The 57,001-nt window shown below is 71.8% G+C and carries 49 protein-coding genes, 1 tRNA gene and 1 pseudogene (2 of these 51 only partly in view); 22 read left to right on the plus strand and 29 right to left on the minus strand.

The window, feature by feature from the left end; all coding sequences use genetic code 11:
* The 8 genes from tmk to ACF1G2_RS31350 form a co-directional block, all read right to left on the minus strand.
* Window positions 1-2,828, minus strand: partial view of a dTMP kinase gene (gene tmk / locus ACF1G2_RS31315; protein ID WP_391801531.1) — the 5' portion only. It extends 484 nt beyond the left edge of the window; the window shows 2,828 of its 3,312 coding nt (coding positions 1-2,828); it begins with the start codon at window positions 2,826-2,828; its stop codon lies beyond the left edge, outside the window.
* A 123-nt stretch (window positions 2,829-2,951) separates the two neighbouring features.
* A complete protein-coding gene (topA, locus tag ACF1G2_RS31320; RefSeq protein ID WP_391801532.1) occupies window positions 2,952-5,798 on the minus strand; it encodes a type I DNA topoisomerase in 2,847 nt (948 codons plus the stop codon).
* 238 nt (window positions 5,799-6,036) lie between these two features.
* Complete coding sequence (locus tag ACF1G2_RS31325; RefSeq protein WP_391801533.1) at window positions 6,037-6,234, minus strand: hypothetical protein; 198 nt, start codon at window positions 6,232-6,234, stop codon at window positions 6,037-6,039.
* Window positions 6,235-6,453: 219 nt separating this feature from the next.
* On the minus strand, window positions 6,454-7,995 hold the full coding sequence (locus ACF1G2_RS31330) for a methyltransferase (RefSeq protein WP_391801534.1): 1,542 nt from the start codon (window positions 7,993-7,995) through the stop codon (window positions 6,454-6,456).
* 321 nt (window positions 7,996-8,316) lie between these two features.
* The gene (locus ACF1G2_RS31335) at window positions 8,317-8,961 is read right to left on the minus strand and encodes a small secreted protein (RefSeq protein WP_391801535.1); all 645 of its coding nucleotides are present in this window, start codon (window positions 8,959-8,961) and stop codon (window positions 8,317-8,319) included.
* 188 nt (window positions 8,962-9,149) lie between these two features.
* Window positions 9,150-11,570 carry a sodium-translocating pyrophosphatase gene (locus ACF1G2_RS31340; RefSeq protein WP_391801536.1) on the minus strand — a complete coding sequence of 807 codons (2,421 nt, stop codon included), beginning with the start codon at window positions 11,568-11,570 and terminating at the stop codon, window positions 9,150-9,152.
* Between the two features lie 220 nt (window positions 11,571-11,790).
* Window positions 11,791-12,249: an ATP-binding protein gene (locus ACF1G2_RS31345; protein WP_391801537.1), complete on the minus strand. Its 459-nt coding sequence runs from the start codon at window positions 12,247-12,249 to the stop codon at window positions 11,791-11,793.
* A gap of 91 nt (window positions 12,250-12,340) precedes the next feature.
* Window positions 12,341-12,694 carry an STAS domain-containing protein gene (locus ACF1G2_RS31350; RefSeq protein WP_137988538.1) on the minus strand — a complete coding sequence of 118 codons (354 nt, stop codon included), beginning with the start codon at window positions 12,692-12,694 and terminating at the stop codon, window positions 12,341-12,343.
* Between the two features lie 79 nt (window positions 12,695-12,773).
* On the opposite strand from ACF1G2_RS31350, the gene ACF1G2_RS31355 reads away from it, so the two are divergent.
* On the plus strand, window positions 12,774-15,251 hold the full coding sequence (locus tag ACF1G2_RS31355; RefSeq protein WP_391801538.1) for a DEAD/DEAH box helicase: 2,478 nt from the start codon (window positions 12,774-12,776) through the stop codon (window positions 15,249-15,251).
* Here the strand turns inward: ACF1G2_RS31355 and ACF1G2_RS31360 are convergent.
* The 7 genes from ACF1G2_RS31360 to ssd form a co-directional block, all read right to left on the minus strand.
* Window positions 15,193-15,642 carry an Rv3654c family TadE-like protein gene (locus tag ACF1G2_RS31360; RefSeq protein WP_391801539.1) on the minus strand — a complete coding sequence of 150 codons (450 nt, stop codon included), beginning with the start codon at window positions 15,640-15,642 and terminating at the stop codon, window positions 15,193-15,195. The genes ACF1G2_RS31355 and ACF1G2_RS31360 overlap by 59 nt on opposite strands.
* Window positions 15,639-15,998, minus strand: coding sequence for a TadE family type IV pilus minor pilin (locus tag ACF1G2_RS31365; RefSeq protein WP_391801540.1), 360 nt, complete (start codon window positions 15,996-15,998; stop codon window positions 15,639-15,641). The genes ACF1G2_RS31360 and ACF1G2_RS31365 overlap by 4 nt, the downstream gene beginning before the upstream one ends.
* Complete coding sequence (locus tag ACF1G2_RS31370; protein ID WP_391801541.1) at window positions 15,985-16,191, minus strand: DUF4244 domain-containing protein; 207 nt, start codon at window positions 16,189-16,191, stop codon at window positions 15,985-15,987. Before ACF1G2_RS31370 ends, ACF1G2_RS31365 begins: the two co-directional genes overlap by 14 nt.
* Before the next feature lie 64 nt (window positions 16,192-16,255).
* On the minus strand, window positions 16,256-17,047 hold the full coding sequence (locus ACF1G2_RS31375) for a type II secretion system F family protein (RefSeq protein WP_391801542.1): 792 nt from the start codon (window positions 17,045-17,047) through the stop codon (window positions 16,256-16,258).
* Window positions 17,044-17,934, minus strand: coding sequence for a type II secretion system F family protein (locus ACF1G2_RS31380; RefSeq protein WP_391801543.1), 891 nt, complete (start codon window positions 17,932-17,934; stop codon window positions 17,044-17,046). Before ACF1G2_RS31380 ends, ACF1G2_RS31375 begins: the two co-directional genes overlap by 4 nt.
* Window positions 17,931-19,103: a TadA family conjugal transfer-associated ATPase gene (locus tag ACF1G2_RS31385; RefSeq protein WP_391801544.1), complete on the minus strand. Its 1,173-nt coding sequence runs from the start codon at window positions 19,101-19,103 to the stop codon at window positions 17,931-17,933. Before ACF1G2_RS31385 ends, ACF1G2_RS31380 begins: the two co-directional genes overlap by 4 nt.
* Entirely contained in the window at window positions 19,100-20,284 is a 1,185-nt protein-coding gene (ssd, locus tag ACF1G2_RS31390) for a septum site-determining protein Ssd (RefSeq protein ID WP_391801545.1), read from the minus strand. Before ssd ends, ACF1G2_RS31385 begins: the two co-directional genes overlap by 4 nt.
* Window positions 20,285-20,764: 480 nt before the next feature.
* On the opposite strand from ssd, the gene ACF1G2_RS31395 reads away from it, so the two are divergent.
* Window positions 20,765-21,631: an HAD family hydrolase gene (locus ACF1G2_RS31395; protein ID WP_391801546.1), complete on the plus strand. Its 867-nt coding sequence runs from the start codon at window positions 20,765-20,767 to the stop codon at window positions 21,629-21,631.
* Between the two features lie 324 nt (window positions 21,632-21,955).
* On the opposite strand, the gene ACF1G2_RS31400 is transcribed toward ACF1G2_RS31395, so the two are convergent.
* Entirely contained in the window at window positions 21,956-22,822 is an 867-nt protein-coding gene (locus ACF1G2_RS31400; protein ID WP_391801547.1) for an oxidoreductase, read from the minus strand.
* 102 nt (window positions 22,823-22,924) lie between these two features.
* Here ACF1G2_RS31400 and ACF1G2_RS31405 point away from each other — a divergent pair, with 102 nt between their 5' ends.
* Window positions 22,925-23,911, plus strand: coding sequence for an ATP-binding protein (locus ACF1G2_RS31405; protein ID WP_391801548.1), 987 nt, complete (start codon window positions 22,925-22,927; stop codon window positions 23,909-23,911).
* Window positions 23,912-23,961: 50 nt separating this feature from the next.
* Here the strand turns inward: ACF1G2_RS31405 and ACF1G2_RS31410 are convergent, their stop codons facing one another.
* Window positions 23,962-25,257: a hypothetical protein gene (locus tag ACF1G2_RS31410; protein ID WP_391801549.1), complete on the minus strand. Its 1,296-nt coding sequence runs from the start codon at window positions 25,255-25,257 to the stop codon at window positions 23,962-23,964.
* 300 nt (window positions 25,258-25,557) lie between these two features.
* Between ACF1G2_RS31410 and ACF1G2_RS31415 the strand changes: the two are divergent.
* From ACF1G2_RS31415 to ACF1G2_RS31440, 6 genes and pseudogenes are all read left to right on the plus strand, one after another.
* Window positions 25,558-27,837: pseudogene (locus ACF1G2_RS31415) on the plus strand (bifunctional SulP family inorganic anion transporter/carbonic anhydrase); the annotation flags it as partial.
* A 533-nt stretch (window positions 27,838-28,370) separates the two neighbouring features.
* Window positions 28,371-30,326: an acetate--CoA ligase gene (gene acs / locus ACF1G2_RS31420; protein WP_391801550.1), complete on the plus strand. Its 1,956-nt coding sequence runs from the start codon at window positions 28,371-28,373 to the stop codon at window positions 30,324-30,326.
* Between the two features lie 333 nt (window positions 30,327-30,659).
* Window positions 30,660-32,063: a Na+/H+ antiporter NhaA gene (gene nhaA, locus ACF1G2_RS31425; RefSeq protein ID WP_391801551.1), complete on the plus strand. Its 1,404-nt coding sequence runs from the start codon at window positions 30,660-30,662 to the stop codon at window positions 32,061-32,063.
* Between the two features lie 37 nt (window positions 32,064-32,100).
* Window positions 32,101-32,598, plus strand: coding sequence for a phage holin family protein (locus ACF1G2_RS31430; RefSeq protein WP_391801552.1), 498 nt, complete (start codon window positions 32,101-32,103; stop codon window positions 32,596-32,598).
* Complete coding sequence (locus ACF1G2_RS31435) at window positions 32,595-33,539, plus strand: alpha/beta fold hydrolase (protein ID WP_391801553.1); 945 nt, start codon at window positions 32,595-32,597, stop codon at window positions 33,537-33,539. Before ACF1G2_RS31430 ends, ACF1G2_RS31435 begins: the two co-directional genes overlap by 4 nt.
* 99 nt (window positions 33,540-33,638) lie before the next feature.
* Window positions 33,639-33,827, plus strand: coding sequence for a hypothetical protein (locus ACF1G2_RS31440; protein WP_391801554.1), 189 nt, complete (start codon window positions 33,639-33,641; stop codon window positions 33,825-33,827).
* A 90-nt stretch (window positions 33,828-33,917) separates the two neighbouring features.
* Here ACF1G2_RS31440 and ACF1G2_RS31445 read toward each other — a convergent pair whose 3' ends face one another.
* From ACF1G2_RS31445 to nth, 3 genes are read right to left on the minus strand one after another with little or no spacing between them, the layout of a single operon-like run.
* Entirely contained in the window at window positions 33,918-35,117 is a 1,200-nt protein-coding gene (locus tag ACF1G2_RS31445; protein WP_391801555.1) for a MarP family serine protease, read from the minus strand.
* 58 nt (window positions 35,118-35,175) lie between these two features.
* Complete coding sequence (locus ACF1G2_RS31450) at window positions 35,176-35,892, minus strand: NUDIX hydrolase (RefSeq protein ID WP_391801556.1); 717 nt, start codon at window positions 35,890-35,892, stop codon at window positions 35,176-35,178.
* Between the two features lie 60 nt (window positions 35,893-35,952).
* Entirely contained in the window at window positions 35,953-36,882 is a 930-nt protein-coding gene (gene nth, locus ACF1G2_RS31455; protein ID WP_391801557.1) for an endonuclease III, read from the minus strand.
* 301 nt (window positions 36,883-37,183) lie between these two features.
* Between nth and ACF1G2_RS31460 the strand changes: the two genes are divergently transcribed.
* Window positions 37,184-37,858: a Crp/Fnr family transcriptional regulator gene (locus ACF1G2_RS31460; protein WP_015034542.1), complete on the plus strand. Its 675-nt coding sequence runs from the start codon at window positions 37,184-37,186 to the stop codon at window positions 37,856-37,858.
* A gap of 76 nt (window positions 37,859-37,934) precedes the next feature.
* Here ACF1G2_RS31460 and ACF1G2_RS31465 read toward each other — a convergent pair whose 3' ends face one another.
* From ACF1G2_RS31465 to ACF1G2_RS31485, 5 genes are all read right to left on the minus strand, one after another.
* On the minus strand, window positions 37,935-38,819 hold the full coding sequence (locus ACF1G2_RS31465) for a prohibitin family protein (RefSeq protein WP_391801558.1): 885 nt from the start codon (window positions 38,817-38,819) through the stop codon (window positions 37,935-37,937).
* An 86-nt stretch (window positions 38,820-38,905) separates the two neighbouring features.
* On the minus strand, window positions 38,906-39,736 hold the full coding sequence (locus ACF1G2_RS31470) for an MBL fold metallo-hydrolase (protein WP_391801559.1): 831 nt from the start codon (window positions 39,734-39,736) through the stop codon (window positions 38,906-38,908).
* A complete protein-coding gene (locus ACF1G2_RS31475; protein WP_391801560.1) occupies window positions 39,733-40,752 on the minus strand; it encodes an NUDIX hydrolase in 1,020 nt (339 codons plus the stop codon). Before ACF1G2_RS31475 ends, ACF1G2_RS31470 begins: the two co-directional genes overlap by 4 nt.
* An 85-nt stretch (window positions 40,753-40,837) precedes the next feature.
* Window positions 40,838-41,320: a RidA family protein gene (locus ACF1G2_RS31480; protein ID WP_391801561.1), complete on the minus strand. Its 483-nt coding sequence runs from the start codon at window positions 41,318-41,320 to the stop codon at window positions 40,838-40,840.
* Window positions 41,320-41,478 carry a DUF4177 domain-containing protein gene (locus ACF1G2_RS31485; RefSeq protein ID WP_164409936.1) on the minus strand — a complete coding sequence of 53 codons (159 nt, stop codon included), beginning with the start codon at window positions 41,476-41,478 and terminating at the stop codon, window positions 41,320-41,322. The genes ACF1G2_RS31480 and ACF1G2_RS31485 overlap by 1 nt, the downstream gene beginning before the upstream one ends.
* A 71-nt stretch (window positions 41,479-41,549) precedes the next feature.
* Between ACF1G2_RS31485 and ACF1G2_RS31490 the strand changes: the two genes are divergently transcribed.
* Together ACF1G2_RS31490 and ACF1G2_RS31495 are read left to right on the plus strand one after the other, a co-directional pair.
* A complete protein-coding gene (locus ACF1G2_RS31490) occupies window positions 41,550-42,512 on the plus strand; it encodes an ArsA family ATPase (RefSeq protein WP_391801562.1) in 963 nt (320 codons plus the stop codon).
* Complete coding sequence (locus ACF1G2_RS31495) at window positions 42,509-43,921, plus strand: ArsA family ATPase (RefSeq protein ID WP_391801563.1); 1,413 nt, start codon at window positions 42,509-42,511, stop codon at window positions 43,919-43,921. The genes ACF1G2_RS31490 and ACF1G2_RS31495 overlap by 4 nt, the downstream gene beginning before the upstream one ends.
* A gap of 68 nt (window positions 43,922-43,989) precedes the next feature.
* Here ACF1G2_RS31495 and ACF1G2_RS31500 read toward each other — a convergent pair whose 3' ends face one another.
* Complete coding sequence (locus tag ACF1G2_RS31500; RefSeq protein ID WP_026058363.1) at window positions 43,990-44,334, minus strand: WhiB family transcriptional regulator; 345 nt, start codon at window positions 44,332-44,334, stop codon at window positions 43,990-43,992.
* A gap of 526 nt (window positions 44,335-44,860) precedes the next feature.
* Here ACF1G2_RS31500 and ACF1G2_RS31505 point away from each other — a divergent pair.
* On the plus strand, window positions 44,861-47,089 hold the full coding sequence (locus ACF1G2_RS31505) for a transglycosylase domain-containing protein (protein ID WP_391801564.1): 2,229 nt from the start codon (window positions 44,861-44,863) through the stop codon (window positions 47,087-47,089).
* A gap of 99 nt (window positions 47,090-47,188) precedes the next feature.
* On the opposite strand, the gene ACF1G2_RS31510 is transcribed toward ACF1G2_RS31505, so the two are convergent.
* Window positions 47,189-47,653 (minus strand): GatB/YqeY domain-containing protein, encoded by a 465-nt coding sequence (locus tag ACF1G2_RS31510; RefSeq protein ID WP_391801565.1) that lies wholly within the window; start codon window positions 47,651-47,653, stop codon window positions 47,189-47,191.
* A gap of 74 nt (window positions 47,654-47,727) precedes the next feature.
* Between ACF1G2_RS31510 and ACF1G2_RS31515 the strand changes: the two genes are divergently transcribed.
* From ACF1G2_RS31515 to ACF1G2_RS31525, 3 genes are all read left to right on the plus strand, one after another.
* On the plus strand, window positions 47,728-48,666 hold the full coding sequence (locus ACF1G2_RS31515; RefSeq protein ID WP_391801566.1) for a metallophosphoesterase: 939 nt from the start codon (window positions 47,728-47,730) through the stop codon (window positions 48,664-48,666).
* Window positions 48,667-48,786: 120 nt separating this feature from the next.
* Window positions 48,787-48,860: transfer RNA gene (locus ACF1G2_RS31520), tRNA-Pro, on the plus strand.
* A gap of 147 nt (window positions 48,861-49,007) precedes the next feature.
* On the plus strand, window positions 49,008-49,322 hold the full coding sequence (locus tag ACF1G2_RS31525; RefSeq protein ID WP_391801567.1) for a MazG-like family protein: 315 nt from the start codon (window positions 49,008-49,010) through the stop codon (window positions 49,320-49,322).
* 75 nt (window positions 49,323-49,397) lie between these two features.
* Here ACF1G2_RS31525 and ACF1G2_RS31530 read toward each other — a convergent pair whose 3' ends face one another.
* Complete coding sequence (locus ACF1G2_RS31530; protein WP_319315996.1) at window positions 49,398-50,099, minus strand: class I SAM-dependent methyltransferase; 702 nt, start codon at window positions 50,097-50,099, stop codon at window positions 49,398-49,400.
* 107 nt (window positions 50,100-50,206) lie between these two features.
* On the minus strand, window positions 50,207-50,671 hold the full coding sequence (locus ACF1G2_RS31535) for a hypothetical protein (protein WP_150504919.1): 465 nt from the start codon (window positions 50,669-50,671) through the stop codon (window positions 50,207-50,209).
* Window positions 50,672-50,859: 188 nt separating this feature from the next.
* Between ACF1G2_RS31535 and ACF1G2_RS31540 the strand changes: the two genes are divergently transcribed.
* From ACF1G2_RS31540 to ACF1G2_RS31565, 6 genes are all read left to right on the plus strand, one after another.
* Window positions 50,860-52,149 (plus strand): helix-turn-helix domain-containing protein, encoded by a 1,290-nt coding sequence (locus ACF1G2_RS31540; RefSeq protein ID WP_391801568.1) that lies wholly within the window; start codon window positions 50,860-50,862, stop codon window positions 52,147-52,149.
* Between the two features lie 659 nt (window positions 52,150-52,808).
* A complete protein-coding gene (locus ACF1G2_RS31545; protein ID WP_391801569.1) occupies window positions 52,809-53,900 on the plus strand; it encodes a protein kinase in 1,092 nt (363 codons plus the stop codon).
* 94 nt (window positions 53,901-53,994) lie between these two features.
* The gene (locus tag ACF1G2_RS31550; RefSeq protein WP_391801570.1) at window positions 53,995-54,216 is read left to right on the plus strand and encodes a hypothetical protein; all 222 of its coding nucleotides are present in this window, start codon (window positions 53,995-53,997) and stop codon (window positions 54,214-54,216) included.
* 115 nt (window positions 54,217-54,331) lie between these two features.
* Entirely contained in the window at window positions 54,332-54,631 is a 300-nt protein-coding gene (locus ACF1G2_RS31555) for a DUF6191 domain-containing protein (RefSeq protein WP_391801571.1), read from the plus strand.
* Window positions 54,632-54,692: 61 nt separating this feature from the next.
* The gene (locus ACF1G2_RS31560) at window positions 54,693-56,525 is read left to right on the plus strand and encodes a S9 family peptidase (protein ID WP_391801621.1); all 1,833 of its coding nucleotides are present in this window, start codon (window positions 54,693-54,695) and stop codon (window positions 56,523-56,525) included.
* A gap of 22 nt (window positions 56,526-56,547) precedes the next feature.
* Window positions 56,548-57,001: the 5' portion of an SURF1 family protein gene (locus tag ACF1G2_RS31565; RefSeq protein WP_391801572.1), read on the plus strand. It continues 287 nt past the right edge of the window; 454 of the gene's 741 nt are visible here — the first part of the coding sequence; its start codon is at window positions 56,548-56,550; the stop codon falls past the right edge of the window.

Here is a 57,001-nt window from a genome sequence, read left to right on the forward strand (position 1 = left end):
GGCTGCACCACGGGGGTCTCGACGGTCACCTCGCTGGCCGACTCCTCCGCCGCGCGGGCGGCCTCCGCGGCCTTGGCGGCAGCGGCCTCGGCCGCCTTCCGCGCCTCGGCGGCGCGCTTCGCCTCCGCCGCCCGCTGTGCCTCGGCGGCCTTCCGCGCCTCCTCGGCACGGGCCGCCTCGGCGGCCTTCCTCGTCTCCTCGGCACGCGCGGCCTCGGCAGCCGCCTTCTCGGCGGCCTCCGCCGCCGCCTTGCGCGCGGCCTCCTCCGCGGCCTTGGCCGCCGCGGCCTCCGCCAGGCGCCGGGCCTCTTCCGCACGCAGCAGGGCCTCCTCGGCCTTGCGCTGCTTCTCGAGGCGGCGCTCCTCCGCCTCCGCGCGCAGCCGGGCCTCTTCCTCGGCCTGCTTGCGGCGGCGTTCCTCCTCCTCGCGGCGGGTCTTCTCCTCGGCCTCGCGCCGCTTGCGCTCCTCCTCGGCGGCCAGCCGGGCCTCCTCGGCGCGCCGGCGGGCCTCCTCGGCCTGGCGCTCCGCCTCGCGGCGACGCGCCTCTTCCTCCTCCTGGCGCTTGCGCTCCTCCTCCTCGGCACGGAGCCGGGCGAGCTGCTCCTGACGCTCCCGCTCCAGCCGCTCCTCCTCCGCCTTGCGCGCGGCCTCTTCCTCGGCGCGGCGCCTGGCCTCCTCCTCGGCCTTCCGGCGCGCCTCCTCCTGGGCCTTCACCTCGGCCTCGGAGAGCGGCAGCATCCGGTCGAGCCGGTGACGTACGACCGTGGTGACGGCCTCCGGCTCCTGGCCGGCGTCGACGACGAGGTAGCGGCCGGGGTCACCGGCGGCCAGGGCGAGGAAACCGGCCCGCACGCGCGCGTGGAACTCGGGCGGCTCGGACTCCAGACGGTCCGGCGCCTCGGTGAACCGTTCCCGCGCGGTCTCCGGCGAGACGTCGAGGAGCACGGTCAGATGCGGGACCAGTCCGCCGGTCGCCCAGCGGTTGATCCGGGCGATCTCGGTCGGCGACAGATCCCGCCCCGCGCCCTGGTAGGCCACGGACGAGTCGATGTACCGGTCGGAGATCACCACCGCGCCCCGCTCCAGGGCGGGCTTGACCAGCGAGTCGACGTGCTCGGCGCGGTCGGCGGCGTACAGCAGCGCCTCGGCGCGGTTCGAGAGCCCGGCGCTGGAGACGTCGAGCAGGATCGAGCGGAGCCGCTTGCCGATCGGGGTGGCGCCCGGTTCGCGGGTGACGACGACCTCGTGGCCCTTGGCGCGGATCCATTCCGCGAGCGCCTCGGCCTGGGTGGACTTGCCGGCGCCGTCGCCGCCCTCCAGGGCGATGAAGAAGCCCGTCGGGGCGGGCGCCTGGACGGGGTCGGCGCCGCGCAGCGCGTCGCGCAGGTCGCGGCGGAGCGGTACGCCGGCCCGGTCGTCGGTCTTGGCCAGGACGAGGGCCGCGACGGGCAGCAGCAGCGCGCCGACCAGCATCAGGGTGAACGCGGCGCCGCCGTGGGCGAAGACGAAGCTGCCGGAGGCGAGCCGGTGCGGCCCGATGGCGGCGGCGAGCAGGGGCGCGCCGAGGGCGCCGACGGCCATGGCGACCCGGGCGACGGCCTGCAGGTGCTCGGTGACGCGGGGGCGCCGGGCCTCCTCGGTCTCCTGGTCGACGAGGGTGTGGCCGGTGTTGGCGGCGACACCGGCCGCGTAGCCGGCGAGGACGGCGAGGAGCAGCACTGTGGCCGTGTCCGGCACGAGGCCCATCGCGAGCAGCGCGACGCCGGTGAGGGCGATCGCGAGGGCGAGGAGCCGGCGGCGGGAGAGGACGGTGAGCACGGAGCCGGCGGTCCGGATGCCGACGGCCGTGGCGCCGCTCAGCGCCAGGATGAGCAGGGCGAAGGTGACCGGGCCGCCGCCGAGGTCGTACGCGTGCAGGACGGAGACCGCCGCCGCGGCGGCGACGGCTCCGGCGACCATGGCGCAGGCGAGGACGAGCAGTCCGACCGCGCCCGTGCGGCCCTTCTCGGCCGTGGGACGGCGCAGGCCCTCCAGCGGCGAGCGCGGCCTCGGCGTCTGTCCGCCGGGCAGCTCGATGAAGTAGAGGACGGAGACGGAGGCGGCGAAGAGGCCGGCGGCGACGTACGAGCCGAGGGCGGCCTGATGCAGCGTGAACCACTCGATGCCCGTGCCGAGCAGGTTGCTGAGCAGCGTGGCGACGAGGAGCACGGCGGCCGCTGCCGGTACGGCCAGGAAGCCGGTACGCAGCGAGAGTCGGCGCAGCGCGTCGAGGTGGTCCGGCAGAGGACGTACGGCGGCGCCCTCCAGCGGCGGCGCGGGCAGCAGTGCGGGGGCCGCGCCCTCGCGGGCCACGGTCCACAGCCGCTCGGCGGCGCCGGTGAGGAAGACGGTGCCGAGCAGGAACCCGAGCGCCTTGTCCGGAACCCAGTCGATCCACAGGGGGGCGATCACGAGCAGCGCGATCCGCAGACCGTCGGCGCCGATCATCGTCCAGCGGCGGTCGAGCACGCCCGAGGGCCCGGTGAGCGTGGTGAGCGGTCCGAGCAGGACGGCCCCGAAGAGCACCGAGGCCAGCAGCCGGGCGCCGATCACCGCCGCGACGGCGAGCGCCGCGCCGCGGTACCCGCCTCCGAAGGCGCCCTCGGAGACTGCGGCCTGGAGCCCGAGGAGCACCAGGACGAGCACGGCGAGCGCGTCACCGGTCCCACCGACGAACTGAGCGCTCCACAGTCTCCGGAGGGGCTGATGGCGCAAAAGCGCCCGTACGGCGCGCTCCCGGGAGTCTGCGACAAGCGCGACGTCGGAGTCTGGCTGCTCTGCTCGCGTCATCCGTCCACCCTATCCGGACCCTCTGACTCCCCGTGGCCTGCATCCGAACAAACGTCGGGGGCCCGGGAAACGTGTAAGGGACGGGTGTCCAGGACCCCGCCCCTTACACCTGCGAACGTGTGGCTACTCCGGCTTGGCCGCGGCCGACTTGGACGCCGCCGTCTTCGCGGCGGTGGTCTTCTTCGCCGCCGCGGACTTCGCCGTCGTCGTCTTCTTCGCGGCCGTCTTCTTGGCCGCCGTCTTCTTCGCCGGCGTGGCCTTCTTGGCTGCCGTCTTCTTCGCGGGCGCCTTCTTGGCCGCCTTCTTCGCCGGACCCTTGGCACGCTTCTCGGCGAGCAGTTCGAAGCCGCGCTCGGGCGTGATCTCCTCGACGCTGTCGCCGGTCCGCAGGGTCGCGTTGGTCTCGCCGTCGGTCACGTACGGGCCGAAGCGGCCGTCCTTGACGACGACTGGCTTCTCGCTGACCGGGTCGACGCCCAGCTCCTTCAGCGGCGGCTTGGCGGCCGCCCGGCCACGCTGCTTGGGCTGCGCGTAGATCGCGAGCGCCTCCTCCAGCGTGATCGTGAAGAGCTGCTCCTCCTCCGTCAGCGACCGCGAGTCCGTGCCCTTCTTCAGGTACGGGCCGTAGCGGCCGTTCTGCGCCGTGATCTCCACGCCTTCGGCGTCCGCGCCCACCACGCGCGGCAGGGACATCAGCTTGAGGGCGTCCTCCAGCGTGACGGTGTCCAGCGCCATGGACTTGAAGAGGGAGGCGGTCCGCGGCTTCACCGCGTTCTTGCCGGTCTTCGGGGTGTCCTCGGGAAGGATCTCGGTGACGTACGGGCCGTACCGGCCGTCCTTCGCGACGATCTGGTTGCCGCTGACCGGGTCGACGCCCAGCTCGAAGTCGCCGCTCGGCTTGGCGAGCAGTTCCTCGGCGTACGCGACCGTCAGCTCGTCGGGCGCGAGGTCCTCGGGCACGTCCGCCCGCTGGTGCCCCTCGGCGTCCTTCTCACCGCGCTCGACGTACGGGCCGTACCGTCCGACGCGCAGCATGATGCCCTCGCCGACCGGGAAGGAGGAGATCTCCCGGGCGTCGATCGCGCCGAGGTCGGTCACCAGCTCCTTCAGCCCGCCGAGGTGGTCGCCGTCGCCGTTGCCCGCGTCGGCAGCGCCGCCCTCCGCGGAGTTGCCGCCCTCGCCGAAGTAGAAACGCTTCAGCCACGGCACGGCCTGGGCCTCGCCCCGTGCGATGCGGTCGAGGTCGTCCTCCATCTTGGCGGTGAAGGAGTAGTCGACGAGCCGGCCGAAGTGCTTCTCCAGCAGGTTGACGACGGCGAAGCTCAGGAACGACGGCACGAGCGCCGTCCCCTTCTTGAAGACGTAGCCGCGGTCCAGGATCGTGCCGATGATCGACGCGTACGTCGACGGGCGGCCGATCTCGCGCTCCTCCAGCTCCTTGACCAACGAGGCCTCGGTGTAGCGGGCCGGGGGCTTGGTCGCGTGGCCGTCGGCGGTGATCTCCTCGGCGGAGAGCGCGTCGCCCTCGGCGACCTGCGGCAGCCGGCGCTCACGGTCGTCCAGCTCGGCGTTGGGGTCGTCGGCGCCCTCGACGTACGCCTTCATGAAGCCGTGGAAGGTGATCGTCTTGCCGGAGGCGCTGAACTCGGCGTCCCGGCCGTCCGCGGAGCGGCCGCCGATCTTCACGGTGACCGAGTTTCCGGTCGCGTCCTTCATCTGGGAGGCGACGGTCCGCTTCCAGATCAGCTCGTACAGCCGGAACTGGTCGCCGGTGAGACCGGTCTCCGCCGGGGTGCGGAAACGATCACCCGAAGGGCGAATCGCCTCGTGCGCCTCCTGCGCGTTCTTGACCTTGCCCGCGTAGACGCGCGGCTTCTCCGGCAGGTAGTCGGCGCCGTACAGCTGCGTGACCTGGGCCCGGGCCGCCGAGACGGCGGTGTCGGAAAGGATCGTCGAGTCCGTACGCATGTACGTGATGAAGCCGTTCTCGTACAGCTTCTGGGCGACCTGCATGGTCGCCTTCGCGCCGAAGCCCAGCTTCCGGCTCGCCTCCTGCTGGAGGGTGGTCGTACGGAACGGGGCGTACGGGGAGCGGCGGTACGGCTTCGACTCGACCGACCGGACGCTGAACGAGGTGTCGGCGAGCGAGGCGGCGAGCGCCCGCGCCTTCTCCTCGTCGAGGTGGAGGATGTTCGCGGTCTTCAGCTGCCCGTCGGGGCCGAAGTCACGACCCTGCGCGACGCGCTTGCCGTCGACCGTGTTCAGCCGGGCGACCAGCGACGACGGGTCGGAGGGGTCGCCGGCGCGGCCGGTGGAGAAGGTGCCGGTGAGGTCCCAGTACTCGGCGGAGCGGAAGGCGATGCGCTCGCGCTCGCGCTCGACGACGAGACGGGTGGCGACGGACTGGACGCGGCCCGCGGACAGGCCGCGCATGACCTTCTTCCACAGGACCGGCGAGACCTCGTAGCCGTAGAGGCGGTCGAGGATGCGGCGGGTCTCCTGGGCGTCCACCATGCGCTTGTTCAGCTCGCGCGGGTTGCGGACGGCCTCCTGGATCGCGTCCTTGGTGATCTCGTGGAAGACCATCCGGTGGACCGGGACCTTGGGCTTCAGGACTTCCAGGAGGTGCCACGCGATGGCTTCGCCCTCGCGGTCCTCATCGGTGGCGAGGAAGAGTTCGTCGACCCCGGCCAGCTGCTCCTTGAGCTTCCTGACCTGCGCCTTCTTGTCGGCGTTGACGACGTAGATGGGCTGGAAGTCGTGCTCGACGTCGACACCGAGGCGGCGCACCTCGCCGGTGTACTTCTCCGGCACCTCGGCGGCGCCGCTGGGGAGGTCTCGGATGTGCCCGACGCTCGCCTCGACGACGTAGCCGGGGCCGAGGTAGCCCTTGATCGTCTTCGCCTTGGCAGGCGACTCGACGATGACGAGTCGGCGGCCGCCCTGTGCGGTCTCGCTGGTCGGGGACAACTTCGCTCTTCTCTCCGGTCGACGCTCGGTGGCACGTACGGCGCTGGCACTCCGCATGGCACGCACGGCGGCGGCACGCACGGTGACGCTGCCGCCGCTGCGGAGTGTGACGGTACAACCCGCCCCCGTGTCAAACGGCAAAAGCCCGCAACGGCCACTCGAACGGTAACCCGACTCCTGGCATTCCTGCCGCCCGGACTCCCGGTCCGGCGGGGTGGGCTCAAGCGGAACCTCGGCGTCACACGCGCCCGAAGCACCACACTCCGAGCAGCAGGAAGACCAGTCCGAAGATCGTCGTCAGGGTGGCGGCGGTCCTGGCCCCGACCCCCTGCGCGACCGGTTCGCCGTGGGCCACGCGCACCCCCGTCCACAGCAGCAGCGCGGCTCCGAACAGCGCGAACGCCGTTCCGGCGAAGATCGCAGGCCCGCTCTCCATGCCCGTACCCCGTTCTCTTCCAGGGGCCCCCGTGGTCCCTGGAAGCCGAGGCTGGCACCTCCCGGCGTCGCGGGCACGAATTCCCGGTGAACGACGCGGACGGTCCCGCACGGGTTCACGAATATGGCCGGTAGTGCCCTTCCTGTGACACGGCGCGTTCGCCACGTCACGAGGAGGGATGTCGGTCACATCGGGGCGTCGGTCACATCGGGGCACCGGTCACATCGGGGACGACGGGAGCAGGAAGCCCTCCTCCACGAGCAGCCGGATGGCCTGCGGGGTGCGGTCCCGCAGCAGCACGGGATCCTCGCCCATCAGCTGACCGATCGCGTCCAGGATCCGTCCCGCGCTGAGCGTGCCGTCGCAGACGCCCGCGAAGCCGGCACCCACGTGGTCCACCTTCGTGGCGCGCCGCATGCCGCGGTGCTGCCGCAGCACAACGTGCTCCGGGTCCTCGGCGCCCGGCAGCCCGACCTGCTCCTGCACGACCTCGGGGGCGAGCGCGAAGTGGTCGGCGAGCAGGGCCGCGTCGTCGCGCGTCCGCAGATAGTCCTGCCGCTCGAAGTGGGCGCGCACGGTGTCGCCGAGCGGCTGCTCGACCGGGTGCGGCCACTCCTCGATCACGATCGACGGCTCGACCGAGCCGGAGGCCACGGCGGCGCTCCTGCGCAGGGTGATCCAGCCGAAGCCGACCGCCTTGGTCTTACGGGCCTCGAACTCGTCCAGCCACGCCTCGTACCGCTCCGCGTACGCCTCCGGGTCCGCGCGGTGGTCGCCGCTGTCCCGGAGCCACAGCTCGGCGTACTGGGTGACGTCCTGGACCTCGCGCTGCACGATCCATGCGTCGCAGCCGCGCGGCACCCAGGAGCGCAGCCGGTCCTGCCACTCCTCGCCCTCGACGTGCTGCCAGTTGGCGAGGAACTGGGCGTACCCGCCGTCGTTGAGCCGCTCCCCGGCCTCCCGTACGAGCGTGCGGCACAGGTCGTCGCCGCCCATCCCGCCGTCGCGGTAGGTGAGGCGGGCGCCCGGGGAGATGACGAACGGCGGGTTGGAGACGATCAGGTCGTACGTGTCGCCGTCGACCGGCTCGAAGAGCGAGCCCTGGAGCAGCTCGGCCTCGCGGGCCCCGGAGAGCGCGAGGGTGAGCCGGGTGAAGTCCAGGGCGCGCGGGTTCAGGTCGGTGGCGGTGACCAGCGTGGCGTGCTGCGCCGCGTGCAGGGCCTGGATGCCGGAACCGGTGCCGAGGTCGAGCGCGGAGGACACCGGCGTACGGACGGTGATGCCGGCCAGCGTGGTGGAGGCGCCGCCGACGCCCAGGACGACCCCCTCCTCCTTGCTGCCGATGCCGCCGGCCCCGCCGACCGCGCAGCCCAGGTCGGAGACGATGAACCAGTCCTGCCCGTCGGGGCCGCCGTACGGCCTGATGTCGACGGAGGCGCCGACCTCCTCGTCGCCGCCGTCGCCCGCCCGGACCAGCCAGCCGTCCTCCAGGCACTCCTCCAGCGGCAGCGCGGCGGCTGCCCGGTCTCGGGAGACGGGGTGCTGGAGCAGGAAGAGCCGTACGAGGGTCTCCAGCGGGGAGTCCCCCCGGGTGGCCCGCAGCGCGGGCACGGTCTCGCTGCGGGCGAGCGCCGCGTAGGCGGGGGCGCCGAGCAGTTCGAGCAGGCCGTCGGCGGTGAAGTCGGCGGCGAGCAGGGCTTCGCGGAGCCGGGCGGCGTGCGCGGGCGCGGGGAGGCGGGAGGTCAGGCTGGTCGTACTCACCCCACCATTGTGGCGGCCGCCGCGGACATTGCCTCGTCAGCCCCGCCCGTACCGTCCGCCCCCGGGGTCGAAGTCCCTGGCCCGCAACGGCGCGTGGACACGCGAAGGCCCCGGCGTGGCGCACGTGGAGCCCGGTCCGGCGCACGCGTGGAGCGGCCGCGGCACGCGAAGGGGCCCGCCATGCGAAGGGGGCCGGGGGGCAACGCGTGGGGCCGGGGCACGCGAAGGGGCCCGCCACGCGAAAGGGCCGGGACACGCGAAAGGGCCCCGGGGCGGTCGTGCGCGCCTGGGGCCCTTCGTACGGCTCGTGCCTGCCGGGTGCTACTCCCCGCTGCTCTTGCTCGCGGAACTCGACGGCTTGGCGGACGCCTTGGCCGACGGCGTGGAGCCCGCCTGCGGGGAGGCCGTGCCGCTCGGGGCGGCCGACGGGGTCGCTCGCTGGCAGCCCGGCTGCTTCGCCATCGCCGTGCCCAGCTCGCCGGACTGCAACTTGGCCAGCGCGTCCTGGTCCATCTTCTCGATCTTCTTCAGACCATCGGCGACGTCCTGGAGACCGTCGGCGAACTTCTGCTGGTTGCTCGGGTCGAGCGCGTCGACCTGCTTCTTCAGCCCCTCGTAGGCCACGGCCGTGGCGTTGAGCTCCTTGACCGCGTCCTGCTGGAGCGTCTCGCCGTTGTCGACGGGCGGCGCCCCGGCGTCTTGGACGGACTTGGCGAGCGCCCGGTCCGCGTCGGCGATGTCCTGGAAGGCCTTGGAGTCTGCGGCCTGGATGTCGGCCGGCTTGCCGTCCGCAGCCGTCGAGATGATGAGCTGCTGAGCGTTGGCCCGCTTCTGGATCTGGGGTTGTGCCTGGTCGCAGACCGTCTTGGCCCAGTCGTTCACCTTGTCGCCGTCGTCGCTGCAGCCGGACAGCGTGAGCACCAGGACAGCGGCGCCGGACAGCGCGACAGCAAGCTTCTTGTTCACCGGTTCGGTCCCTTCCAAGACTCTCGGCCCCGGAACATACACGCCGAACGGGCGACATCCACCTTTCGTGCGACGGATTCGTCCCTGATTGAAGCCGATTGCACCAAGCGAGACACGCCTCACGCCGCCATGAACAGCGGGTGGGCTGCACGTCAACACGCGCTGCCCACCCGCCCTCTGATCTGGTGTTACGAAATCACCGGCGCGTCCGGCGAGGCGGCCGTCCGACGGGCGGCGTTGCCTTCGTCACCCGTGTCGTCGCCCGTGTCGTCCCCGACGACCACGGAGCGTCGCTTGGAGACGTAGACGGCGCCGACGATGACGACGATCGCGAGGATCGCGACCAGCGTCCGCATCCCACCGCTCGCGTCGTCGCCGTAGCTGAACTGCACCACGGCGGGCGCGATCAGCAGGGCGACCAGGTTCATCACCTTGAGCAGCGGGTTGATGGCCGGGCCCGCGGTGTCCTTGAACGGGTCGCCGACGGTGTCGCCGATGACGGTCGCGGCATGCGCCTCGCTGCCCTTGCCGCCGTGATGGCCGTCCTCGACGAGCTTCTTGGCGTTGTCCCAGGCGCCTCCGGAGTTGGCGAGGAAGACGGCCATCAGCGTGCCGGTGGCGATGGCGCCGGCGAGGTACGAGCCGAGCGCGCCGACACCGAGGGCGAAACCGACCGCGATGGGGGCCATCACGGCGAGCAGTCCGGGCGTGGCGAGTTCGCGCAGCGCGTCCTTGGTGCAGATGTCGACCACGCGCCCGTACTCGGGCTTCTCGGTGTAGGTCATGATCCCGGGGTGCTCGCGGAACTGGCGCCGCACCTCGTAGACCACGGCCCCGGCCGAACGCGACACGGCGTTGATCGCGAGACCCGAGAAGAGGAAGACGACCGCCGCGCCGAGGACCATCCCGAAGAGGTTGTTGGGCTGCGAGATGTCCATGGAGAGGGTCATCCCGGTGGCCGTGGCCCCGACGTCGGCGACCGCGGTGGCGATCGCGTCGCGGTACGAGCCGAAGAGCGCCGCGGCCGCCAGGACGGCCGTCGCGATGGCGATGCCCTTGGTGATGGCCTTGGTGGTGTTGCCGACGGCGTCGAGGTCGGTGAGGACCTGCGCGCCGGCGCCCTGGACGTCGCCGGACATCTCGGCGATGCCCTGGGCGTTGTCGGAGACCGGGCCGAAGGTGTCCATGGCGACGATGACACCGACGGTGGTGAGCAGTCCGGTGCCGGCCAGGGCGACCGCGAAGAGCGCCAGCATGATCGACGTGCCGCCGAGCAGGAACGCCCCGTAGACGGAGAGGCCGATGAGCAGGGCGGTGTAGACGGCGGATTCCAGGCCGATGGAGATGCCGGCGAGGACGACGGTGGCGGGGCCGGTGAGCGAGGACTTGCCGATGTCCTTGACCGGGCGCCGGGTCGTCTCGGTGAAGTAGCCGGTGAGCTGCTGGATCAGGGCGGCCAGGACGATGCCGATGGCGACGGCCACCAGGGCGAGGATCCGCGGGTCTCCGGGGTGGTCGTGGATCCCCGGCTCGGTCACGCCCTCGAGGTCGGCGTAGGAGGACGGCAGGTAGACGAAGACGGCGATGGCGACCAGGACCAGGGAGATCACCGCGGAGATGAAGAAGCCGCGGTTGATGGCGGACATTCCGCTGCGGTCGGAGCGCCGCGGGGCGACCGCGAAGATGCCGATCATCGCGGTGACCACGCCGATCGCCGGGACGATCAGGGGAAACGCGAGCCCGAGGTCGCCGAAGGCCGCCTTGCCCAGGATGAGCGCGGCGACGAGCGTGACGGCGTACGACTCGAAGAGGTCGGCGGCCATGCCGGCGCAGTCGCCGACGTTGTCGCCCACGTTGTCGGCGATGGTCGCGGCGTTGCGCGGGTCGTCCTCGGGGATGCCCTGCTCGACCTTGCCGACGAGGTCGGCGCCCACGTCGGCCGCCTTGGTGAAGATTCCGCCGCCGACACGCATGAACATGGCGATGAGCGCGGCTCCGAGGCCGAAGCCCTCCAGCACCTTGGGCGCGTCGGCCGCGTAGACGAGGACGACGCAGGCGGCACCGAGCAGGCCGAGGCCCACGGTGATCATGCCGACCACTCCGCCCGTACGGAAAGCGATCTTCATCGCCTTGTGGGCGACGGCCGTCAGATCCTTTTCCGGTTCTCCCGGCGCCGGGGTCGCTTCTCGGGCGGCCGCCGCGACTCGCACATTCGCTCGTACGGCGAGCCGCATGCCGATGTATCCGGTCGCCGCCGAGAAAAGCGCACCGACCAGGAAGAACAGGGAGCGCCCGGCGCGCTGCGACCAGTTGTCGGCGGGCAGCAGCAACAACAGGAAGAACACGACGACGGCGAAGATCCCGAGCGTGCGCAGCTGCCGTGCGAGATAGGCGTTGGCGCCTTCCTGCACGGCAGCGGCGATCTTCTTCATCGAGTCGGTGCCCTCACCGGCTGCGAGCACCTGGCGTACCAGCAGCTGGGCGACGAGCAGGGCCGCGAGCGCGACGGCCGCGATGACGATCACGATCGTACGGTTCTCGTCCGTGAGTACCGCCGCGGCGAGAGAAGTGGGGTGTCCGGTCAGTTCTGGGTTGAAGAGCCCCGCCATTCGTCCTCCTTGACGTTGCGAGCTCAAGATGTGGACGGATTGTAGGGAGCGGAACCTGATCAAAACAGGGCGCCGCAATCGGAATTCCCCATTGCCTTGATCTTCCCACCGAAAGCGGTAATGGGCCCAAAGCATTTACGCATGATCGATGATCTAGATAAATGAAAAGAGGCCCTGCTCGGCAGGGCCTCTTCTCATGATCTCGGATGATCGGATTCGGTCAGGGGAGCGCGACCGCCGGTGTCGTCGGCCAGCTCATCCTGAGGACCCCGCCCTCCTCGCCCGCTCGCACCTCGACGTCGTCCACGAGCCCGCGGATCACGGCGAGGCCCATCTCGTCCTCGCCGTCGGCGTCGTCGAACTCCTCGACGGGAGCCTCGTCCCGCGCACCGGGCACACCGGCGGCATCGGCCGCCGCCACGCCCGCGCCCGGGACCTCGTCGCCGACCTCGATGGAGAACGTCTTCTCCTCCTCGGTCAGCACGACCTTCACGGGAGTGGTGACCCCGTTGCTCCGGTGGAGTCCGACGGCACGGGAACACGCCTCGCCGACGGCGAGTCTGACCTCGTCGAGGACCGCCTCGTCGACCCCGGCCCGGCGCGCCACCGCGGCCGCCACGAGGCGGGCCGTGCGGACGTGCTCGGGCTGGGCGCTGAAGCGGAGTTCAACGGTGGCCATGCGGTCCCCCTAGGAACATCTGGGCGGGCAACTCGGAGGACCGGGCGTGTCCGCCCGGTTCTCCCCTGCATCTTCCGACGCCGGCCGGCCGTCAGTCGGTGGCGTTGACGGCCTCGTCGACCGTGGTGTGAATGGGGAACACCTTGGTCAGACCAGTGATCCGGAAGATCTTGAGAATGCGCTCCTGGTTGCAGACCAGGCGCAACGAGCCCTCGTGCGCGCGCACGCGCTTCAGGCCGCCCACCAGCACGCCGAGGCCGGTCGAGTCGAGGAAGTCCACGCCCTCCATGTCGACAACCAGGTGGTAGCTGCCGTCGTTCACCAACTCGACCAACTGCTCGCGCAGCTTGGGCGCGGTATACACATCAATCTCGCCACCGACCTCGACGACCGTACGGTCGCCACTCGGGCCGGACACATTGCGAGTCGACAGGGACAGGTCCACGGATCCTCCAGCACCTTGCTATCGAGCGGTCGCCCCTCAAGTCTCCCCGGCGGAGTCGGGGGACGGATCGCCAGCCGCGATGGCATTCAATCACTTACCAGCAGCCATGCACGACGGCTTGGGAGCATTGTCCGTCACGCCAGTGACACACTCGGTGCCGATGGCCAAGAATCACCGCCCCAGTCGTCCAGCCGGGGAGACGGGCAACCGCCCCTCTCCCGGCATGGTCCTCGACCGGCTCTCCTCGGGCGAGAGCCGGGCCGCGCGCATCACTCATACGGAGCACTTGCCCGCCCGGGAGGGCCGGCATGCAGTCTGGCCGCATCGCATCCGAACAGAAGTGATCAGCGCGATCCAGGAGGCGGGCATCGAGCACCCCTGGGCCCACCAGGCGGAGGCCGCCGAGCGCGCCCTGGACGGCGAATCCGTGGTGATCGCCACGGGCACCGCCTCGGGCAAGTCGCTGGCCTATCTCGCCCCGGTCCTGACCACGCTCCTGGACGGCTCCGAGGCCGCGAACGGCCGGGGGGCCACCGCGCTGTACCTGGCGCCCACGAAGGCCCTGGCGGCCGACCAGCGCCGTGCGGTCCGTGAGCTCGCGGCCCCGCTCGGCAACCGGATCCGGCCGGCCGTCTACGACGGCGACACGCCGGTCGAGGAGCGCGAGTGGGTCCGCCAGTACGCGAACTACGTGCTGACCAACCCCGACATGCTGCACCGGGGCATCCTCCCGTCCCACCCCAGGTGGTCCTCCTTCCTGCGCTCCCTGCGCTACGTCGTGATCGACGAGTGCCACACCTACCGGGGAGTCTTCGGCTCGCATGTCGCCCAAGTGCTGCGACGGCTTCGGCGTGTCTGCGCCCGGTACGGCGCGGACCCCGTCTTCCTGCTCGCATCCGCCACCTCCGCCGAGCCCGCCCTGGCCGCGGGCCGGCTGACCGGTCTGCCGGTCTCGGAGGTCTCCGACGACGCCTCGCCGCGCGGCGAGCTGGTCTTCGCCCTCTGGGAGCCGCCACTCACCGAGCTCCACGGCGAGCAGGGCGCTCCGGTGCGCCGCACGGCCACCGCCGAGACCGCCGACCTGCTGACGGACCTGACCGTCCAGGGTGTCCGCTCGGTCGCCTTCGTCCGCTCCCGGCGCGGCGCCGAGCTGATCTCGGTCATCGCCCAGGAGCGGCTGGCCGAGGTCGACCGCTCCCTGGCCCGCCGGGTCGCCGCCTACCGGGGCGGCTACCTGCCCGAGGAGCGCCGGGCCCTGGAGCGCGCCCTGCACTCGGGCGAGCTCCTCGGCCTTGCCGCCACCACGGCCTTGGAGCTGGGCGTGGACGTCTCCGGACTGGACGCCGTGGTGATCGCCGGGTACCCGGGCACCCGGGCCTCCCTGTGGCAGCAGGCGGGCCGCGCCGGACGCTCGGGCGAGGGCGCCCTGGCGATCCTGGTCGCCCGCGACGACCCGCTGGACACCTTCCTCGTCCACCACCCCGAGGCGCTGTTCCGGCAGCCCGTCGAGTCGACCGTCCTCGACCCCGACAACCCCTACGTCCTCGCCCCCCATCTGTGCGCCGCGGCGGCCGAGCTGCCGCTGACCGACGCCGACGTGGCCCTCTTCGGCCCGGCCGCCCCCGGCCTGCTGCCCCAGCTGGAGGACGCGGGACTGCTCCGGAAGCGCTCCACCGGCTGGTACTGGACCCGGCGCGAGCGGGCCGCCGACCTGACCGACATCCGGGGCGGGGGCGGAAGCCCCGTCCAGATCGTGGAGGCCGCCACCGGCCGCCTCCTCGGCACGGTCGACGAGGCCGCCTCGCACACCGCCGTCCACGAGGGCGCCGTCCACCTCCACCAGGGCCGTACGTACCTGGTGAAGACCCTCGACCTGAAGGACTCCGTGGCCCTGGTCGAGGAGGCCGCCCCGCCGTACTCCACCACCGCCCGGGACACCACCTCCATCTCCGTCCTCGAAACCGACACCGAGATCCCCTGGGGCGCCGGCCGCCTCTGCTACGGCTCCGTCGAGGTCACCAACCAGGTCGTGTCCTTCCTGCGCCGCCGCCTGATCACCGGCGAGGTGCTCGGTGAGACCAAGCTCGACCTGCCGCCCCGCACCCTGCGCACCCGGGCCGTGTGGTGGACGGTCACCGAGGACCAGCTGGACGCCGCCCGGATCAACCCGGAGATCCTCGGCGGGGCCCTGCACGCCGCCGAACACGCCTCCATCGGCATGCTTCCGCTCTTCGCCACCTGCGACCGCTGGGACATCGGCGGCGTGTCCGTGCCGCTCCACCCCGACACCCTGCTGCCCACCGTCTTCGTCTACGACGGCCATCCGGGCGGCGCGGGCTTCGCCGAGCGGGCCTTCCACACCGCCCGCGCCTGGCTGACGGCGACCCGCGAGGCGATCGCCTCCTGCGAGTGCGAGGCGGGCTGCCCGTCCTGCATCCAGTCCCCCAAGTGCGGCAACGGCAACGACCCGCTCCACAAGCGCGGCGCCGTACGCCTGCTCACGGAACTGCTGCGGGAAGCCCCGGCAGAGCCTGAGCCGGCCCCGCCCGCGCCCTGACCGCCGGTGCGTAGGGCCCGAGGCGCACCGCCGCCGTCACGTCCGCGACGTCGCCCCGCACCGAGCAGCGCACCACCGAGGCGCCCTGTGCCCCGGCCACCCGGACCGCGGCCCCGCACGCGGCCTCCTCGCCCCACAGGGCCCGGTCGGCGGCGGCGAGCGCCGCCAGGTCCGCGGCACCTCCCGCCCGGTGCCGGGCCGCCACGGCCTGTCCCAGCGCCAGGACAGCCCCGAACACCACGCACAGGACGCAGGCCGCGAAGGCCGTCCAGACCGTCGCCATCCCCCGGTCGTCCCGCGCCGCGGCCATCCCCCGGTCGTCCCGCGCCGCGGCCATCCCCCGGTCGTCCCGCGCGGCGGCCGCCTGTCGGCCTGTCCCCGCCCGGCTCACGGCGGCGTCACCCCCACCGTGTCCTCGGCGAGCGCCGCCGCCCCTGCGCGCAGGGTGAGCCCCATCCCGCCGGGCCCGGGGGCCGGCGCCTCCACATTCACCCGCCACAGCTCGCCCGACCGGGTGACGGAAACCCTGGCCCCCTCGGGCGCGGCGGCCCTGGCGGCGGCCTCGGCGCCGGACACCGGCTCCGCCCTCGCCACCGCCCGCGCGCCGGCCCGCGCCGCGTCCACGCACTGGATCTGCGCCGCCGCGGCGCCGAGCGCCCAGACCAGGGCCATGGTGAACACCACCAGGGCGGGGAGGGCCATCGCGGCCTCCACGGTCACGGCGCCCCGGTCGTCAGAACGGCGCATCGAGCGCCTTGCCGATCACGGACTCCAGCGCGCCGGAGACCGATCCGCTGGTCACGATCTTGTACAGCACGGTCGCGAAACCAGCCGCCGCGATGGTGCCCATCGCGTACTCCGACGTGGTCATCCCCGCATCGCTCCGGGCCGCCCGTCGGGCCCGCCACCACGCGCTCATCGTCTTCATGCCAACCCCCATGTGTCGTCGCCGTGTTGTTCCGGTTCGTTCGTGGTTCGTGTTCGTCCGCGTCCTCGCTCGTCGGTCAGGTGCGCAGCAGCCCGGTCGCCAGGCCGATCACCACCGGGGCCACTCCCACCGCGAGGAAGGCGGGCAGGAAGCAGAGCCCCACCGGGGCGGTGATCAGCACCTGGGCCCGCTGCGCGCGGGCCGACGCCTTCCTGGCGCGGTCCGCCCGCAGGTCGGCCGCGTGTCTGGTGACGGCCTCGGCGGCGGGCGCCCCGGAGGAACCGGCCCGCTCAAGACAGCGGGCCAGTCCCTCCGCGCCCGGTATCGCGCCGAACCTCCGCCACACGTCCGCCGGTTCACCGCCCAGGCGCAGCTCGGCCGCCGTCCGGGCCAGCTGATCGCCGACCGGTCCGCCCAACGACCGCCCGACCGCCTCGGCGGCCTCACCGGGCCCGGCGCCGGCGGACGCGCAGGCCGCCAGCAGATCGGCCGCGAGAGGCAGTTGGCGTGCCGCCTCCTCCTCGTCCCCGACCGCGCCCGCCGGAGCCCGCCGCGTGGTCCACCGCCAGGCGCTCCATCCCGCAACGATGCCCGCGAGGACTCCGGCAGGCCCTCCGATCAGCGCCCAGGCGCCGGCAGTCGCCGCCAGAGGCACGGCCCATGTCCGGAGCCGGGTGGGAAGGCCGTGTCCCCGCCGCCCCTCGCGTATCGCCCGGGTTTCCACCAGATCCAGGAGCCGCTTCCGGGTCCGCCGCTCACGCCGCCGGTCGGTCATGGTCCAGACCGCCCAAGCGGCGAGGGCGACCACCGCGACGGCCACCCCCAGCCTGTGGACGAACTCCCCCGGGAGGCCGGTCGCTCCGGTCACACCCGCTCCCCTCCCCGGACGATGCGCGCGGCCCACCACAGGCCCGCCGCCTCCAGCGCCGTGCCGACGGCCAGACACCCGAGCCCCACCGGCGTGTGGAACAGCACGTACAGCGGGCGGGCGCCCAGCGCCGTACCGAGCACGATCCCCACCGCGGGCAGCACCGCCAGGACGGCCACCGTCGCCCAGGCTCCCGCCAGTTGGGCCCGCAGCCGCTCCCGCTGGTCGCGGTGCTCCCGCAGCGCCGCCTCCAGCCGGTCGAGGCCCGCGGCCAGGCCCGCTCCGCCGTCGACCGCGACTTGCCAGCAGGCCGCGAGACCAGCCAGCCCGTCCGCGCCGTCCTGTCGCGCCGCGCTCCGCAGCGCCTGCGCCGCATCTCCGCCGAACCGGGCGGCGGCGACCACCTCGGCCTCCTCCTCCGGCCCGAGCGCCCGCGTCGCTCCGATCCCGAAGAGCAGCGCCCGCGCGGGCTGTCGGCCGGCTCTCAACTCGGCCGCGACCGCGCCGCAGAGGGCCACCACCGCGTCCGACCGCGCCTCCCGCTCCCTGCGAAGAGCTCTCGCCCGCAGTCGCCGCCCCGTCAGGGGCACCGCGAGCGCCCCCGCCATCAGCGGCAGTGGCGACTGCCCGAGGACGGCGAGCACCGCCGCCACCGGCAGGCAGAGCCAGGCACGCCGCCCCCGGACGACACCCCACCAGCGCTCGCAGACCGCCCGCCACGACGGACCCGCCCACCCCGGGACCCCCGCGCGGCCCAGCGCGCCGACTCCCGCGAGAACCACCCGTGCACGGCGAAGGCCGCGCTCCCGCTCGGCCACCCGCCAGACCGCGGCCCCCGCGCAGAGCACCGCCGCCCCCTGGGCCAGCGTCCACTGTCCGCCCCTCATGACACGCCCCCGATCAGCGACCGCAGCCGCTCCCAGCCGCGCTCGCGCTCGAACCCGGCCGCTCCCCAGCGCAGCGCGGGCACGGTCGCCACCAGCCCCTCCCGGTTCCGCTCCAGGACGTGGATCTCGGCGATCCGCCTGCGGCCGGTCCGGTCCCTGGTGAGATGCAGTACGGCCGAGAGGCCGGCCCCCAACTGGCTGTGCAGCGCGGCCCGGTCGAGCCCGGCAGCCGTCCCGAGGGCTTCGAGGCGGGCCGGGACGTCCGCGGCCGTGTTGGCGTGGACCGTTCCCGAGCCACCTTCGTGGCCCGTGTTGAGGGCCGCCAGGAGGTCGACGGCCTCCCCGCCCCGCACCTCGCCGACCACCAGCCGGTCGGGCCGCATCCGCAGGGCCTGACGGACCAGGTCCCGCAAGGTGACCAGCCCGGCACCCTCCTGGTTCGCCGGCCGGGCCTCCAGGCGCACCACGTGCGGATGGTCGGGCCGCAGCTCGGCCGAGTCCTCGGCGAGGACGATCCGCTCGCGCTCACCGACGAGACCGAGCAGCGTGGACAGGAGCGTCGTCTTTCCGGAGCCCGTGCCACCGGAGATCAGATACGAGACCCGGGCCTCGATCAGGGCGCGCAGGATCCGCTCCCCGCCCGGCGGGACCGTGCCCGCCTCGGTCAACTCGCCCACGGAGAAAGCCCGCGGACGGACGACCCGCAGCGACAGGCAGGTCGACCCGACCGCCACCGGGGGCAGGACGGCGTGCATCCGGGTGCCGTCCGGGAGGCGGGCGTCCACCCAGGGCCGGGCGTCGTCCAGACGGCGGCCGGCGACCGCCGCGAGCCGCTGCGCCAGCCGGCGCACGGCCGGAGCGTCCGCGAAACGGACCGGGGTCAGTTCGAGACCGGAACCTCGGTCGACCCAGACCCGGTCGGGGGCCGAGACCAGAACATCGGTGACGGCGGGGTCGGCGAGCAGCGGCTCCAGCGGGCCGCTGCCGATCAGTTCGCACCGCAGCGCCTCGGCCGCGCCCAGTACTTCCGTATCGCCCAGCAGCCGCCCCTGGGCCCGCAGCGCCGCCGCGACCCGCGCGGGCGTGGGCTCGGCCCCGCTCTTGGCGAGCCGCTGCCGTACCGCCTCCAGGAGGGCCGCGCCGCCGGCGGTCGTCCCGGCCGTGGTCACGAGGCGCCCTCCGTGGCCAGGGCCCGCTCCCAGAACGCGGCGCAGAACCGGCCGAGCGGTCCGCGCGCCTCGCCGCCCGGTGGCGCCCCGCTGTCGAGCGCGGCCGACACATCGGGATCGTGCGGGAGTTCTCCGGCGAGCGGCAGGCCGAGGGTGTCCGCGATCCATCGGTCGTCGAGACCCGGCGCGTAGGGCCCCCGCACCACGGCCCGCAGGTCACGCAGCACTGCGCCCGCGAGCGTCGCGACCCGGTGGGCGGCCGCGACGGCCCGCAGTTCGCCGGGGACGACGAGGAGTCCGAGATCCAGCTGGGCCAGGGCCTCGCTCACCGCCGCGTCGACCCGGCGGGGCAGGTCCACGACGACGATGCCCCCTCGCCTGCGCGCCGCCGCTAGCACGGAGCGCATGGCCTCGGCCGGCACGAGGACCGAGTCCCCCCGGTCCCAGCTCAGCACGCGAAGCCCGCGTACAGACGGCAGCGACTCCTCCAGGGCGCCGCCTCCGACCCGCCCCTTGGAGGCGACGAAGTCGGGCCACCGCCTGCCTTCCGCACGCTCCCCGCCGAGCAGGACGTCGAGCCCACCGCCGAGCGGGTCGCCGTCCACGAGCAGCGTGCGCCGTCCGGTCCTGGCTCCCGCCAGGGCGAGAGCACAGGCCAGGGTCGACGCTCCGGCGCCGCCGCGTCCGCCGATGACTCCGACGGTCAGCGCCTGCCGTCCCGCGCCTTCGGCGGCGTCGGCGATCCGGTCGACGAGCCAGCTCTCGGCGTCGGGCAGCCGCAGGACGCAGTCGGCGCCGAGGTCGACGGCGCGCCGCCACACGTCCGGGTCGGGGCCGGCGAGGGGATCGGTGAGCCCGCCGTGCTCCCGCCCGACGAGGATCACCCCCGGCCTGCGCGCCGCACCCCGGCAGCGGGCGGCGGCGTCGTAGCCGACCAGGACGAGCGGTGCCTCGGCCCAGCTCGCGCGGCGCTCCGGCACGGTGTGGTGCACCTCGGGCTCCGCCCCCGCAGCGGCGCAGAGCCGCAGCAGGTCGTCGAGGAGCGCGAGGTCCTCGGTCACGATCAGCGGCCCGCTCGCGCGTCCCGCTCCGCTTCCGGCGGCTCCTCCCCGCTCGTCTCCCGCCGGGGAGGAGCGGGCGGTCCCCGCCGCCCGCGAAGCCCTCGCCGTTCCGAATGTCATGGTTCCCGCCACAGCACACGCCCCCTGTCCGGGCGATCCCCGTCCACGCCGGTCGCGCGGCCGAGATCACCGATTCCTTCCACCCGCTGAGTTCGCGGTCGGAATCACCGTGGCGCCATCCCGGAAATCTCGTGGATCTTGCTCGAAAACTGTGGATAACTCGGCCGTTGTGAATATCCCTGTGCCCCATACCAGCGATACCCGGAGAGCATCCCGACCGCTACGCTGAGTGACGAAACGAGGGCATCACGCCGTCGCGGCCGAACGGCCGACGAGAGGGGGAGACATGAGGGTCCGAGGGACGAAAACGCGTCCGGACATGCGACGACCCCCGCCGGGGGGGAGAGCGGGGGTCGTCTCTCCGGCCGACTCGGGGGGGGAGGAGCCGGACCGGGTTAGCACGGTCGCGAACGATCCGTGACTTCCATGGTGTACCCGAGAGCCTTCTCAGGCAAACCCACACGCCCCAGCGTACGCCGAATGGCGGGCACCTATGCTCGGCTCGTGGAAAACCACTCGATGCCGCGCACAGCCGCCTTCTTTGACCTGGACAAGACGGTCATTGCGAAGTCCTCGACGCTGACCTTCAGCAAGTCCTTCTACCAAGGCGGACTGATCAACCGCCGCGCCGTCCTGCGGACGGCGTACATCCAGTTCGTGTTCCTCGTGGGCGGTGCCGACCACGATCAGATGGAGCGGATGCGCGAATACCTTTCCGCGCTCTGCAAAGGATGGAACGTCTCGCAGGTCAAGGAGTTGGTCGCCGAGACCCTGCACGAGCTGATCGACCCGATCATCTACGACGAGGCCGCCTCCCTCATCGAGGAGCACCACGCCGCCGGCCGTGACGTCGTGATCGTCTCGACGTCGGGCGCCGAGGTCGTGGAGCCGATCGGCGAGATGCTCGGTGCCGACCGGGTCGTCGCGACCCGGATGGTCGTCGGCGACGACGGCTGCTTCACCGGCGAGGTGGAGTACTACGCCTACGGGCCCACCAAGGCGGAGGCCGTCCGGGAGCTCGCGGAGTCGGAGGGCTACGACCTCTCGCGCTGTTACGCGTACAGCGACTCGGCGACGGACGTGCCGATGCTGGAGTCCGTCGGCCACCCCTACGTGGTCAACCCCGACCGCGCGCTGCGCCGCGAGGCCACCGCCCGGGACTGGCCGATCCTGCTCTTCGAGAAGCCGGTCCGCCTCAAGCAGCGACTGCCCGGGTTCCGGATGCCGCCGCGACCCGCGCTCCTGGCCGCCGCCGCCGTGGGCGCGGCGGCCGCGACCGCCGGACTGGTCTGGTACGCCAACCGCCGGCGCAACTCGGCTCTTGCCGATCGCTTTGCCCGGATTTGAGGAGAAAGCAAAGAAGTGGAGCCAGGACTTTCGCTTCCCATCCGACAGGAGTAGAAAGGAATCAGGCCCGCGAGACCTAGGACATCCGAGAGGATCACCTGTTGAGCAAGAAGGCCCCACGGACCATGCACAGAAACTGAGCACCCACGCGACGTCGACCCGTCGATTACGGGCCAGCCGCACCAGGCGATGGGCAAAGTTCCCCGCTTGATGGGCACATATCGAGGACGCTTGGTAACTCGGCGGACGTGCCAGCGGCGGTACCAGGACTGGTACCGCCGCAACCCTGTTCAAGGGCCTTCACGCCCCCAGGGCGGCCCGCCCTCAGGCCGCGCCGCGCTGCAGCGCCTCACAGACGGCGGTCGACTCGCGCACACCCAGCTCCACGGCCCGGCCGCAGTGTGCGATCCACGCGGCCATGCCCTCCGGAGTCCCCGACAGATAGCCCTCGAAGGCGGCGACGTACGCCGCCCGACCCTGCTCCGCGTGGCCGACCTCGGCCGGGCAGATCGACTTGGGGTCCAGACCGCTGCCGATCAGCACGATCCGCTCGGCGGCCCGGGCGATCAGCCCGTTGTACGAGGTGAACGGACGCAGCGCCAGCAGTTCGCCGTGCACCACGGCGGCCGTCACGAGCGCCGGGGCCGAACCGCCCGCGATGATCAGCTCCGAGAGCCCCTCGAGCCGTCCCGCGACCTCCGCCGGGTCGGGCAGCGGCGCCTCGATGAGCGGCTCGTCGACCGGCTCGCCGACCTGCCGGGGCCTGCCGACCGAGTCGCCGGCCTCGCCCGCCTCGCCACGCGCCTCACTCCGCGCCGCGGCGAGCGCCGCGTCGCCGACCGCCACCAGATGCAGCCGGGCGAGCACCCGCAGCGGCGACTGGCGCCAGATGGAGAGCAGCTGGCCGGACTCGGCGCCCAGCCGCAGGGCCGCGCCCACGGTCCGCGCCTCGGCGTCGCCGCCGAAGTCGGTGCGGCGGCGGACCTCCTCCAGCGCCCAGTCGGCGCCGGAGAGGGCGGCCGAGCCGCGCGCCCCGCGCAGGGCGGCCTCGGAGGTGATCTCGTTGCTGCGGCGCCGCATCACGCGGTGGCCGTAGACCCGGTCGACGGCCTTGCGTACGGAGTCCACCGAGTCGGCGACGCCCGGCAGGGAGCCGAGGGCGGCCAGGGGGTCAGAGGCGTTCGTACTCATAAGTAGCGAGGCTACGCGCCCACGGCGCCCACCCCACGTTGGAGTGGTCTTCTTCACGGACCTCGACCACTGGGAGCGATCGTGGCGCTACGCTTCGTGAACATGAAGATCGCTTTCGTAGGGAAGGGCGGCAGCGGGAAGACCACGCTGTCCTCGCTCTTCATCCGCCATCTCGCCGCCAACGAAGCTCCCGTCCTCGCGGTGGACGCCGACATCAACCAGCACCTCGGGACCGCGCTCGGGCTCGACGAGATCGAGGCGGCGAGACTGCCCGCGATGGGCGCGCATCTGCCGCTGATCAAGGAGTATCTGCGCGGCTCGAACCCGCGGATCGCCTCCGCCGACTCGATGATCAAGACGACTCCGCCCGGGGAGGGTTCGCAGCTGCTCCGGGTCCGCGAGGACAACCCGGTCTACGAGGCGTGCGCACGGACCGTGCGCCTCGACGACGGCGACATCCGGCTGATGGCGACGGGCCCGTTCACGGAGTCGGACCTCGGGGTGGCCTGCTACCACTCCAAGGTGGGGGCCGTGGAGCTGTGCCTGAACCACCTGGTCGACGGGCCGGACGAGTACGTGGTCGTCGACATGACGGCGGGCTCGGACTCCTTCGCCTCGGGGATGTTCACCCGCTTCGACGTGACGTTCCTGGTCGCCGAGCCGACCCGTAAGGGGGTGTCGGTCTACCGCCAGTACAAGGAGTACGCGCGGGACTTCGGAGTCGTCCTCAAGGTCATCGGCAACAAGGTGCAGGGCCAGGACGACATGGACTTCCTGACCGACGAGGTGGGCGACGACCTGCTCGTGACGGTGGGCCATTCGGAGTGGGTCCGGGGCATGGAGAAGGGCCGTCCGGCCCGCTTCGAACTGCTGGAGGTGGACAACCGGATGGCGCTCCAGGCGCTCCAGAACGCGGCGGACGACTCGTACGCGCACCGCGACTGGGATCGGTACACGCGCCAGATGGTCCACTTCCACCTGAGGAACGCGGAGAGCTGGGGCAACGCCAAGACCGGGGTCGACCTGGCGGCGCAGATCGACCCCGGCTTCGTCCTCGGCGAGGCCCTGCCGGTACCCCAGCCCAGCTGACGACGACCCGGCGGGCGGCGGGACACCACCCCGCCCGACGCGTCCGTCCGTCAGTCCCGCGCGGCAGCGGGCTGCTTCACGTCCGGCTTGGGCTGCGTGAGGGGCTGCGGGGCGGTCAGGAAGGTCGTCCAGCCGCCCTTCGGGGCCTCGCCGACCTTCAGGGTCCGCATCTTCGCGATCACCGTCGGGTCCTGGGCGTCCAGCCAGTCCGCGAGCTGGCGGAAGGACACGCACTTCACGTCCTTCTGCACGCAGACCGTGGCGATGGTCTCCTCGACGGCGCGCATGTACGTGCCGCCGTTCCAGGACTCGAAGTGGTTCCCGATGATCACCGGCGCCCGGTTGCCGTGGTACGAGCGGTTGAAGGACTGCACCAGGCCGTCACGCATCTGGTTGCCCCAGTACTCGTGCATGTTCGGGTCGCCCTGCGTCTTGCCGCCCGACTGGTTGACCATGAAGTTGTAGTCCATGGAGAGCGTCTGGAACTGGCGGCCGGGCACCGGCACCAGGTGCATCGACAGGTCCCACAGACCGTGGTCCTTCTCGGGCCAGATCTGGTCGTTGACGCCGCTGGTGTCGTAACGGAAGCCCAGCTCGGACGCGGCCTTCACGAAGTTCTCGCGACCCTCCAGGCACGGCGTGCGGGCGCCGACCAGCTCCTTGTCGTAGTCGAAGGGGAGCGGCTCCTCGGCGGCGAGGCCGGAGTTCGTCTTCCAGTTCTTCACGAAGGACTTGGCCTGGCGGATCTCGCTCTTCCAGTCCTCGACCGACCAGTTGCCGACACCGCTCTCCGGCCCGCAGAAGTGGCCGTTGAAGTGCGTGCCGACCTCGTTGCCCTCCTGCCAGGCGCCGCGCAGCTCCCGGACGGTGGCACGGATGCCCTCGGTGTCGTTGAAGCCGATCTCCGAGCTGCCGGCGTTGTGCTGCGGCGGGTCGTAGAGCTTCCGCTTCTCCTCGGGCAGCAGGTACACGCCGCTGAGGAAGTACGTCATCGTCGCGTCGTACTTCTGGCCCACCTTGCGGAAGTGGGAGAAGAGCTTCTGGCTGTCCTCCCCCGCTCCGTCCCAGGAGAACACCACGAACTGCGGGGGCTTCTCACCCGGCTTCAGCTTCTGCCAGACCGGCTGGCGGGGCTGGGCGCCGGTGAAGGCGGTGGAGCCGTCGCCGATCAGGCGCACCGCGTTGGGCGGGGCCGCGACGGGCTTCTTCGCCCCCTCGGCGTCCTGGGGCCTGGCCGGCTTCCCGGACTCCGAGCACCCTGCGAGCCCGGCGACCAGGGCGACGGCGAGGGCACCGGCGGCGAGTGCCCTTCTGCGGACAGTGGTCCTTCTCCCGGCGGCTGACATGAGCCCACCTCTCCTCGGATTCCGTACGGCTGCGAGCGGCGTCAACCTCGCACCACGGACGCCGGAATGATGAAACGACAAGCGGAATGGGCCGCTCCTGTCACCCCAACCGGTGAAACATTGCCCTGTTTGCCCCGAAAATAATGCCGCAGTCTTTACTCTCCATTACGATCCATTTACCGAGCGTTGATGTTCGCTCGGCCATCCCGCCACTGCACGCCGTGACCCAGCCGCGCCCGCGACCCTCAGTCCGTCCCGCACGAGCCGCGACCGCGCCGCCCCCGGAGGAGACGGGAACACATGACCCTCAGCCCACCCATCCGCCGCACCCACGACCAGCGTCCGCACAGCCCGCCCGGCGGTCCGGCGCGACGCTTCCGCATCGCGGGGGCCGACGTCTCCGCCTCGATCGCCGTCTTCCTGATCGCGTTGCCGCTCTCCCTCGGCATCGCGCTCGCCACCGGAGCGCCCCTCCAGGCCGGTCTCGTGGCCGCCGCCGTCGGCGGCATCGTCGCCGGCCGGTTCGGCGGGTCGCCGCTGCAGGTCAGCGGCCCCGCCGCCGGCCTCACCGTGGTCACGGCGGAACTGATCCAGCTCTACGGATGGCGCACCACCTGCGCCATCACCGTCCTCGCCGGCCTCGCCCAACTCGGCCTGGCCGCTCTGCGGGTGGCCCGCTCCGCACTCGCGGTCTCCCCCGCGATCGTCCACGGCATGCTCGGCGGCATCGGCGTGACCATCGCACTCGCGCAGATGCACATCGTGCTCGGCGGCAACCCGCAGAGCTCCGCCGTGGACAACGTCCTGGGCCTTCCGGCCCAGTTGGCCCACGCCCATCCGGCGGCGCTGGTCATCAGCGCCCTCACCGTCGGCCTGCTCCTGCTGTGGCCGCGCCTGCCCGGCAAGGCCGGAGCGCTGCTCCGCAGGATCCCAGCCGCCCTGGCCGCCGTGGCCACCGCGACGGCCGCCGCCACGCTCGCCGGACTGGCCGTCCCCCGCGTCGACCTGCCCTCCTGGAGCAGCCACGCTCTGCCCGGCCTGCCCGAGGGCCCTGTCCTCGGCGTCGCGGCGGGCGTCCTCACCATCACTCTGGTGACCAGCGTGCAGTCGCTCCTCTCCGCGGTCGCCGTGGACAAGCTGATCGCCGCCCGGCCCGACCGGGGCCACGGCGTGCCCCGCTCACGCCTCGACCGCGAACTCGCGGGCCAGGGCGCGGCGAACGTCGTCTCCGGCGCGCTCGGCGGACTGCCGGTGGCCGGCGTCGCGGTGCGCAGCGTCGCCAACGTCTCCGCGGGCGCCGTCAGCCGCAACTCCACGATGCTCCACGGACTGTGGATCGTGCTGGCCGCGCTGCTCTTCGTCCCGGTCCTCGACCTGATCCCGCTGCCCGCGCTGGCCGCCCTCGTGATGGTGGTCGGCATCCAGATGGTGAGCATCACGCACATCCGCACCGTCACGCGCCACCGCGAGATCCTCGTCTACGCGGTGACGCTGAGCGGCGTCGTGCTGGTCGGCATCCTCGAGGGCGTCGCGCTCGGGATCGCGGTGGCCGTCGGCGTCGCGATGCACCGCCTCGCCAAGACCCGCATCACCCGTGAGGAGCGCGACGGCCGCCACCTGGTGCGCGTCCGCGGACAGCTCACCTTCCTCGCCGTACCCCGGCTCAGCCGGGCCCTGCACCAACTTCCCCCAGGAGCCCATGTGGTCGTCGAGTTGGACGGGTCCTTCATGGACCACGCAGCGTACGAGACGTTGCGCGACTGGCAGGCAAGCTGCCTCCGGCACGGTGGCGAGGTGGAGATCACCGGCCCCGCCGGCGCCCGGATCACCGAACCGGACTCCGCCTCCCACGCCTGCTGCCGCCCCTGGACCCCCTGGCGCAACCACCACTGCGGCGAGCCCCACGTCACCGACGAGACCCCGCGGACGACCGGGCATCAACTGGCGAGCGGCATCGGCAAGTTCCAGCGCAACACGGCGCCTCTCGTACGGGACGAGCTCGCGCGTCTCGCCCGCGAGGGCCAGCGCCCCTCACAGCTCTTCCTCACCTGCGCCGATTCCCGACTGGTCACGAGCATGATCACCTCCAGCGGGCCGGGCGACCTCTTCACCGTACGGAACGTGGGCAATCTGGTTCCGCTGCCCGGCGACGAGAGTGGTGACGACTCGGTGGCCGCGGCGATCGAGTACGCCGTGGAGGTCCTGCAGGTCCAGTCGATCACCGTCTGCGGACACTCCGGCTGCGGTGCGATGCAGGCCCTGCTGAACAGCACACCCGGACCGGACGCCCCCACGAGCCCGCTGCGGCGCTGGCTGCGCCACGGCCGGCCAAGCCTGGAGCGGATGGGCAGTCGCCGACACGCCTGGGCCCGGATCTCGGGCCGGCTGCCGGCCGACGCGGTCGAGCAGCTCTGCCTGACCAACGTGGTCCAGCAGTTGGAGCATCTACGGGCGTACGAGTCGGTGGCCCGGCGGCTCACCGAGGGCACGCTGACGCTCCACGGGATGTACTTCCACGTCGGCGAGGCGCAGGCGTATCTGCTGGCCGGCCCGGACGAGCAGCATCGCTACGACGACGTCTTCGACCTGGTCCCGCCGTCCATCGCGTCGGCCGACGCCCGGGCGGATGCTGCCGAGAGCCACGACGGGCCGACCGGTGCGCGGACCGGCGCGTCCACCGACGCGCTGTCCGGCACACCGGCCGACGTACTCTCCGGCGCACCGGCCGTCACGCTGTCGGGCACACCCGCCGACGCGCTCTCCGGCGCGCACTCGGGCTCGGGCTCGCGCTCGCGCTCCGACGCTCTGGGAACCACGTCGGCCGACGCGCCCGCCGAGGGCGGCAGCCGGACCGCAACGGCCGGGGAGCGGCTCGCGCCGACCATGATCAAGAATCGGACGCGGGCGCGCGCGTCCTGAACCTTCCCTCCCTCACGTCCGTGAGACTAAGTGGCCCCTTCTTCCCACCGCTCGGGAAGGAGGGGCCACCGCACGCCCGCCATCACATAGGTCTAAACCAATTTCCTGGAGACTCTTGTCACCCGGGCATCTGACTGATGAGCTATGACGCGGGACACATAGGCACATAGGACGCCCTGGGAAAGGGAGATGTCGTGAGCAACGAAAGCCTGGCCAACCTCTTGAAGGAAGAGCGGCGGTTCGCGCCGCCGGCCGAGCTGGCCGCGCACGCCAACGTGACGGCGGAGGCGTACGAGCAGGCCGCGGAGGACAGGCTTGGCTTCTGGGCCGAGCAGGCGAAGCGGCTCACCTGGGCCACCGAGCCGACGGAGACCCTCGACTGGTCGAACCCGCCGTTCGCCAAGTGGTTCGCCGACGGCACGCTCAACGTGGCGTACAACTGCGTCGACCGTCATGTCGAGGCGGGCAACGGCGACCGGGTGGCGATCCACTTCGAGGGCGAGCCGGGCGACAGCCGGGCCATCACCTACGCCGAGCTCAGGGACGAGGTCTCCCGGGCGGCCAACGCCCTGACCGAGCTGGGCGTCACGAAGGGCGACCGGGTCGCGATCTACCTCCCGATGATCCCCGAGGCCGTCGTCTCGATGCTGGCCTGTGCCCGCATCGGCGCCGCGCACTCCGTGGTCTTCGGCGGCTTCTCCGCCGACGCCATCGCCACCCGCGTCGAGGACGCCGACGCCAAGCTCGTCATCACCGCCGACGGGGGCTACCGCCGCGGCAAGCCGAGCGCCCTCAAGCCCGCCGTGGACGAGGCCCTCACCCGCACCGACAAGGTGGGCAACGTCCTCGTCGTCCGCCGCACCGGCCAGGACGTGGCGTGGACCGAGGGCCGGGACGTCTGGTGGCACGACATCGTCGCCCGCCAGTCCGCCGACCACGCCCCCGAGGCGTTCGAGGCCGAGCACCCGCTCTTCATCCTCTACACCTCCGGTACGACGGGTAAGCCCAAGGGCATCCTGCACACCTCCGGCGGCTACCTCACCCAGGCGGCGTACACCCACCACGCCGTCTTCGACCTCAAGCCGGAGACCGACGTCTACTGGTGCACCGCCGACATCGGCTGGGTGACCGGGCACTCGTACATCACGTACGGTCCGCTGGCCAACGGCGCGACGCAGGTCATGTACGAGGGCACTCCGGACACCCCGCACCAGGGCCGCTTCTGGGAGATCATCCAGAAGTACGGCGTCACGATCCTCTACACGGCGCCCACCGCGATCCGCACGTTCATGAAGTGGGGCGACGACATCCCCGCGAAGTTCGACCTGTCGAGCCTGCGCGTGCTCGGCTCGGTCGGCGAGCCCATCAACCCCGAGGCGTGGGTCTGGTACCGCGAGCACATCGGCGCCGGGAAGACCCCGATCGTGGACACCTGGTGGCAGACCGAGACCGGCGCGATGATGATCTCCCCGCTGCCGGGCGTCACCGAGACCAAGCCGGGCTCGGCCCAGCGCCCGCTGCCCGGGATCTCCGCCACCGTCGTCGACGACGACGCGAACGAGGTCCCGAACGGAGGCGGCGGCTACCTGGTCCTCACCGAGCCGTGGCCGTCGATGCTGCGCACCATCTGGGGTGACGACCAGCGCTTCCTCGACACGTACTGGTCCCGCTTCGAGGGCAGGTACTTCGCCGGCGACGGCGCGAAGAAGGACGAGGACGGCGACATCTGGCTGCTCGGCCGGGTCGACGACGTCATGCTCGTCTCGGGCCACAACATCTCGACCACCGAGGTCGAGTCGGCGCTCGTCTCGCACCCGTCCGTCGCCGAGGCGGCGGTGGTCGGCGCGGCCGACGAGACGACCGGCCAGGCGATCGTCGCGTTCGTGATCCTGCGCGGTTCGGCGAGCGAGGACGAGGGGCTCGTCACGGAGCTGCGCAACCACGTCGGCACGACGCTCGGCCCGATCGCCAAGCCGAAGCGGATCCTGCCGGTGGCAGAGCTGCCGAAGACCCGTTCCGGCAAGATCATGCGGCGGCTGCTGCGCGACGTGGCGGAGAACCGGGAGCTCGGCGACGTGACGACGCTGACCGACTCCTCCGTCATGGACCTCATCCAGACGAAGCTCCCGAGCGCGTCCAGCGAGGACTGAGCGGCGGCCCAGGCCGGCCACAGGCCCAGGCGCCGCGGGCTCTAGGTGCCACGGGCCCTAGCCGCCGCAGGCCCAGGCCGCCACCCGCCACACACCGCCCGTCCCGGGTTCCCCGGGGCGGGCGGCCGCGTATGCGCCCCGCGGGACCCGGGGCGGTCTCCACAACGGGCCGGAGCGCGGTTCTGTCCCTAAAGTGAAGATCGCCGGACACAACCCCTCGCTCGTTAGGTAAGGTAAAGAACGCGTCAGAGACGCGACAGAAATACCTAGGTGCGCCGGGAAGTCTGGTCGGCATGTGCTCTGTGCTGCCCAACCGACCGGAGGTCGCCGCCCGTGCCCGCGCCCGCACCCACCCCCACCGACCGCAAGTTCCTCGGCCGCCTCTCCTGGCCCGAGCGGCGGTACGTCGCAGACGCTCTGCGCGCCGAGACCGTCGGTGGCGTGCTTCTCCTGCTGGCCGCGGTCACCGCGCTGATCTGGGCGAACTCCCCCGTCAGCGCGAGCTACGAGACGGTGTCCGACTTCCACGTAGGCCCAGCCGCCCTCGGCCTCGACCTCTCGATCCAGCACTGGGCGGCCGACGGCCTCCTCGCGATCTTCTTCTTCGTCGCGGGCATCGAGCTCAAGCGTGAGCTGGTCGCGGGCGAGCTGCGCGACCCCAAGGCCGCCGCACTCCCCGTCGTCGCGGCTCTCTGCGGCATGGCCGTACCGGCTCTCGTCTACGCCCTGACCAACCTCGTCGGCGGCGGTTCCATGGCCGGCTGGGCGGTGCCCACGGCCACGGACATCGCCTTCGCGCTCGCGGTCCTCGCCGTCATCGGCACCTCGCTGCCGTCCGCGCTCCGCGCGTTCCTGCTCACGCTCGCCGTCGTCGACGACCTCTTCGCGATCCTGATCATCGCGGTCTTCTTCACCAGCGACCTGAACTTCGCCGCCCTCGGCGGCGCCTTCGCCGGCCTCGCCGTCTTCTGGCTGCTGCTCCGCAAGGGAGTGCGCGGCTGGTACGTCTACGTCCCGCTCGCCCTGGTCGTCTGGGGCCTGATGTACAACAGCGGCGTGCACGCCACGATCGCCGGCGTCGCCATGGGCCTGATGCTGCGCTGCACCAGGCGGGAGGGCGAGGATCAGTCCCCGGGCGAGCACATCGAGCACCTGGTCAGGCCGCTCTCCGCCGGCCTGGCCGTACCCCTGTTCGCGCTGTTCTCGGCGGGCGTGAACATCAGCGGGAAGTCCTTCGGGGAGGTCTTCACCAATCCGGTCACCCTCGGTGTGGTGCTCGGCCTCGTCGTCGGCAAGGCCGTCGGCATCTTCGGCGGCACCTGGCTCGCCGCCCGCTTCACCAAGGCGGAGCTCAACAGCGACCTGGCCTGGCCGGACGTCTTCGCCGTCGCCTCGCTCGCCGGAATCGGCTTCACCGTCTCCCTCCTCATCGGCGAGCTCGCCTTCGAGGGCGACGACGCGCTGACCACCCAGGTCAAGGCGGCCGTCCTCATCGGCTCGCTCATGGCGGCCGTCCTCGCGACATTCCTGCTCAAGTTGCGGGTACGGAAGTACGAGGCGCTGCTGGCCGACGAGGAGCGCGACGAGGACCAGGACGGCATCCCCGACATCTACGAGGAGGACGATCCGGCGTACCACCTGAGGATGGCCGAGATCTACGAGAGGAAGGCCGCCGAGCACCGCCAGCGCGCCCAACTGGCGGGGGCATCGCGCGATGACGGCGACAGTCCGGCATGATCTGAGGTCGGACCGTAGAAGAGAAGAGGGAGCAGCGATGAGCGACCCGGTCAACGGAGCCGAGCGCAGCCTCGGTCAGCTGGTCGCCTCGGCGACCGCCGAGATGTCCGCGCTGGTGCACGACGAGATCGCCCTGGCGAAGGCCGAGATCCGCCAGGACGTCAAGCGGGGCGCCATCGGCGGCGCGGCCGGCACGGCCGCCGCGACGGTGCTCCTCTTCTCGCTGCCCATGCTGAGTTTCGCGCTGGCCTACGGCATCAACACCTGGACCGGCGGCCACAACGGCGAGGGCGGCTGGAACCTCGCCTGGTGCTTCCTGCTCTCCTTCGCGGCGAACGTGCTGCTCGCGGGGCTGCTCGGGCTGGTGGCCTACGCCAAGTTCAAGAAGGTCAAGCCGCCGGAGAAGTCCATCAACGCGGCCAAGCAGACGGCCGCGATCCTGCAGAACGCCAAGCCGCACCCCCGCCCCGAAAGGGCGGCTCTCCCGGCCACGGTCCAGGAGAAGGTCGCGGCTGTGGGACGCTCATCCACATGACCGTCCCTGAGAGCAGCAACGGCAGCGGCCCCGTCGGCAGCCCCGTACGGATCGACGGCCCCTGGACCCACCGCGATGTGGCCGCCAACGGCGCGCGCTTCCACATCGCGGAGATGGGCGACGGGCCGCTCGTCCTGCTGCTGCACGGCTTTCCGCAGTTCTGGTGGACCTGGCGCCACCAGCTGCCTGCTCTCGCCGACGCCGGCTTCCGGGCCGTGGCGATGGACCTGCGGGGCGTGGGCGGCAGCGACCGTACGCCCCGGGGCTACGACCCCGCCAACCTGGCGCTCGACATCACCGGCGTCGTCCGCTCCCTGGGCGAACCGGACGCGGCGCTCGTCGGCCACGGACTGGGCGGCTACCTCGCCTGGACCGCGGCCGTCATGCGGCCGAAGCTGGTGCGCCGCCTCGCGGTCTCCTCGATGCCGCACCCGCGCCGCTGGCGCTCGGCGATGCTCTCCGACTTCTCCCAGTCGCGCGCCGGATCGTTCGTATGGGGGTTCCAGCGCCCCTGGCTGCCGGAGCGTCAACTCGTCGCGGACGAGGCAGCCCTGGTCGGCCGGCTGATCGAGGACTGGTCGGGCCCGGGGCCGGCGGACGAGGAGGCGCTCGCCGTGTACCGGCGGGCGATGTGCATCCCGTCGACGGCACACTGCTCGATCGAGCCGTACCGCTGGATGGTGCGGTCCCTGGCGCGACCCGACGGCATCCAGTTCAACCGGCGTATGAAGCGGCCTGTGCGGGTACCGACACTGCACCTGCACGGTTCGCTGGACCCGGCGATGCGGACGCGGAGCGCGGCCGGTTCGGGCGAGTACGTGGAGGCGCCGTACCGCTGGCGGCTCTTCGACGGCCTGGGGCACTTCCCCCACGAGGAGGACCCGAAGGCGTTCTCCACGGAGCTCATCAACTGGCTGAAGGACCCCGAGCCGGACCGGTGACGTACAGCCGTTCCAAGAACGGCCATGTGCCCGACGCATACTCCAATTGGCGGGCCCCCAGGCGATTACCGACCTTGGGCCCCGGGCAGACGTCGGGGTATGGGCTGGACGCACGACTACGGTGACACGGCACGCAACCGCCGCTCGGCCACTGGGCCGGGCTCACACGAGAGGAGCGGCCCGCAGGAACAGGGTCGCTCACATCCGGGGCAGGACATCGGAATTCCGCGCATCCTGCGCCGCCGGGCCCGCTGGGTCTCGGCCCGGCTCAGGCACACCCGGGACTGATCGCCCCCGGAACCGTCACACGACGGGACCGATCACACCCCGGGCCGGACATGGACGTCCATCCGCCGCGGCGCACAGCGGCTCAGCCGCCTACAGCGCACAACCCTGGCTGTCGACCTGCTGTGTCGCCGCGCGGCCCTGGATGATGTCCTCCCGGATCTCGTCGACCGTCAGCGCGTAGCCGGTGTTCCTGTCGTCGAGCGAGCGGGCGAAGATCACGCCGGACACCTTGCCGTCCTCGGTGAGCAGCGGGCCGCCGGAGTTTCCCTGACGGACCGTCGCGTACAGGGAGTAGACGTCCCTGCGTACCTCGCCACGGTGGTAGATGTCAGGGCCGTTGGCGCTGATACGGCCCCGGACGCGCGCCGAGCGGACGTCGTACGAGCCGTTCTCGGGGAAGCCCGCGACGATCGCGCTGTCGCCGCTGCGGGCGTCCTGCTCGGTGAACTGCAGCGGCTGGACGTCCAGATCGGGCACGTCCAGCACGGCGATGTCGCGCTGCCAGTCGTAGAGGACGACCTTCGCGTCGTACAGCTTGCCCTCGCCGCCGATCTGGACGGTCGGCTCGTCGACGCCGCCGACGACATGGGCGTTGGTCATGACCCGGCGGTCGTCGAAGACGAAGCCGGTGCCTTCGAGCACCTTGCCGCAACTCGGGGCCGTACCGACGACCTTGACGATCGAGCGCTGGGCCTTGGCGGCGACCGGGCTGCCGGCGAGCGCCGGGTCCGGCGGCCTGACTTCGGTGATGGGCTCGTTGGCGAACGGGCTGAAGACCTGGGGGAAGCCGTTCTGCGCCAGCGTCGAGGTGAAGTTCGTGAACCAGGTGGATGCCTGATCGGGCATCACCTGCTCGACACCGAGCAGCACCTTGGAGCTGCGGACCTCCTTGCCGAGCGTGGGCATGGAGGTTCCGGCGAGGGCCGAGCCGAGCAGCCAGGCCACGAGGAGCATCGCGACCACGTTGACCAGCGCGCCTCCGGTGGCGTCCAGGGCGCGCGCCGGTGACCAGGTGATGTGCCGACGCAGCTTGTTCCCGAGGTGGGTGGTGAAGGCCTGGCCGACGGAGGCGCAGACGATCACGACGACCACGAAGACGACCGTCGCCGTGGTGGAGACCTCGGAGTGGTTCGTCAGCCAGTCCCAGACGACCGGGAGCAGGAGGACGGCGACGAGGCCGCCGCCCAGGAAGCCGATGACCGACAGGATGCCGACCACGAAGCCCTGGCGGTAACCGATGATCGCGAACCACACGGCGGCGAGCAGCAACAGGATGTCCAGCACGTTCACCGTCAATAGCCTCGCAGATTCGTCTTCGGTCGCCCCGGGCTCCGGGGGGTTCAGCCTGTCATGAGCGCCAGTCGAGCGGGACCTGCTTGGCCCGGTCCCACGGCTGCTCCCAGCCGGCGTAGTGGAGGAGCCGGTCGATCACTCCGGCCGTAAAACCCCAGACCAGAGCGGATGCGACGAGGAACCCGGGGCCTTTGTGGCCGCTGGGGTGGACGGTGGTCGCGCGGTTGGCGGGGTCCGTGAGATCCGCCACGGGGACGGTGAAGACCCGGGCGGTCTCGGCGGGGTCGACGACCCCGACCGGGCTGGGGGTGCGCCACCAGCCGAGGACGGGGGTGACGACGAAGCTGCTGACCGGGATGTAGAGCTGGGGCAGGACGCCGAAGAGCTGGACGCCGGAGGGATCGAGTCCGGTCTCCTCCTCGGCCTCGCGCAGAGCGGCGCGCAGCAGGCCTCCGTCGGCCGGATCGCCGTCCTCCGGGTCCAGGGCGCCGCCGGGGAAGGAGGGCTGGCCGGCGTGGGAGCGCAGCGAACCGGAGCGCTCCATGAGGAGCAGCTCGGGGCCGCGCTCGCCCTCGCCGAAGAGAATGAGGACGGCGGACTGGCGACCGGCGCCGTTCGCGGGCGGCAGGAAACGGCTGAGCTGCTCGGGCGCGACCGTTCGCGCCGCCCTGTCGACGGGGACGAGCCAGTCGGGCAGACCGTCCCGTCTGAGCAGGCCGCCGGTCCCCACGCCGTGGGTCGTCTCCCCGGTCTCTTCTTCCGTGCGCGTCATAGGCACCCCCGATGATTCACAACGCGATCCGTGCGTGGGTTCGTTCCCCCGGGCTCTGCCTCATTCGGCCCCCGGGGCCACACCGGGAGCGGGGGCGGCCGGGCGGCCCGGGTAGTCCGGGGGCGGGTTGAGGCGCTGGCCCGGGAAGCCGCCCTTCTCGTACTTCAGAAGCTTCGCGGCCTTCTCCGGGTCGGTCTCGCCCTCCCCGTACGCGGGACAGAGCGGGGCGATCGGGCAGGCACCGCAGGCGGGCTTGCGGGCGTGGCAGATCCGGCGGCCGTGGAAGATCACGCGGTGCGAGAGCATCGTCCACTCGCTCTTCGGGAAGATCTCGGCGACCTCGGCCTCGATCTTCACCGGGTCGTCGCTCTCGGTCCACTTCCAGCGGCGGGCGAGGCGCATGAAGTGGGTGTCGACGGTGATGCCGGGCACGCCGAAGGCGTTGCCGAGGACGACGAAGGCGGTCTTGCGGCCCACGCCCGGCAGTTTGACCAGGTCGTCGAGACGGCCGGGGACCTCGCCGCCGAAGTCGTCCCTGAGGGCCGCGGCGAGGCCCATGATCGACTTGGTCTTGGCGCGGAAGAAGCCGGTGGGCCTGATCAGCTCCTCGACCTCCTCGGGGACGGCGGCGGCCAGATCCTCGGGCGTCGGGTACTTCGCGAAGAGCGCGGGGGTGGTCTGGTTGACCCGCAGGTCGGTCGTCTGGGCGGAGAGGACCGTGGCGACGAGGAGCTCGAAGGGGTTCCGGAAGTCCAGTTCGGGATGGGCGTACGGGAAGACCTCGGCCAGCTCGCGGTTGATCTTCCGGGCACGGCGGACCATCGCGAGCCGGGACTCCGGCTTCGCGGGCTTCCCGGCCTTCGCCGCGGACGGCTTCGCGGTCTTCCCTGTCTTCGCCGCGGACGGTTTCGCGGTCTTCGTGGCCTGCGCCGCGGACGGTTTCGCGGCCGGTTTCGCGGGCCGCTTCGCGGGCTTCTTGACGGCCTTCACAGGGTCTTTCGTGGCATTTGTCCGCTTCGGCGCACCCTGTTCGCCCACAGCGGAATTACCCTTGGCCGACACTCTTCCAGCCCCCTTGGCCTGCGCTCTCACCGGCGAGTTGGACACCCGGCCAGCCTAAGCGCCACCACCGACATCCGCCCTGGGCATGGCCGATCACGACCCAATCGGGCCCCTGGCGTACGGACGGGCGGTTCGGTACGTCAAACTTGTTGTGATTGATCGCACTGTTTTGTGCGTCCGGCATCATGGGATCAAGGTCCCCTGAGCAGGTCGACATAGGAGAGAACTCGTGGACGACGTTCTGCGGCGCGCCCCGCTCTTCGCGGCGCTCGATGACGAGCAGGCCGCGGAGCTGCGCGCCTCGATGAGTGAAGCGACGCTCGCCCGTGGCGACGCGCTCTTCCACGAGGGGGACCCCGGCGACCGCCTGTACGTGGTCACCGAGGGCAAGGTGAAGCTCCACCGCACGTCCCCCGACGGCCGCGAGAACATGCTCGCCGTCCTCGGCCCCGGCGAGCTGATCGGCGAGCTGTCCCTCTTCGACCCGGGCCCGCGCACCGCCACCGCGACCGCGCTGACCGAGGTCAAGCTGCTCGGCCTCGGCCACGGCGACCTCCAGCCCTGGCTGAACGCCCGCCCCGAGGTGGCCACCGCTCTGCTGCGCGCGGTCGCCCGCCGGCTGCGCAAGACCAACGACCAGATGTCCGACCTGGTCTTCTCCGACGTGCCGGGCCGTGTCGCCCGCGCGCTCCTCGACCTGTCGCGCCGCTTCGGTGTGCAGTCCGAGGAAGGCATCCACGTCGTCCACGACCTCACGCAGGAGGAGCTGGCCCAGCTGGTCGGCGCCTCCCGCGAGACGGTCAACAAGGCCCTCGCGGACTTCGCCCAGCGCGGCTGGCTCCGACTGGAGGCCCGCGCCGTGATCCTGCTGGACGTCGAGCGCCTCGCGAAGCGTTCGCGCTAGGCACCCCCGGCCCGTACGTACGAGAGAGGCCGCCCGGTCATGGACCGGGCGGCCTCTCTCGTACGTACGGTGACGACTACCGCTTCGTACCGTCCACGATCAGCGGGTTGCCGCTGCCGGAGCCGCACGGAACCGCGTACACCGGGTTCTTCGCCGCGGCCTCCTTGTACGCGTCGATGCACTGGTTCATCAGGACCTTGTCGGTCAGCGAGTCGTTGAGGATCCTGTTGGCGCGGGCGATGCCCTCGGCCTCGATACGGCGCCTGTCCGCCTCGGCCTTGGCCGTGCGGGCCGCCTCGGTGGCGCGCTCGGTCGCCTGCTGCTGCTGGATCTTGCGATCGATCTGGTCCTGCAGGGCCTTCGAGGGCTTCACGTTGCGCAGGTTGACGGCCGTGACGTCGATCCCGCGGGGCGCGAGACGCTCCTTGATGAGCGTGCCGATCTCGGCGTTGATCTTCTCGCGGTCGGTCGCGTAGCCCTGCTCGCTCGTGTAGCGGGCGAAGACGTTACGGACGATCTCCCGGCTGTCCGGGTAGACCAGGCGCTGCTGGATGGACTCCTCGCTGCCCGCGAGCCGGTACAGCTCGACCGCCTTGGTCGGCGTGACCGCCCACTTCACGGTCACCTCCACCTCCATCACGCCGCCCTGCGAGGAGCGGACCTCGACCACGTCCTTGTCGGAGAGGTTGAGGTCGACGGGGCGGGTGGAGAAGGTCGTGACGTCGGTGAACGGCGACTTGACGTGCATGCCGGAGGTCATCGGCGAGCCCACCTTGCCGAACGCGACCGGCACACCGACCTCGTACGCGCTGACCACGTACGTCATGCTGACGACCAGCGAGAAGGCACCCGCGAGGACGGCGCCGAGTGCACCGAGCTTCAGCCCCTTCGCATCGTTGGAGCGGGCGACGAAGAAGAGCACCACTGCCGCGACGAGCAGCAGGATGGCTATGACGAACATGGGCGTTCCCCCCGAGGGCGACGGTCTTCAGTAGGCGAAGTAAGCGGAGCGTAAGACACGATCCCGCGCGCCCTCGACGGTGGGGGTCAGATCAGTCCGTGCTCCCGGAGGTACTGCAGCTGGGCCCGTACGGAGAGTTCGGCGGCGGGCCACAGCGAGCGGTCCACGTCCGCGTAGACGTGGGCGACGACCTCCGAGGGGGTCCGATGGCCGTTCTCGACGGCCGTCTCGACCTGCGCGAGCCGGCCTGCCCGGTGTGCGAGATAGAACTCCACCGCCCCTTGGGCGTCGTCCAGGACCGGCCCGTGGCCCGGCAGCACGGTGTGGACGCCGTCGTCGACCGTGAGCGAGCGCAGCCGGCGCAGCGAGTCCAGATAGTCGCCGAGGCGCCCGTCGGGATGGGCCACGATCGTCGTGCCGCGCCCCAGGATCGTGTCGCCCGTCAGAACGGCCCGGTCGGCGGGGAGATGGAAGGAGAGCGAGTCGGAGGTGTGGCCCGGCGTCGGTACGACCCGCAGCTCCAGACCGCCGACAGCGACGACGTCCCCGGCGGCCAGCCCCTCGTCACCCAGCCGCAGCGCCGGGTCCAGGGCCCGCACATGAGTGCCGGTCAGCTCGGCGAACCGGGCGGCGCCCTCGGCGTGGTCCGGGTGGCCGTGTGTCAGCAGGGTGAGCGCGACCCGCTTGCCGAGCCCGGCCGCGGTCTCGACGACATGCTCCAGATGGCCGTCGTCGAGCGGGCCGGGGTCGATGACGACGGCGAGATCGGAGTCCGGCTCGGAGACGATCCAGGTGTTGGTGCCGTCCAGGGTCATCGCGGACGGGTTCGGCGCGAGGACGTTGACGGCGCGGGCGGTCGCGGGCCCGGAGAGGACTCCGCCGCGGGGCTGTCCGGGCAGCGCGGCCGCGTCGCTCATCGCGCACCCCCCGGTCCCGCGTCCGGACCCGCGTCCGGACCATCGGCCTGCCCTGCGGCCGGACCCGTAGCGTGTCCCGCAGCCGGACCACCAGCAGGCCCCGCAGCAGGCCGCGCGCTCTGAGTCTCCGGGGCCGCTCCCGGCGCGGCGTCCCCGGTCCCACCCGTCGGGATGTGCTTGGTGAACTCGTCGTGGCCCGGCCAGCTCAGGATCAGCTCGTCCCCCTCCAGGCGCGCCTGCGCCAGTACGGGAGTGAGGTCCTGGCCCGCCGCCGCGGCCAGCGCCTCGGCGGCCGAGCCGAAGCGCGTGAGCGCGCGCAGGGTCGAGATGGTCGGCGGCATCATCGTCAGCTCGCCCCGGTCGTAACCGGACGCGGCCTCCACGGGGCGGATCCAGACCGTGCGGTCCGCCTCCGTCGAGGCGTTACGGGTGCGCTGGCCGGCCGGCAGCGCGGCCACGAAGAACCAGGTGTCGTACCGCCGGGGCTCGAACTCCGGCGTGATCCAGCGCGCCCACGCGCCGAGCAGGTCCGAGCGCAGCACGAGGCCGCGTCGGTCGAGGAAGTCGGCGAAGGACAGCTCACGGGCGACCAGCGCCTCCCGGTCCTTCTCCCAGTCCTCGCCCGTGGTGTCCCCGACCACGGAGTCGGCGGTCTCCCCGGCGAGCAGCACGCCCGCCTCCTCGTACGTCTCGCGCACGGCGGCACAGACGATCGCCTGGGCCTCCGCCGTACCCGTGACGCCCAGACGCTCGGCCCAGGTCTCCAGGGAGGGCCCGGCCCAGCGCACCAGGTGTTCGTCGCGTGGATCGACACCGCCGCCGGGATAGGCGTACGCGCCGCCCGCGAAGGCCATGGAGGCGCGGCGGCGCAGCATGTGGACGCTCGGCCCCTCCGTGCCGTCGCGCAGCAGCAGGACGGTGGCCGCCCGCCTGGGAGTCGCGGGGGTGAGCTCGCCCGCGGCGAGCGCGCGGATGAGGCCGGGCCATTCCCGTGGGTACCACTGACCATTCGACATGGCCGGATGGTATGCGCAACTACCCGGATGCACGAGAGCCGATTCCCCCGGGACGGGAGAACCGGCTCTGGGTGAGAGCGGACGGTCAGTCCTGGACGAGCTCCACCTGGACCTCGACCTCGACCGGGGCGTCGAGCGGGAGCACGGCCACGCCCACGGCGCTGCGGGCGTGCACGCCCTTGTCGCCGAGGACCGCGCCGAGCAGTTCGCTGGCGCCGTTGAGGACGCCCGGCTGCCCGGTGAAGTCGGCGGCCGAGGCGACGAAGCCGACGACCTTCACGACCCGCTTGATCCGGTCCAGGTCACCGGCGACCGACTTCACGGCCGCGAGCGCGTTCAGCGCGCAGGTGGCGGCGAGCTCCTTGGCCTCCTCGGCGGTGACCTCGGCGCCGACCTTGCCGGCCGCCAGGAGCTTGCCCTGCACGATCGGGAGCTGGCCCGCGGTGTAGACGTACACGCCGGACTGGACGGCCGGCTGGTAGGCCGCCAGCGGCGGCACGACCTCCGGCAGGGTCAGGCCCAGCTCGGCGAGCTTGGCCTCGACGGCGCCCTTCGCGGCCCCGCTCATCAGGACTTCTCCCGCTTCAGGTAGGCCACGAGCTGCTCGGGGTTGTTCGGCCCGGGAACGACCTGGACGAGCTCCCACCCGTCCTCGCCCCAGGTGTCCAGAATCTGCTTCGTCGCGTGCACGAGAAGGGGCACGGTCGAGTATTCCCACTTGGTCATGGAGCCGACTGTATCCGCTGCCACAGGCAGCCTCCTGCTTAGGCGACCGCTCCAGTGGTTAGGCTCGAGACGTGAGCAGGCTCCAGGTCGTCAGCGGCAAGGGCGGTACCGGTAAGACGACGGTCGCCGCCGCCCTCGCGCTCGCCCTCGCCACGGAGGGCAAGCGGACCCTCCTCGTCGAGGTCGAAGGCAGACAGGGCATCGCGCAGCTCTTCGAGACGGAGGCGCTTCCGTACGAGGAGCGCAAGATCGCCGTCGCCCCGGGCGGCGGCGAGGTCTTCGCGCTGGCCATCGACGCCGAGCGCGCCCTGCTCGACTACCTCCAGATGTTCTACAAGCTAGGCAGCGCGGGCCGGGCCCTGAAGAAGCTCGGCGCGATCGACTTCGCGACGACGATCGCCCCCGGGGTCCGGGACGTGCTGCTGACGGGCAAGGCCTGCGAGGCGGTCCGCCGGCGCGAGAAGCACGGCGGCTACACCTACGACCACGTGATCATGGACGCGCCTCCGACCGGCCGGATCACCCGCTTCCTCAACGTGAACGACGAGGTGGCGGGCCTGGCGCGGATCGGCCCGATACACAATCAGGCGCAGGCCGTGATGCGGGTGCTGAAGTCCCCGGAGACGGCCGTGCATCTGGTGAGCCTGCTGGAGGAGATGCCGGTCCAGGAGACCGCGGACGGCATCGCGGAGCTGCGCGCCGCCGAACTGCCGGTGGGCGGCGTCATCGTGAACATGGTCCGTCCGCACGTCCTCGACGAGGCGGCGGTGCGGGCGGCCTCCGGCGACCACCGGGACGCGGTGGCGCGGACCCTCGCCGCGGCCGGCATCCGCGGAGGGACGAAGCTGGTCGAACCGCTCCTGGAGCAGGCGGCCGAGCACGCGCAGCGCGTCGAGCTGGAGCGCGAGCAGCGGGCGGTGCTCCTGGAGCTGGGCGTACCGGCGTACGAGCTGCCGTTCCTGGGGGACGGGGCGGACATCGCGGGCCTGTACCGGCTGGCGAAGGACCTGCGGAAGCAAGGGGTGGGCGTGTGACGGGTTCGGTGAACGCAGCGGCGAACGGTCTGGACTCCGTCCCCGTCCTGCACCTGGATCCGCTCATCGACGACCTGGGCACGCGGATCATCGTCTGCTGCGGCGCGGGCGGGGTCGGCAAGACGACGACGGCGGCGGCGCTCGGCGTACGGGCGGCGGAGCGCGGCCGCAAAGTCGTCGTCCTGACGATCGACCCGGCGCGGCGGCTCGCGCAGTCGATGGGGATCGACTCGCTGGACAACGTGCCGCGCGAGGTGGACGGGATCAAGGGGTCCGGCGCCGGGCAGCTGCACGCCATGATGCTCGACATGAAGCGGACCTTCGACGAGATCGTCGAGGCGCACGCGGACGCCGAGCGGGCCCGGGCGATTCTGGAGAACCCCTTCTACCAGTCCCTTTCGGCGGGTTTCGCCGGTACGCAGGAGTACATGGCGATGGAGAAGCTCGGGCAGCTGCAGGCCCGGGACGAGTGGGACCTCATCGTGGTCGACACTCCGCCGTCGCGTTCGGCGCTCGACTTCCTGGACGCGCCGAAGCGGCTCGGGTCCTTCCTGGACGGGAAGTTCATCAAGCTCCTGATGGCCCCGGCGAAGATGGGCGGCCGGGCGGGGATGAAGTTCCTCAACGTCGGCATGTCGATGATGACGGGGACGCTGGGGAAGCTGCTCGGGGGTCAGTTCCTGAAGGACGTGCAGACCTTCGTGGCCGCCATGGACACCATGTTCGGCGGCTTCCGCACCCGGGCGGACGCGACGTACAAGCTGCTCCAGGCCCCGGGCACGGCGTTCCTCGTGGTCGCGACGCCGGAGCGGGACGCGCTGCGGGAGGCGGCGTACTTCGTGGAGCGGCTGGCCGCGGAGGAGATGCCGCTGGCCGGGCTCGTCCTCAACCGCGTCCACGGCAGTGGTGCCGCCCGGCTCTCGGCCGAGCGTGCGCGAGCCGCGGCGGAAAATCTTGACGAGGGGCGCATTGTGGATCAGGAGGCCGGGAAGACTGGAGTGCGTGGCTCCCGGGCCACCGCACCCGAGTCGTCAGACACCGAGCCGTCAGACACCACGACCGCCGCCGGAACCACCAGCACGACGACGAGCACCACCGTCGGCACGAGCACGACCCCGAGCACTGCCGCCGCACCTTCTTCGCACGCCGAGGCTGCCCCCACAGCCGACGACGACGCACCAGACGACGACGCACCAGACATCCAGCAGCTGACCGCCGGCCTGCTCCGTCTCCATGCCGAGCGGATGCAGGTGCTCGCGCGCGAGCAGCGCACGCGCGACCGGTTCACGACGCTCCACCCCGAGGTGGCTGTCGCCGAAGTGGCCGCCCTGCCCGGCGACGTACACGATCTGGCAGGGCTTCGAGCCATCGGAGACCGGCTCACGGCCGGCCGTATGCCGTCGGCCTGACCGGAGGCGGATCCCGCCTGACCGTCGGCGGAATGCCCACACCGGAGGCGGGGATCACCCGCGCCCGGTCATCCGACCGCCGCGTACGCCTCGTACGTCGCGTCGTCCTCCATCGCCACGGGCAGCAGGCCCGCTCCCCGCTCGTACTCCGTGCGCGCGGTCTCCAGCAGTCGCCGCCACGAGGTGACGGTCGGCCGCCGGCGCAGCAGGGCACGGCGCTCGCGCTCCGTCATGCCGCCCCACACGCCGAACTCCACGCGGTTGTCGAGCGCGTCGGCCAGGCACTCGGTCCGCACCGGACAGCCGGTGCACACCGCCTTCGCCCTGTTCTGCGCCGCTCCCTGCACGAAAAGTTCATCCGGATCGGTAGTGCGGCAGGCCGCCTGCGCACTCCAGTCAGCTACCCAGCCCATACCGGCGCCGTCCTCTCCCGAATCGAGGCTCCCCCACGGCGGTAGCGGCATATTCACCGCTGCCAGTTGGTGACGTTACGGAAGGTGGGCACAGCGCAACACCCCCTTCGGGCCCAATCTTGAATGGCCCGAACGGACTATGCGTACGCGGCAGATCACCCAGGGGAGTGACCGATGGACATGCGTGTCCAAACCGGCGAACCGGTACAGTTCGCCCGGCTGTGACGGAGCCACATGGGGCGTCGAGTGACGCACGGGGCGGAATCGGGCATGACGTCCCCAGGTTCGGGTCCTGGGGAGTTCCTGCCGATGTCACGCCCGGGCTTGATGCTGAACCACACCGCTGTGACAGTTGGGAGCAGCTTAGGCCAAGGCCTGTACGCGTGTCCGGCGAATGGAGGCGTAGGTCCCCGGGCCGCTCGGATGTCCTCCGCGGGCTGCTCGGATGTCACGGTCTGGTACGCGAACGCTCCGAGAGGCCCCCGCTCCTGCGGAACGCCGGTCCCCACGGATTAGGCTGCCCCTCATGGCAAAGAAGCGCTCGGGCGGAGGTCTGACCGGGACCCAGCAGGCCGCCAAGTTCCTCGGTGTCAGTGTGCTCTCCGGAGCCGTGCTGGCGGGCATCGCCCTGCCCGCGGCCGGTGCACTGGGGCTCGCGGCGAAGGGCACGGTCGAGGGGTTCGACGAGATCCCGTCCAACCTGAAGACACCACCGCTCAGTCAGCGCACCACCATCCTCGACTCCGAGGGCGGCACCCTCGCCACCGTGTACTCGCGCGACCGGAAGGTCGTGCCGCTGGAGAAGATCTCCCCGTACATGCAGAAGGCGATCGTCGCGATCGAGGACTCGCGCTTCTACGAGCACGGGGCGATCGACCTCAAGGGCGTGCTGCGCGCGATCAACCGCAACGCCCAGTCGGGCGGTGTGTCCCAGGGCGCGTCCACGCTCACCCAGCAGTACGTGAAGAACGTCTTCGTCGAGGAGGCCGGTGACGACCCCGAGAAGGTCGCCCAGGCCACCCAGCAGACCATCGGCCGCAAGGTGCGCGAACTGAAGTACGCGATCCAGGTCGAGGAGGAGCTGGGGAAGAAGAAGATCCTCGAGAACTACCTCAACATCACCTTCTTCGGTCAGCAGGCCTACGGCATCGAGGCGGCGTCCCAGCGCTACTTCTCCAAGCCCGCCGCCGACCTCAAGGTGGAGGAGGCCGCGATGATGGCGGGCCTCGTCCAGTCGCCGAGCCGCTACGACCCGGTCAACGACCTCCAGGAAGCCACCAAGCGCCGCAACGTGGTGCTCCAGCGGATGGCCGACGTGAAGGACATCAGCCAGGCGGAGGCGGACCGGGCCAAGGCCACGCCGGTCAAGCTGAAGGTCAAGACCCCGAAGAACGGCTGCATCACCGCCGTCGACGGCGCCGGCTTCTTCTGCGACTACGTGCGCAAGACGATCCTCAACGACCCGGTCTTCGGCAAGACGGTCGAGGAGCGGCAGAAGCTGTGGAACCTGGGCGGTCTGACCATCCGGACCACGCTCGACCCGCGCGCGCAGGAGGCGGCCAACGAGGCGGCCGTCGCGAAGATCAACGAGGACGACAAGGTCGCCGCCTCGGTCGTCCAGGTCCAGCCGGGCAGCGGCAAGATCCTCTCGATGGGCCAGTCGCGTCCGTACGGCCTGGACCAGAAGCAGCACCAGACCACGCTCAACCTGGCCGTCGGCAGCAAGATGGGCGGCACGACCTACGGCTTCCAGGTCGGCTCGACGTTCAAGCCGATCACGGCGGCGGCGGCCCTGGAGAAGGGCCTCAGCCCGGCGCAGAGCTTCTCCACCGGATACGAGATCCAGGTACCGGAGAACTCCTTCACGCGCTGCGACGGCAAGCCCGCGGGCTACGCCCAGTGGAAGGTCGGCAACGAGCTCAAGTCCGAGACCGGCACCTGGGACATGACCAGCGCGCTCGGCAAGTCCATCAACACGTACTTCGCCAAGCTGGAGCAGATGGCCGGCCTCTGCGAGACGGTCACGATGGCGAGGAAGGTCGGGTACGAGCGGGAGCTGGGCAAGCAGGTCAAGGAGAGCCCCTCGATCACGCTCGGCGCGATCGAGGCCACCCCGCTCGACATGGCGGCGGCCTACGCGACCTTCGCCAACCGCGGCACCTACTGCACCCCGATCGCCATCGAGTCGATCAAGACCGCCAACGGCGAGAAGCTGAAGGTGCCTCAGACCGAGTGCTCGCGGGCGATGAGCGAGCGCACGGCCGACACGGTCAACCAGATGCTGAAGGGCGTCGTCGAGGACGGCACCGGTACGAAGGCGGGTCTGAGCGACCGCGACAACGCCGGCAAGACGGGTACGACGAACGACCGCAAGGACGCCTGGTTCGTCGGGTACACCCCGAACCTGTCCACCGCGGTGTGGGTCGGTGACGACGTCGGCGAGAAGCAGTCGATGTACGACATCACCATCGGCGGCGAGTACTACGGCAAGGTCTGCGGCGGCTGCCTCCCGGGACCGATCTGGAAGATCGCGATGACCGGGGCGCTGAACGCCTCCGAGACGCCGTCCTTCGCCCCCATCTCCGTACCGCGCGGCGAGAAGCCCGAGGACAAGGAGAAGGGCAGGGACAAGCCCAGGCCGGACGAGGACGAGAAGCCCGGACGCGACAAGCCCGGCTTCCCGGAGATCACCCTCCCGCCGGACCTGATCGGCGGCGGGAACGGCCGCGGTGGCGGCGGCGGCAACGGCCGCTAGGACGGTCCTCAGGACGGCCGGCCGGACATGACCGAGGGCGCCTCCCCGGTGCGGGGGAGGCGCCCTCGGTCGTTCGTCGTCGGCCGTCCGGGCGGACGGTCAGCCCGCGAGCAGCTTCTTCACGACGGCGGCGACACGCCCGCCCTCGGCCCTGCCCGCGACCTTCGGGTTCACGATCTTCATGACGGCGCCCATGGCGCGCGGGCCTTCGGCTCCGGTGCCCGCGGCCTCGGCGACCGCCGCGGCGACGATCTGCTCCAGCTCGTCGTCGCCGAGCTGCTTCGGCAGGTACGCGTCGAGGATCACGCCCTCCGCCTTCTCGCGCTCGGCCGACTCGGCGCGACCGCCCTGGGCGAAGGCCTCGGCGGCCTCACGGCGCTTCTTCGCCTCCTTGGCGATCACCTTCTGCACCTCGTCGTCGGAGAGCTCGCGCTTGGTCGTGCCCGAGACCTCCTCCTTGGTGATCGCGGTGAGGGTGAGGCGCAGCGTCGAGGAGCGCAGCTCGTCGCGCTCCTTGATGGCGGCGTTGAGGTCGTCCTGAAGCTTGGCCTTGAGCGTGGTCATGTCCCCAAGTGTGTCAGGTGCCATGGCCCGACCGCCCGCGCATTTCCGCCCATCGGGTCTGCGACGATGGGGGGATGCGCGCACGGTACGGGATCCCCCTGAAGATCACGGCAGGCCTCACGGCGACGGCCGCGGCCGGACTCGTCTACGCGGCGGGCTTCGAAGCCCGCTCGTTCCGACTGCGCCGGGTGACCATCCCGGTGCTTCCGCGCGGGATGCGGGACCTGCGGGTGCTTCAGGTCTCCGACATCCACATGGTGTGCGGGCAGCACAAGAAGCGGAAGTGGCTGCAGTCGCTCGCGGGGCTGCGCCCGGACTTCGTCGTGAACACCGGCGACAACCTCTCGGACACGGAGGCGGTTCCGGAGGTCCTGGACGCGCTCGGGCCGCTGATGGACTTCCCGGGCGTGTACGTCTTCGGTTCCAACGACTACTACGGCCCGCGGCTGCGCAACCCCGCGCGCTACCTGCTGGAGAAGGCCCAGGGCCGCCACGGCCTCAACGGCAACAAGCCGGTGGTGGGCGCGGTGCACAACCCGTGGGAAGGGCTGCGTGACGCCTTCGACGAGGCGGGCTGGGTGAACCTGACCAACACCCGCGGCCGACTGAAGCTGCCCGACCTGGACCTGGCCTTCACCGGCCTGGACGACCCGCACATCAAGCGGGACCGGTACGAGCGGGTGGCCGGCGGCCCGGACCTGTCGGCGGACTTCTCGATGGCCGTGGTGCACGCCCCGTACCTGCGGACGCTCGACGCGTTCACGGCCGACGACTACGGGCTGATCCTGGCGGGCCACACGCACGGCGGCCAGCTGTGCGTCCCCTTCTACGGCGCGCTGGTGACCAACTGCGACCTGGACACGGACCGGGTGAAGGGCCTCTCCACCCACACGGTGGACGGCCGGACCTCGTTCCTGCACGTCTCGGCGGGCTGCGGCACGAACCGCTTCACCCCGGTCCGCTTCGCCTGCCCCCCGGAGGCGACCCTGCTGACGCTGACCGCCCGCGACTGATGTCCTCGGGCACCCCGCCCGACCTGCGGCGGGGGGCCGCGAAAACCGGATTTCGTCTCAGGGCGCGGGTGGGCTAGAGTAATCGATGTCGCCGCGACGTGAAGAACAGAGCAGTGACATCGGGGTGTAGCGCAGCTTGGCAGCGCGCTTCGTTCGGGACGAAGAGGTCGTGGGTTCAAATCCCGCCACCCCGACTTCGTAACAGCAGATCAGGGCCGGTTTCCTTTGGGGGAGACCGGCCCTGACTGCGTTGTATCTGGGTGTCATCTGGGTGTGATCTTGAAACGGGGCGTCACCGCTCGGCGGCGCGCTGCCGCAGCGAATACAAGGAGACGAGCCCCATGGACCAGACGTGGGACGGCGTGCGGAAGCTGCGCGGCTGGCTGGACGAGAAGGACCAGGCCGCTGCCGGCGACGTGCGCCTGCTGCGCGTGCTCAAGATCGGTGAGGAGTTCGGGGAGGCAGCGGAGGCCATCACAGGGGCTCTCGGCGCCAACCCGCGCAAGGACAACAGCCACACCTGGGAGGACGTCGCGAAGGAGCTGTGCGACGTCATCGTGACTGCCCAGGTGGCCCTGCTCACGATCAACCCGGAGGCGGAGAAGGTCCTGGACGCGCGAGTGCAGAGGCTCCTGGAGCGGCTGAACCTCAGCTGACCCTCAGCGCGAACGCACCGCGGCCCCGGAGACCAGGAGACTCGGCCCGGGGCAGCGGCATTCCCCGGCCCGGTCTCAGGTGGCGGGGCGCTCGGCCGTGACGAGGAGGGTGGCGGCCGGCCGGGGGCCGTCGCCAGCGGGCAGCACGTCGACGCGGATGTCGGTGAACCCGGCCTGGTCCAGGACCTTGGTCCACACGTGCTCCTGCAACACCCACCGGCGCATGGTGGCGCTCTCGCCCTCCGGGGTCTTCGCCGGCACCTCGGCGGCCGTGACGTCCGGCTGCGCGGGCTTGCCGGAGAGGTAGTGGGCGAGGGTGGAGAAGACCAGGCGCCCACCGGGGCGGAGCGCGTCAGCGGCGGCCGGGAGCAGCTCGCGGGGGTCGGTAAAGTCCACCGCCCCGAAGTGGCTGTAAAGCACGTCGTAGGCGCCCGGGTTCGCGCGGAGGTGGGCGACGACGTCCGCGTGGACGAAGTGCAGGCGCGGGGCGAGGTCGGCGTACAGGGCGGTGGCCATGCTGTGCTGGGCCGGGGACGCGTCCACGGCGTCGATCCGGTTCGGGGCGTGGTGCAGGGCCAGGTGCGCGGCGTGGCGGGCGGCGCCGGCGCCGAGGTCGGCCACAGTCTTGCCGGTGAGGTTGCCGAGGACTTCCGGGCCCGGCCCGTCCTGCTGGTCCCAAGTCCAGCGGAAGGAGTCGGGGACGGCGTGGTCCTGCGCGGCGCGGGCCCGGCCGTAGTGGTGCCATAGGTCTGTGGTCGTGGTCGTCACCCGCGTCATCCTGACGGCACCGCGCGGGGGCTGCTGCTGGTTCGGTCGAAAGTCACCCGGGCGTGCCTCGGCGGCCCGAGCCATGGGCCCGGACCGCCGAGGGCGTCACGTGGGGGTCAGTGCGAGTCGTTGCCCGGGTGGCAGGGGCCGCAGTCGGCGGCGTCCTCCCACAGTGGGGGGTCCACCTCCCAACCGGCGCGGGCGACGAGGTGGGCGGTCTTGATGACCGACCCGTCGTTCTTCATCTCGACCTTGGGCACGTGGTGCAGGAAGTGTCCGCCGTTGTACTTGTCGCACAGTTCGGCGTAGGCGACGGTGTCCAGGATGATCGTGTGGGCGCCGATGTCGACCAGCTTGCTCGGGGCGAGTCCCAGGCCCTGGCCCCGGAGGGACATGGCGGTGAGCAGGTAGGCGTAGCCCTGGCCGAGGACGCGGGTGGCCATGACGGAGTCGTACGGGTAGTCCCGCATCAGCAGGCCGACCTGCTTCTCCCAGAGGTCCGCCGGCACGATGTCACGGGGGGAGCGGGCCGGTCCGGTCACCGGGTCGGTGGCGACGGGGGTGTCGGCTGCGGTTGCCATGGTGCCTCCCTTGGATGGTGCCCCACGAGGTACGGGGCGATGTAACGAGAACACCGCATCCGACACCCGGCCGGTGATCAACTGGCTTTCCTTGCAAGGCGTTTGCACGTTGTGCAAACGGTCTCGACGGGCGCCGTCCCGCGCCCGTACCGTGGTGACCCCCGGTCGTGCAGCAGGGGGAGGGACCAGTGCCCGGTGACCCGCTCTGGAACAGTGCGAAGGTCAGGGAGCTAGTCGCCCGGCGACAGCCGGGCGGACTCGTACGGCTGGGCCGTGAGCACCGAGGATGGACGCTCGCCGAACTCGGCGAGCACCTGGGGTGCTCGGCGGCGACGGTCTCGCGGATGGAACGCCGTACCCAGGTCGCCGACCTGACGCTCATTCACCGGGCCGCCTCCGCGGTGGGCGTTCCTCGACACGTCCTGGTGAGTTCTCTGGTGCCCCCCGCTCCTTCCGGACAGGCCGGCACTAGAGTGTCGGCCAGTCCGCACGCCGAGGAGGACCCGATGCGCCGCCGCTCGTTGCTCGCCGCCACGGCGACCGTCCCGGCCGCCATGCTGCTCGGCATGGAGCGGGCTTTGGCCGACACCCCGCCACCGACGGGCAGGGGTGCCATGGACGCCCGTGTGGCCTCCGCCCGCGACCTCTACGACAAGGGGGCCCACACGCAGCTCCTCGGGCTGCTGCCGGGCCTCTTGGCCGACGGGCACGCCGCTGCCTCCTCGCGCCGTGAGCTGGACCAGGCCCGAATGTCCTCCGTCTACAGTCTGAGCGCCGCCCTACTGATCAAGCTCGGCTCGTACGAGCAGGCCCGCCTCACCGCCGACCGCGCGCGCACCTGGGCCGAGGTGTCCGGGTCCCCGCTCGCCGCCGCTGCCGCCTCCCGCGAGCTCGCAATCGTGCTGCGCCACCAAGACCGGGGCGAGGAAGCCCAAACCCTCATGGAATCGGCCGCAGCCCGGGTGGAGGCGACAGGGCTGCGGACGGACGCGGCCTCATCGGCCTACGCGCAGATGCTGTGCACCCTGGCCTACACCGCCGCCCGGGGAGGCCGGCGCGCGGAGGCCCTGGCCATGGTCGAGGAGGCGCGGCGGGCCGCACGGCGCCTGCCGCTCCAGGCACCTGCCGGGCGTCTCTTCCCCATCAGCCCGGCCGCCGTGGACCTCTACGCCGTCGGCGTCCACTGGGCCCTCGGCGACGCCGGCGCCGCCCTGGAGGCGGGGCGGAACCTTCGGCCCGAGTACTTCCCCACGGCTGAGCGGAAGGCACGCCTGGGCACAGACATGGCCCGTGCCTGGTGGGCGTGGGGCCGCCCTGAGCAGACCGCCCGTGCCTTGCTCGACGCCCACCGTGCGAGCCCCGGCGAGGTGAGAGACCGCCCCGCGATCCGCAGCATCGTGACCGAGTTGGCGCAGCGGCACCCTCGTGCCGTTGGCGTTCGGGAGCTGCACGCCGCCGTGTCCGCCCCGGCGAGCTGAGACCGCCGCCTGGCGGGCCCCACCGGGTCCGGACATGCCTCGGTCTCGGCACCAGGGGTCCCGGCCAGCCATCGACCCGGCCTGAGTCGGCGCTCGCCTGGGTGTGGCACCCACTCCTGGAGGCAACACCCGGGTGTCGGGGGCAGCCCCAGCGTTGCACCCTCTCCAACCTGGGCATACGTCTGCGGCACTTCTGCCGATTCTGGGTGTGAACTGGGTGTGAGTCTCCAGAACTGAGGGGTGCCGGAGAGGTGCCGCAGAGGTACCGCAGATGCACGACTGGGGGGCACGGGCCTTAAACTCGCGCCTCTGAACTGGGCTTATGCGGCGCTACAGCGCAGGTCAGAGGGTCGCGGGTCCTGGACTGGTTTCACAGCCTCCCTGATTCGGGACGAAGAGGTCGTGGGTTCAAATCCCGCCACCCCGACAGCTGAAACACCAGGTCAGGGGCCTGATCCGCGAGAGCGGGTCAGGCCCCTGAGTGGTTTCCGGGAGCGCCTGTGAGGCCGGGGCGCGTGTCGGAAGTGGATCAAGCGGCTCTACCCTGATACCCGCATCGGTGCCGGACGGCGGAGTCGGCGACGCGTGCTTCCTCTCAGGTTGTCGACCGTCGAAAGGCTGGGTCTCAGGTGCTGGTCGCGGACCGATATCGGCTCCACATGTGTGTCGGCCGTGGCGGCATGGGCGAGGTGTGGCAGGCCACCGACGAGGTGCTCGGGCGGTCCGTCGCGGTCAAGTTGATGCTGGGCCACGAGACCGATCCCTCCGCCGCCGAGCGGTTCCGGCTGGAGGCGCAGACCGCCGCGCGGCTGAGCCATCCGCATGTCGTCGGGGTCTTCGACTTCGGTACGTGGGACGGAAAGCTGTTCCTCGTCATGGAGTTGGTCGAGGGATCGAGCCTCGCCTCCGAGCCCGGCGGGCCGCCCCTGGTGCTGCCGGCGGAGCGGGTGGCCGTGGTGGCGGCCCACGCCGCCGCCGGGCTCGCCGCCGCGCACCGGGAGGGCGTGGTGCACCGGGACATCAAGCCCGGGAACCTGCTGGTCGACGACGACGGGACCGTGAAGCTCGCGGACTTCGGGATCGCCCGGTTCGTCGACGACCCCTCCGCCGCGCTCACGACCACCGGCCAGATCGTCGGCACCGGCCTCTATCTCGCCCCCGAGCGGGCCCTCGGGCGGACCGCGTCGCCCGCGTCCGACGTGTACTCGCTCGGCTGTGTGCTGTACCAACTCCTCACCGGGCGGCCCCCGTTCCAGGGCGACACCGCCACCTCCCTGCTGTACCAGCACATCGACACTCCGCCCGCGCCGCCCCGGCAGCTCGGGGTGGGGCTGCCCGCCGCGTTCGAGGCGTACCTGCTCACGCTGCTGGCGAAGGAACCGGAGCAGAGACCTCCGGCCCAGGCGATCTCGGACTGGTTCACCTCGGGGGCGTGGCGCGAGCACCCGCAGCCTCCGCACCGGCCCGCACCGCACGCGGCGCCCCCGTCCCGGTCCCAGCCGAGGTCCCAGACCAGGTCCCAGAGCAGGTCGCAGCCTCGGTCACAGGCCCGCCCCCAGCCCCGGTCACAGGCCCGGCCGCAGACCCGAACGCAGTCGCGGGCGGTCGCCGCCCCGCCCCGGCGGCAGGCTCGCCGGGGCGAGAGCGGGCTCGCGGCCCTCTCCCGGCGACGCCCCAGGAAGACCGCAGCCGTCGCCGGCGGCATAGCCTTCGTCGTCTTCATGCTGATCGGGATGGCCTGGCTGTCGTAGGCGGCCCCGGGCCTCGGAGGCTCCACGGACGCCCCGTGACCCGAACGGGGTCCGCCGAGTGGCCCTGCGCCTGGCGGTCCGGTCCCCTGGTGACATGCACCCCCTTCGGACAGTCGCCGAGGCGGCCGCAACCGTTCCTCCCGAAGTCGTCTCCGACTCCGGCCCGTCCGCGCTGGCCCTGGGCCTCGGCGCCGCCGCCGTAGCGGGCGCCGTGATCACCGCCGTCGTCCGCAGCCGGCTGTCGAAGACGCTCGGCGGCTCGTCGCACGGACGGGCGCCCCGGACGGGGTCGGCGTCGGACGGCTCCGGAGGCTGACCACCGGTCCGACGGGGTGTCAGAGGCGCGGGGCCGGTACGGGAGTTGTGGCCCGCGGTCACGTCGTCGGTGCACGAGGACCGCTGTTCCCCGGGGGAGCGCGGACAATGGCGGTATGGAGTTCGCCGTGTTCGTGACGCTGCCCGGGCTGGTCATCCTGCTGACCGTCGTCGCCTTCGCCGACCAGATCCTGCGGCTGACCGGGCGCGGCCGGCGCACGGGTCAGGTGTCGTCGACCGGTTTCGAGCAGCTTCACGCCACGTTCTCGCAGGGCAAGCAGAACGAGCTCAAGGAACGGCAGAGCGCCCTCGTGCTGCGGGACGACGAGGAGGACGGCGCGCCTCCGCACCGCTCGACGGTGGATCTGGCGGGCGGCCGTGCGGTGATCCGGATCGAGGGGGTCCGCGGCCGATAGCGCCCGGAGTTATCCACAGGCTGCGGACGAGGCGAACGGATTGTCGGCGGATCGGAGCATGATGGGGGCCATGACCGAGAGCAACGAGATCACCGGCACCTCCGACGTCCCCGCCTGGGAGCAGCGGTTCAGGGCCGCGCGCGTGTCCCTTCCCGAGTGGGCCGAGGAGGCGCCCGACCGGTCGCTGTTCGTGTCCAACGCGACGGGGACGTACGAGCTGTACGCCTGGGACCGCGAGACCGGCGCGCAGCGGCAGGTCACGGACCGGCCGAACGGGACGACGGACGGCACGCTGTCGCCGGACGGCCGGTCGATCTGGTGGTTCTCGGACAAGGACGGGGACGAGTTCGGGGTCTGGATGCGCCAGCCCTTCGCCGGCGGACCGGACGAGCCCGCCGTGCCCGGCCTCGCGCCCTCGTATCCGGCGGGGCTCGCGATCGGCCGCGAGGGCACGGTGGTCGTCGGCCGCTCCACGGACGAGGAGGGTTCGACGATCCATCTCGTACGGGACGGGGCGGAGCCCGTCGAGATCTACCGGCACCGGGAGTCCGCCGGGGTGGGGGACCTCTCGCACGACGGTTCCCTGATCGCGATCGAGCACACCGAGCACGGCGACGCCATGCACTCGGCCCTGCGGGTCCTGCGCGCCGAGGACGCCTCCCTCGTGGCCGAGCTGGACGACTCCAAGGGCGGCACGGAGGAGCTGGGCCTCGCGGTCCTCGGCTTCGCGCCGGTGGACGGGGACACCCGGCTGCTCGTCGGGCACCAGCGGCGGGGCCGCTGGGAGCCGCTGCTGTGGGACGTGGCGACGGGCCGGGAGACCGATCTCCGGCTGGAGCTGCCGGGCGACGTCTCGGCGGAGTGGTACGCGGACGGCACCGGGCTGCTGATCGTGCACAGCTTCGAGGCGCGCAGCGAGCTGTGGCGGTACGACATCGCGACGGGCGCGCTGGTACGGGTCGAGACCCCCGCGGGGTCGGTGTCGGAGGCCACGACCCGCCCCGACGGCAGCGTGGAGTTCCTGTGGTCCTCGGCCGCCGAGCCGCCGCAGGTGCGCTCGACGGACGGCGGGGTCGTCCTCGACCCGCCCGGCCTGCGGGCGCCCGGGTCGGTGCCGGTGGAGGACGTCTGGGTGGAGGGCCCCGGCGGCCGGATCCACGCCCTGGTCCAGCGGCCGGCGGACGGCGAGGGCCCGTTCCCGACGATCTTCGAGGTGCACGGCGGGCCGGCCTGGCACGACAGCGATGCCTTCGCCTCGGGCCCTGCGGCCTGGCTGGACCACGGCTACGCGGTGGTCCGGGTCAACTACCGGGGTTCGACCGGATACGGCCGGGAGTGGACGGACGCGCTCAAGCACCGCGTCGGTCTGATCGAGCTGGAGGACATCGCCGCGGTCCGCGCATGGGCGGTCGCCTCGGGGCTCGCCGACCCGGCCAGGCTCGTCCTGTCCGGTGGCTCGTGGGGCGGCTATCTGACGCTGCTCGGGCTCGGCACGCAGCCCGACGCCTGGTCGGTCGGGCTCGCCGCCGTCCCCGTCGCGGACTACGTCACCGCGTACGAGGACGAGATGGAGGCCCTGAAGGCGCTCGACCGGACGCTCTTCGGCGGCTCCCCCGAGGAGGTGCCGGACCGGTTCGAGGCCTCGTCCCCGCTGACGTACGTCGACCGGGTCACGGCCCCGGTGTACATCTCGGCGGGCGTCAACGACCCGCGCTGCCCGATCCGCCAGATCGACAACTACGTGGACCGGCTGGGCGCCCGCGGCGCGGTCCACGAGGTGTACCGGTACGACGCGGGGCACGGCTCCCTGGTGGTGGAGGAGCGGATCAAGCAGGTCCGTCTGGAGCTCGCCTTCGCCGCGCGTCACCTGGGGACCCGGCCGGTCGAGGGGTGAGGCCGCTGCGTACCGTGGAGGGGTGTACCGGTTCCTGAAAACGCCCCGCTGGTGGGGGATCAACGTCTTCGTCCTGTTGGCGATCCCGTTCTGCCTCTTCATGGGGACCTGGCAGATGGGCAAGTTCGAGGACCGCGTCGACTCCCACCGGGAGGCGGAGCAGGCCCCGGATCCGGGCACGCTGAGGACCGAGCCGCTGAGCGCGCTGCTGCCGGTGGACAAGGAGACCTCGGGCCGCCACGCGGAGGCGAGCGGGCGGTACGGAGAGCAGTTCCTGGTGCCGGACCGTGAGCTGGAGGGCCGTGCGGGCGCGTACGTCCTGACCCTGCTGAAGACGGACGAGGGCAAGTCGCTCCCGGTCGTACGGGGCTGGCTGCCGGCCGGCGCGAAGGCACCGGCCCCGCCGTCGGGCCAGGTCACCGTGGTGGGCGCCCTGCAGGCGTCCGAGAACACGGGGACGAAGGGCGTCCACGCGG

It is taken from the genome of Streptomyces sp. NPDC013457, assembly GCF_043089925.1.
In the GTDB taxonomy this organism is placed as follows: domain Bacteria; phylum Actinomycetota; class Actinomycetes; order Streptomycetales; family Streptomycetaceae; genus Streptomyces.

What these genes read in the sequence shown, in the direction of transcription:
- ACF1G2_RS31545 (WP_391801569.1), top strand. Translation starts at nt 52,809, where the DNA reads ATGTGTGTCGGCCGTGGCGGCATGGGCGAGGTGTGGCAGGCCACCGAC.
- ACF1G2_RS31550 (WP_391801570.1), top strand. Translation starts at nt 53,995, where the DNA reads ATGCACCCCCTTCGGACAGTCGCCGAGGCGGCCGCAACCGTTCCTCCC.
- ACF1G2_RS31340 (WP_391801536.1), bottom strand. Translation starts at nt 11,570, where the DNA reads ATGGCGGGGCTCTTCAACCCAGAACTGACCGGACACCCCACTTCTCTC.
- ACF1G2_RS31365 (WP_391801540.1), bottom strand. Translation starts at nt 15,998, where the DNA reads ATGCGCCGTTCTGACGACCGGGGCGCCGTGACCGTGGAGGCCGCGATG.
- ACF1G2_RS31355 (WP_391801538.1), top strand. Translation starts at nt 12,774, where the DNA reads ATGGCATTCAATCACTTACCAGCAGCCATGCACGACGGCTTGGGAGCA.
- ACF1G2_RS31480 (WP_391801561.1), bottom strand. Translation starts at nt 41,320, where the DNA reads ATGAGCGGGGCCGCGAAGGGCGCCGTCGAGGCCAAGCTCGCCGAGCTG.
- ACF1G2_RS31410 (WP_391801549.1), bottom strand. Translation starts at nt 25,257, where the DNA reads ATGTCAGCCGCCGGGAGAAGGACCACTGTCCGCAGAAGGGCACTCGCC.
- ACF1G2_RS31525 (WP_391801567.1), top strand. Translation starts at nt 49,008, where the DNA reads ATGGACCAGACGTGGGACGGCGTGCGGAAGCTGCGCGGCTGGCTGGAC.
- ACF1G2_RS31405 (WP_391801548.1), top strand. Translation starts at nt 22,925, where the DNA reads ATGAAGATCGCTTTCGTAGGGAAGGGCGGCAGCGGGAAGACCACGCTG.
- ACF1G2_RS31535 (WP_150504919.1), bottom strand. Translation starts at nt 50,671, where the DNA reads ATGGCAACCGCAGCCGACACCCCCGTCGCCACCGACCCGGTGACCGGA.
- ACF1G2_RS31380 (WP_391801543.1), bottom strand. Translation starts at nt 17,934, where the DNA reads ATGAGGGGCGGACAGTGGACGCTGGCCCAGGGGGCGGCGGTGCTCTGC.
- ACF1G2_RS31325 (WP_391801533.1), bottom strand. Translation starts at nt 6,234, where the DNA reads ATGGAGAGCGGGCCTGCGATCTTCGCCGGAACGGCGTTCGCGCTGTTC.
- ACF1G2_RS31450 (WP_391801556.1), bottom strand. Translation starts at nt 35,892, where the DNA reads ATGACGCGCACGGAAGAAGAGACCGGGGAGACGACCCACGGCGTGGGG.
- ACF1G2_RS31505 (WP_391801564.1), top strand. Translation starts at nt 44,861, where the DNA reads ATGGCAAAGAAGCGCTCGGGCGGAGGTCTGACCGGGACCCAGCAGGCC.
- ACF1G2_RS31440 (WP_391801554.1), top strand. Translation starts at nt 33,639, where the DNA reads ATGGGCTGGACGCACGACTACGGTGACACGGCACGCAACCGCCGCTCG.
- ACF1G2_RS31475 (WP_391801560.1), bottom strand. Translation starts at nt 40,752, where the DNA reads ATGTCGAATGGTCAGTGGTACCCACGGGAATGGCCCGGCCTCATCCGC.
- ACF1G2_RS31400 (WP_391801547.1), bottom strand. Translation starts at nt 22,822, where the DNA reads ATGAGTACGAACGCCTCTGACCCCCTGGCCGCCCTCGGCTCCCTGCCG.
- ACF1G2_RS31395 (WP_391801546.1), top strand. Translation starts at nt 20,765, where the DNA reads ATGGCGGGCACCTATGCTCGGCTCGTGGAAAACCACTCGATGCCGCGC.
- ACF1G2_RS31485 (WP_164409936.1), bottom strand. Translation starts at nt 41,478, where the DNA reads ATGACCAAGTGGGAATACTCGACCGTGCCCCTTCTCGTGCACGCGACG.
- ssd (WP_391801545.1), bottom strand. Translation starts at nt 20,284, where the DNA reads ATGACATTCGGAACGGCGAGGGCTTCGCGGGCGGCGGGGACCGCCCGC.
- ACF1G2_RS31510 (WP_391801565.1), bottom strand. Translation starts at nt 47,653, where the DNA reads ATGACCACGCTCAAGGCCAAGCTTCAGGACGACCTCAACGCCGCCATC.
- ACF1G2_RS31435 (WP_391801553.1), top strand. Translation starts at nt 32,595, where the DNA reads ATGACCGTCCCTGAGAGCAGCAACGGCAGCGGCCCCGTCGGCAGCCCC.
- ACF1G2_RS31530 (WP_319315996.1), bottom strand. Translation starts at nt 50,099, where the DNA reads ATGACGCGGGTGACGACCACGACCACAGACCTATGGCACCACTACGGC.
- ACF1G2_RS31560 (WP_391801621.1), top strand. Translation starts at nt 54,693, where the DNA reads ATGGGGGCCATGACCGAGAGCAACGAGATCACCGGCACCTCCGACGTC.
- ACF1G2_RS31470 (WP_391801559.1), bottom strand. Translation starts at nt 39,736, where the DNA reads ATGAGCGACGCGGCCGCGCTGCCCGGACAGCCCCGCGGCGGAGTCCTC.
- ACF1G2_RS31345 (WP_391801537.1), bottom strand. Translation starts at nt 12,249, where the DNA reads ATGGCCACCGTTGAACTCCGCTTCAGCGCCCAGCCCGAGCACGTCCGC.
- ACF1G2_RS31465 (WP_391801558.1), bottom strand. Translation starts at nt 38,819, where the DNA reads ATGTTCGTCATAGCCATCCTGCTGCTCGTCGCGGCAGTGGTGCTCTTC.
- ACF1G2_RS31515 (WP_391801566.1), top strand. Translation starts at nt 47,728, where the DNA reads ATGCGCGCACGGTACGGGATCCCCCTGAAGATCACGGCAGGCCTCACG.
- ACF1G2_RS31500 (WP_026058363.1), bottom strand. Translation starts at nt 44,334, where the DNA reads ATGGGCTGGGTAGCTGACTGGAGTGCGCAGGCGGCCTGCCGCACTACC.
- ACF1G2_RS31430 (WP_391801552.1), top strand. Translation starts at nt 32,101, where the DNA reads ATGAGCGACCCGGTCAACGGAGCCGAGCGCAGCCTCGGTCAGCTGGTC.
- ACF1G2_RS31555 (WP_391801571.1), top strand. Translation starts at nt 54,332, where the DNA reads ATGGAGTTCGCCGTGTTCGTGACGCTGCCCGGGCTGGTCATCCTGCTG.
- ACF1G2_RS31370 (WP_391801541.1), bottom strand. Translation starts at nt 16,191, where the DNA reads ATGGGGGTTGGCATGAAGACGATGAGCGCGTGGTGGCGGGCCCGACGG.